Origin of the sequence: Klebsiella sp. CN_Kp104, from assembly GCF_040064515.1 — a bacterium.
In the GTDB taxonomy this organism is placed as follows: domain Bacteria; phylum Pseudomonadota; class Gammaproteobacteria; order Enterobacterales; family Enterobacteriaceae; genus Klebsiella; species Klebsiella aerogenes.
In genome coordinates this window covers 1-55,774 of the sequence record NZ_JBEAII010000042.1, presented here as the reverse complement: position 1 = coordinate 55,774, position 55,774 = coordinate 1, and the positions used below count along the sequence as shown (strand labels likewise).

Annotated in this window: 58 protein-coding genes, 1 other RNA gene, 2 pseudogenes and 1 other annotated feature (1 of these 62 cut by a window edge); of the genes and pseudogenes, 37 read left to right on the top strand and 24 right to left on the bottom strand. The window is 52.8% G+C overall.

The window, feature by feature from the left end; translation table 11 throughout:
• Together ddpX and ABLU80_RS21910 are read right to left on the bottom strand one after the other, a co-directional pair.
• On the bottom strand, positions 1–573 hold the 5' portion of the coding sequence (gene ddpX, locus ABLU80_RS21915) for a D-alanyl-D-alanine dipeptidase (protein ID WP_015370100.1). 9 nt of this gene lie to the left of the window's left edge; 573 of the gene's 582 nt are visible here — the first part of the coding sequence; the start codon lies at positions 571–573; its stop codon lies beyond the left edge, outside the window.
• A gap of 11 nt (positions 574–584) precedes the next feature.
• Positions 585–1,451, bottom strand: a complete 867-nt coding sequence (locus tag ABLU80_RS21910) for a MurR/RpiR family transcriptional regulator (RefSeq protein ID WP_015370101.1) — start codon at positions 1,449–1,451, stop codon at positions 585–587.
• Positions 1,452–1,771: 320 nt separating this feature from the next.
• On the opposite strand from ABLU80_RS21910, the gene ABLU80_RS21905 reads away from it, so the two are divergent.
• Positions 1,772–2,533 carry a transporter substrate-binding domain-containing protein gene (locus ABLU80_RS21905; protein ID WP_047080438.1) on the top strand — a complete coding sequence of 254 codons (762 nt, stop codon included), beginning with the start codon at positions 1,772–1,774 and terminating at the stop codon, positions 2,531–2,533.
• 50 nt (positions 2,534–2,583) lie between these two features.
• On the opposite strand, the gene ABLU80_RS21900 is transcribed toward ABLU80_RS21905, so the two are convergent.
• Together ABLU80_RS21900 and ABLU80_RS21895 are read right to left on the bottom strand one after the other, a co-directional pair.
• Positions 2,584–3,192 carry a hypothetical protein gene (locus ABLU80_RS21900; RefSeq protein ID WP_020078137.1) on the bottom strand — a complete coding sequence of 203 codons (609 nt, stop codon included), beginning with the start codon at positions 3,190–3,192 and terminating at the stop codon, positions 2,584–2,586.
• Between the two features lie 171 nt (positions 3,193–3,363).
• Positions 3,364–4,158 carry an SDR family oxidoreductase gene (locus ABLU80_RS21895; RefSeq protein ID WP_348850467.1) on the bottom strand — a complete coding sequence of 265 codons (795 nt, stop codon included), beginning with the start codon at positions 4,156–4,158 and terminating at the stop codon, positions 3,364–3,366.
• Between the two features lie 179 nt (positions 4,159–4,337).
• On the opposite strand from ABLU80_RS21895, the gene ABLU80_RS21890 reads away from it, so the two are divergent.
• Positions 4,338–5,228: an MBL fold metallo-hydrolase gene (locus ABLU80_RS21890; protein ID WP_032715661.1), complete on the top strand. Its 891-nt coding sequence runs from the start codon at positions 4,338–4,340 to the stop codon at positions 5,226–5,228.
• Here ABLU80_RS21890 and ABLU80_RS21885 read toward each other — a convergent pair.
• The gene (locus ABLU80_RS21885) at positions 5,176–6,063 is read right to left on the bottom strand and encodes a LysR family transcriptional regulator (RefSeq protein WP_320944762.1); all 888 of its coding nucleotides are present in this window, start codon (positions 6,061–6,063) and stop codon (positions 5,176–5,178) included. The genes ABLU80_RS21890 and ABLU80_RS21885 overlap by 53 nt on opposite strands.
• A 229-nt stretch (positions 6,064–6,292) precedes the next feature.
• Between ABLU80_RS21885 and ABLU80_RS21880 the strand changes: the two genes are divergently transcribed.
• The 12 genes from ABLU80_RS21880 (at position 6,293) to torA (ending at position 18,364) form a co-directional block, all read left to right on the top strand.
• Positions 6,293–7,675, top strand: coding sequence for a DHA2 family efflux MFS transporter permease subunit (locus tag ABLU80_RS21880; protein ID WP_213796335.1), 1,383 nt, complete (start codon positions 6,293–6,295; stop codon positions 7,673–7,675).
• A 184-nt stretch (positions 7,676–7,859) separates the two neighbouring features.
• A complete protein-coding gene (gene ccmA / locus ABLU80_RS21875) occupies positions 7,860–8,483 on the top strand; it encodes a cytochrome c biogenesis heme-transporting ATPase CcmA (RefSeq protein ID WP_015370110.1) in 624 nt (207 codons plus the stop codon).
• Positions 8,480–9,139, top strand: a complete 660-nt coding sequence (gene ccmB, locus ABLU80_RS21870) for a heme exporter protein CcmB (protein WP_045378271.1) — start codon at positions 8,480–8,482, stop codon at positions 9,137–9,139. The genes ccmA and ccmB overlap by 4 nt, the downstream gene beginning before the upstream one ends.
• A gap of 33 nt (positions 9,140–9,172) precedes the next feature.
• Positions 9,173–9,919 carry a heme ABC transporter permease gene (locus ABLU80_RS21865; RefSeq protein WP_063446085.1) on the top strand — a complete coding sequence of 249 codons (747 nt, stop codon included), beginning with the start codon at positions 9,173–9,175 and terminating at the stop codon, positions 9,917–9,919.
• Positions 9,916–10,140 carry a heme exporter protein CcmD gene (gene ccmD, locus ABLU80_RS21860; RefSeq protein ID WP_006798167.1) on the top strand — a complete coding sequence of 75 codons (225 nt, stop codon included), beginning with the start codon at positions 9,916–9,918 and terminating at the stop codon, positions 10,138–10,140. The genes ABLU80_RS21865 and ccmD overlap by 4 nt, the downstream gene beginning before the upstream one ends.
• On the top strand, positions 10,137–10,613 hold the full coding sequence (gene ccmE, locus ABLU80_RS21855) for a cytochrome c maturation protein CcmE (protein ID WP_015703212.1): 477 nt from the start codon (positions 10,137–10,139) through the stop codon (positions 10,611–10,613). The genes ccmD and ccmE overlap by 4 nt, the downstream gene beginning before the upstream one ends.
• Positions 10,610–12,562 (top strand): heme lyase CcmF/NrfE family subunit, encoded by a 1,953-nt coding sequence (locus tag ABLU80_RS21850; protein ID WP_045413272.1) that lies wholly within the window; start codon positions 10,610–10,612, stop codon positions 12,560–12,562. Before ccmE ends, ABLU80_RS21850 begins: the two co-directional genes overlap by 4 nt.
• Positions 12,562–13,119, top strand: coding sequence for a DsbE family thiol:disulfide interchange protein (locus ABLU80_RS21845; protein ID WP_015370115.1), 558 nt, complete (start codon positions 12,562–12,564; stop codon positions 13,117–13,119). Before ABLU80_RS21850 ends, ABLU80_RS21845 begins: the two co-directional genes overlap by 1 nt.
• Positions 13,116–13,583, top strand: a complete 468-nt coding sequence (locus ABLU80_RS21840) for a cytochrome c-type biogenesis protein (protein ID WP_015703210.1) — start codon at positions 13,116–13,118, stop codon at positions 13,581–13,583. The genes ABLU80_RS21845 and ABLU80_RS21840 overlap by 4 nt, the downstream gene beginning before the upstream one ends.
• Positions 13,580–14,446, top strand: a complete 867-nt coding sequence (ccmI, locus tag ABLU80_RS21835; protein WP_032712347.1) for a c-type cytochrome biogenesis protein CcmI — start codon at positions 13,580–13,582, stop codon at positions 14,444–14,446. Before ABLU80_RS21840 ends, ccmI begins: the two co-directional genes overlap by 4 nt.
• Positions 14,447–14,671: 225 nt before the next feature.
• Complete coding sequence (locus ABLU80_RS21830; protein WP_006798114.1) at positions 14,672–15,835, top strand: NapC/NirT family cytochrome c; 1,164 nt, start codon at positions 14,672–14,674, stop codon at positions 15,833–15,835.
• A gap of 6 nt (positions 15,836–15,841) precedes the next feature.
• Entirely contained in the window at positions 15,842–18,364 is a 2,523-nt protein-coding gene (gene torA, locus ABLU80_RS21825; RefSeq protein ID WP_348850465.1) for a trimethylamine-N-oxide reductase TorA, read from the top strand.
• Between the two features lie 71 nt (positions 18,365–18,435).
• Here the strand turns inward: torA and ABLU80_RS21820 are convergent, their stop codons facing one another.
• Complete coding sequence (locus ABLU80_RS21820; RefSeq protein ID WP_323129770.1) at positions 18,436–18,693, bottom strand: contact-dependent growth inhibition system immunity protein; 258 nt, start codon at positions 18,691–18,693, stop codon at positions 18,436–18,438.
• Between the two features lie 185 nt (positions 18,694–18,878).
• Here ABLU80_RS21820 and ABLU80_RS21815 point away from each other — a divergent pair, with 185 nt between their 5' ends.
• The 5 genes from ABLU80_RS21815 (at position 18,879) to ABLU80_RS21795 (ending at position 22,402) form a co-directional block, all read left to right on the top strand.
• Positions 18,879–19,106 (top strand): DUF1272 domain-containing protein, encoded by a 228-nt coding sequence (locus ABLU80_RS21815; protein WP_285177612.1) that lies wholly within the window; start codon positions 18,879–18,881, stop codon positions 19,104–19,106.
• 327 nt (positions 19,107–19,433) lie between these two features.
• A complete protein-coding gene (locus ABLU80_RS21810) occupies positions 19,434–20,252 on the top strand; it encodes an AraC family transcriptional regulator (RefSeq protein WP_348850476.1) in 819 nt (272 codons plus the stop codon).
• 75 nt (positions 20,253–20,327) lie between these two features.
• Positions 20,328–20,690, top strand: coding sequence for a cupin domain-containing protein (locus ABLU80_RS21805; protein ID WP_015370120.1), 363 nt, complete (start codon positions 20,328–20,330; stop codon positions 20,688–20,690).
• A 199-nt stretch (positions 20,691–20,889) separates the two neighbouring features.
• Positions 20,890–21,426, top strand: coding sequence for a dihydrofolate reductase family protein (locus ABLU80_RS21800; protein WP_015370121.1), 537 nt, complete (start codon positions 20,890–20,892; stop codon positions 21,424–21,426).
• Between the two features lie 175 nt (positions 21,427–21,601).
• The gene (locus ABLU80_RS21795; protein ID WP_154105442.1) at positions 21,602–22,402 is read left to right on the top strand and encodes a nucleotidyltransferase domain-containing protein; all 801 of its coding nucleotides are present in this window, start codon (positions 21,602–21,604) and stop codon (positions 22,400–22,402) included.
• A 158-nt stretch (positions 22,403–22,560) separates the two neighbouring features.
• Here the strand turns inward: ABLU80_RS21795 and ABLU80_RS21790 are convergent.
• Both ABLU80_RS21790 and ABLU80_RS21785 read right to left on the bottom strand, forming a co-directional pair.
• A pseudogene (locus tag ABLU80_RS21790) lies at positions 22,561–22,662 on the bottom strand (preprotein translocase); the annotation flags it as partial.
• 523 nt (positions 22,663–23,185) lie between these two features.
• Positions 23,186–23,749, bottom strand: a complete 564-nt coding sequence (locus ABLU80_RS21785; protein WP_213192664.1) for a hypothetical protein — start codon at positions 23,747–23,749, stop codon at positions 23,186–23,188.
• A gap of 91 nt (positions 23,750–23,840) precedes the next feature.
• Between ABLU80_RS21785 and ABLU80_RS21780 the strand changes: the two genes are divergently transcribed.
• Together ABLU80_RS21780 and ABLU80_RS21775 are read left to right on the top strand one after the other, a co-directional pair.
• A complete protein-coding gene (locus ABLU80_RS21780) occupies positions 23,841–24,005 on the top strand; it encodes an ogr/Delta-like zinc finger family protein (RefSeq protein ID WP_213192669.1) in 165 nt (54 codons plus the stop codon).
• Positions 24,006–24,033: 28 nt separating this feature from the next.
• Positions 24,034–24,597, top strand: a complete 564-nt coding sequence (locus tag ABLU80_RS21775) for a phage polarity suppression protein (protein ID WP_213192665.1) — start codon at positions 24,034–24,036, stop codon at positions 24,595–24,597.
• A gap of 211 nt (positions 24,598–24,808) precedes the next feature.
• Here the strand turns inward: ABLU80_RS21775 and ABLU80_RS21770 are convergent, their stop codons facing one another.
• The 4 genes and pseudogenes from ABLU80_RS21770 to smpB all read right to left on the bottom strand — a co-directional run bounded on the left by ABLU80_RS21770 (position 24,809) and on the right by smpB (position 29,653).
• Positions 24,809–27,250 carry a hypothetical protein gene (locus ABLU80_RS21770; RefSeq protein ID WP_213192666.1) on the bottom strand — a complete coding sequence of 814 codons (2,442 nt, stop codon included), beginning with the start codon at positions 27,248–27,250 and terminating at the stop codon, positions 24,809–24,811.
• Between the two features lie 32 nt (positions 27,251–27,282).
• Positions 27,283–28,471 (bottom strand): annotated as a pseudogene (locus tag ABLU80_RS21765) (integrase domain-containing protein).
• 194 nt (positions 28,472–28,665) lie between these two features.
• Positions 28,666–29,028, bottom strand: a transfer-messenger RNA (tmRNA) gene (gene ssrA, locus ABLU80_RS21760).
• A gap of 142 nt (positions 29,029–29,170) precedes the next feature.
• Positions 29,171–29,653 (bottom strand): SsrA-binding protein SmpB, encoded by a 483-nt coding sequence (smpB, locus tag ABLU80_RS21755; RefSeq protein ID WP_020078156.1) that lies wholly within the window; start codon positions 29,651–29,653, stop codon positions 29,171–29,173.
• Positions 29,654–29,806: 153 nt separating this feature from the next.
• On the opposite strand from smpB, the gene ABLU80_RS21750 reads away from it, so the two are divergent.
• A complete protein-coding gene (locus ABLU80_RS21750; protein WP_015370248.1) occupies positions 29,807–30,244 on the top strand; it encodes a type II toxin-antitoxin system RatA family toxin in 438 nt (145 codons plus the stop codon).
• Entirely contained in the window at positions 30,234–30,524 is a 291-nt protein-coding gene (locus tag ABLU80_RS21745; RefSeq protein WP_015370249.1) for an RnfH family protein, read from the top strand. Before ABLU80_RS21750 ends, ABLU80_RS21745 begins: the two co-directional genes overlap by 11 nt.
• 63 nt (positions 30,525–30,587) lie before the next feature.
• On the opposite strand, the gene bamE is transcribed toward ABLU80_RS21745, so the two are convergent.
• From bamE to nadK, 3 genes are all read right to left on the bottom strand, one after another.
• Complete coding sequence (gene bamE, locus ABLU80_RS21740) at positions 30,588–30,926, bottom strand: outer membrane protein assembly factor BamE (RefSeq protein WP_020078157.1); 339 nt, start codon at positions 30,924–30,926, stop codon at positions 30,588–30,590.
• A 147-nt stretch (positions 30,927–31,073) separates the two neighbouring features.
• A complete protein-coding gene (gene recN / locus ABLU80_RS21735) occupies positions 31,074–32,735 on the bottom strand; it encodes a DNA repair protein RecN (protein WP_045366812.1) in 1,662 nt (553 codons plus the stop codon).
• An 86-nt stretch (positions 32,736–32,821) separates the two neighbouring features.
• The gene (nadK, locus tag ABLU80_RS21730; RefSeq protein ID WP_015370252.1) at positions 32,822–33,700 is read right to left on the bottom strand and encodes an NAD(+) kinase; all 879 of its coding nucleotides are present in this window, start codon (positions 33,698–33,700) and stop codon (positions 32,822–32,824) included.
• Positions 33,701–33,823: 123 nt separating this feature from the next.
• Here nadK and grpE point away from each other — a divergent pair, with 123 nt between their 5' ends.
• Positions 33,824–34,414 carry a nucleotide exchange factor GrpE gene (gene grpE / locus ABLU80_RS21725; protein ID WP_015370253.1) on the top strand — a complete coding sequence of 197 codons (591 nt, stop codon included), beginning with the start codon at positions 33,824–33,826 and terminating at the stop codon, positions 34,412–34,414.
• Between the two features lie 103 nt (positions 34,415–34,517).
• On the opposite strand, the gene ABLU80_RS21720 is transcribed toward grpE, so the two are convergent.
• Positions 34,518–35,804: an HlyC/CorC family transporter gene (locus ABLU80_RS21720; RefSeq protein WP_026612238.1), complete on the bottom strand. Its 1,287-nt coding sequence runs from the start codon at positions 35,802–35,804 to the stop codon at positions 34,518–34,520.
• A 17-nt stretch (positions 35,805–35,821) separates the two neighbouring features.
• Positions 35,822–36,613: an inner membrane protein YpjD gene (locus tag ABLU80_RS21715; RefSeq protein ID WP_015703199.1), complete on the bottom strand. Its 792-nt coding sequence runs from the start codon at positions 36,611–36,613 to the stop codon at positions 35,822–35,824.
• Between the two features lie 166 nt (positions 36,614–36,779).
• Here ABLU80_RS21715 and ffh point away from each other — a divergent pair, with 166 nt between their 5' ends.
• The 7 genes from ffh to ABLU80_RS21680 all read left to right on the top strand — a co-directional run bounded on the left by ffh (position 36,780) and on the right by ABLU80_RS21680 (position 42,381).
• Positions 36,780–38,144 (top strand): signal recognition particle protein, encoded by a 1,365-nt coding sequence (gene ffh, locus ABLU80_RS21710; RefSeq protein ID WP_020078159.1) that lies wholly within the window; start codon positions 36,780–36,782, stop codon positions 38,142–38,144.
• Between the two features lie 238 nt (positions 38,145–38,382).
• A complete protein-coding gene (rpsP, locus tag ABLU80_RS21705) occupies positions 38,383–38,631 on the top strand; it encodes a 30S ribosomal protein S16 (protein ID WP_015370257.1) in 249 nt (82 codons plus the stop codon).
• An 18-nt stretch (positions 38,632–38,649) separates the two neighbouring features.
• Positions 38,650–39,198 carry a ribosome maturation factor RimM gene (rimM, locus tag ABLU80_RS21700; protein WP_015703198.1) on the top strand — a complete coding sequence of 183 codons (549 nt, stop codon included), beginning with the start codon at positions 38,650–38,652 and terminating at the stop codon, positions 39,196–39,198.
• A gap of 31 nt (positions 39,199–39,229) precedes the next feature.
• Positions 39,230–39,997, top strand: a complete 768-nt coding sequence (gene trmD, locus ABLU80_RS21695) for a tRNA (guanosine(37)-N1)-methyltransferase TrmD (protein WP_008806092.1) — start codon at positions 39,230–39,232, stop codon at positions 39,995–39,997.
• 39 nt (positions 39,998–40,036) lie between these two features.
• Positions 40,037–40,384 (top strand): 50S ribosomal protein L19, encoded by a 348-nt coding sequence (gene rplS, locus ABLU80_RS21690; protein WP_002914145.1) that lies wholly within the window; start codon positions 40,037–40,039, stop codon positions 40,382–40,384.
• A 120-nt stretch (positions 40,385–40,504) separates the two neighbouring features.
• Positions 40,505–40,954 carry a DUF2946 domain-containing protein gene (locus tag ABLU80_RS21685; RefSeq protein WP_348850461.1) on the top strand — a complete coding sequence of 150 codons (450 nt, stop codon included), beginning with the start codon at positions 40,505–40,507 and terminating at the stop codon, positions 40,952–40,954.
• Between the two features lie 56 nt (positions 40,955–41,010).
• Entirely contained in the window at positions 41,011–42,381 is a 1,371-nt protein-coding gene (locus ABLU80_RS21680) for a PepSY-associated TM helix domain-containing protein (protein ID WP_015703197.1), read from the top strand.
• A gap of 5 nt (positions 42,382–42,386) precedes the next feature.
• On the opposite strand, the gene ABLU80_RS21675 is transcribed toward ABLU80_RS21680, so the two are convergent.
• Genes ABLU80_RS21675 through ABLU80_RS21665 form a run of 3 tightly spaced genes read right to left on the bottom strand, consistent with a single transcriptional unit; the run spans position 42,387 to position 44,604 of the window.
• A complete protein-coding gene (locus tag ABLU80_RS21675) occupies positions 42,387–42,866 on the bottom strand; it encodes an OmpA family protein (protein WP_015370261.1) in 480 nt (159 codons plus the stop codon).
• A gap of 12 nt (positions 42,867–42,878) precedes the next feature.
• The gene (gene dgcN, locus ABLU80_RS21670; RefSeq protein WP_015370262.1) at positions 42,879–44,102 is read right to left on the bottom strand and encodes a diguanylate cyclase DgcN; all 1,224 of its coding nucleotides are present in this window, start codon (positions 44,100–44,102) and stop codon (positions 42,879–42,881) included.
• A complete protein-coding gene (locus ABLU80_RS21665; RefSeq protein ID WP_026612240.1) occupies positions 44,095–44,604 on the bottom strand; it encodes a YfiR family protein in 510 nt (169 codons plus the stop codon). The genes dgcN and ABLU80_RS21665 overlap by 8 nt, the downstream gene beginning before the upstream one ends.
• A 343-nt stretch (positions 44,605–44,947) precedes the next feature.
• On the opposite strand from ABLU80_RS21665, the gene aroF reads away from it, so the two are divergent.
• The 3 genes from aroF to ABLU80_RS21650 all read left to right on the top strand — a co-directional run bounded on the left by aroF (position 44,948) and on the right by ABLU80_RS21650 (position 48,090).
• Complete coding sequence (aroF, locus tag ABLU80_RS21660; RefSeq protein ID WP_042893249.1) at positions 44,948–46,018, top strand: 3-deoxy-7-phosphoheptulonate synthase AroF; 1,071 nt, start codon at positions 44,948–44,950, stop codon at positions 46,016–46,018.
• A 9-nt stretch (positions 46,019–46,027) separates the two neighbouring features.
• The gene (gene tyrA, locus ABLU80_RS21655; protein WP_015703194.1) at positions 46,028–47,149 is read left to right on the top strand and encodes a bifunctional chorismate mutase/prephenate dehydrogenase; all 1,122 of its coding nucleotides are present in this window, start codon (positions 46,028–46,030) and stop codon (positions 47,147–47,149) included.
• Between the two features lie 68 nt (positions 47,150–47,217).
• Entirely contained in the window at positions 47,218–48,090 is an 873-nt protein-coding gene (locus tag ABLU80_RS21650; RefSeq protein WP_015370266.1) for an SMP-30/gluconolactonase/LRE family protein, read from the top strand.
• On the opposite strand, the gene pheA is transcribed toward ABLU80_RS21650, so the two are convergent.
• From pheA to bamD, 4 genes are all read right to left on the bottom strand, one after another.
• Entirely contained in the window at positions 48,087–49,247 is a 1,161-nt protein-coding gene (pheA, locus tag ABLU80_RS21645) for a bifunctional chorismate mutase/prephenate dehydratase (RefSeq protein ID WP_015370267.1), read from the bottom strand. The two genes, ABLU80_RS21650 and pheA, sit on opposite strands and share 4 nt — an antisense overlap.
• 25 nt (positions 49,248–49,272) lie before the next feature.
• Positions 49,273–49,397, bottom strand: a sequence feature (Phe leader region).
• Positions 49,349–49,396, bottom strand: coding sequence for a pheA operon leader peptide PheL (pheL, locus tag ABLU80_RS21640; protein ID WP_100279143.1), 48 nt, complete (start codon positions 49,394–49,396; stop codon positions 49,349–49,351). It overlaps the preceding feature by 48 nt.
• A gap of 113 nt (positions 49,398–49,510) precedes the next feature.
• A complete protein-coding gene (raiA, locus tag ABLU80_RS21635) occupies positions 49,511–49,846 on the bottom strand; it encodes a ribosome-associated translation inhibitor RaiA (RefSeq protein WP_002914111.1) in 336 nt (111 codons plus the stop codon).
• Positions 49,847–50,118: 272 nt separating this feature from the next.
• Positions 50,119–50,856, bottom strand: coding sequence for an outer membrane protein assembly factor BamD (gene bamD / locus ABLU80_RS21630; RefSeq protein WP_015370268.1), 738 nt, complete (start codon positions 50,854–50,856; stop codon positions 50,119–50,121).
• A 131-nt stretch (positions 50,857–50,987) separates the two neighbouring features.
• On the opposite strand from bamD, the gene rluD reads away from it, so the two are divergent.
• The 3 genes from rluD (at position 50,988) to clpB (ending at position 55,399) form a co-directional block, all read left to right on the top strand.
• Entirely contained in the window at positions 50,988–51,968 is a 981-nt protein-coding gene (gene rluD, locus ABLU80_RS21625) for a 23S rRNA pseudouridine(1911/1915/1917) synthase RluD (protein ID WP_348850460.1), read from the top strand.
• A complete protein-coding gene (yfiH, locus tag ABLU80_RS21620) occupies positions 51,965–52,696 on the top strand; it encodes a purine nucleoside phosphorylase YfiH (RefSeq protein WP_063446903.1) in 732 nt (243 codons plus the stop codon). The genes rluD and yfiH overlap by 4 nt, the downstream gene beginning before the upstream one ends.
• Positions 52,697–52,825: 129 nt before the next feature.
• On the top strand, positions 52,826–55,399 hold the full coding sequence (clpB, locus tag ABLU80_RS21615) for an ATP-dependent chaperone ClpB (protein ID WP_015703191.1): 2,574 nt from the start codon (positions 52,826–52,828) through the stop codon (positions 55,397–55,399).
• Positions 55,400–55,774 lie beyond the last annotated feature (375 nt).

The following is a 55,774-nucleotide window of genomic DNA, read 5'->3' as shown; positions in this document are numbered from 1 at the left end:
AACTCCGTCAATCTGAGCGGGGGAGAAACAGGCGAAAACATCATCGAGTAGCGGATAACCGGCCGCGTCCGGTAGTTCGAAGTGCCACCATTCCGTGGTAATACCTTTAAAGCCGCCGCCGAACATAATGGCGTTCAGCAACAGGCGATTGCGCTGGGCCTCCTGCGCTACCGCCGGGTGGTAGGGATGCGAGCGATCGTCCATTTCGTCAAAGGCGGTGCCCATGTCGAGTAGGTTGTTGTGTTCATCGAGTAGCGTTACGTCGATGGCGGTGCCGCGGCTGTGGTTGGAGCCGATATTGGCCGGTACGACATAATCCTGGTTCGGGCAGGCATTCCACAGCAGTTGCTGGGCGCGCTGTGGACGATAGGCGTCAAGTACCAGCAGGCGATAGCCCGCCAGCGCGGCGATGGCGATAGATTTCTCCAGCGCGACGGCCGCGTCGGGGTGCAGCAGGCAGCGGGCTTCGCGGTAAATCGGTTGGCCGGTAATGTTATCGGCGGTGGCGTATTTCAGGTCGACAGGCAGCGTGGGAAAACGCGCGGCGATATCCACCAGGGAAAGATGGCTCATCGAAAATTTCCTTAACGTTCAAACTGACCAAATTCCTGCTGCAGCGCGCGGTTCGCGGCAAGGCGGCTGGAGAGGCTCGGCCCCAGCCGTTCCACCACCGCGGAGAGCAGCAGATTAAAAAGGCAACCGATCGGCGCCAGCGAATCCCAGAAGTGGCCGGTATCGGTTTTTACCTGTAGTAAATCAACCGGATAGTCGCGCGCCCACGGACACCAGATATCGGTGACCAGCGCGGTGGCAACCCCGCGTTCGCAGGCGACCCGGCAAAACTGGCGCGCGGCGACGGAGTAAGCGCGGGTATCGGTCAGCACCACATAGGGGCGCTGGTATTCAGAATTCAATGATTCCAGCCAACTACCGGAGCTGCCGTCGGCGTAGGTCACGCGCGGGCGCAGGTATTCCAGATGGCTGAAGAACGTGTTGGCGATGCCGCGGGTCGACTGAATGCCAATGATGATAACCGCGTCGGCCTCGGCGATGCGTTGACTGACGCGGGCGAAGGTCGGTTCCTGCGCCAGTTGATAGACATAGCGAATGGCATCCAGCTCCATCTGCAACGACAGGCTGGCGCGATCCGGCTGCGCCTGCTGCTGTGACCAGGAGTCAAGCCGGTCGATCACTCCCCACTGGCGGTAGGGTGTTGAAGCGGGCTCCTTCAGGCTGTGCTTCACGTCATCGAGATTGCGATAGCCCAGCTTGCGCAGATAGCGGCCTACGGTTATCCCGCTGGTGCCGGTGGCCTGCGCAATGCTGTCGGCGGTCTCAAACGGGATATGCTCCCGATGGCTTAACAGCCAGCTGCCAATACGCTTTTCGCTCGGCGTGAGCTGGCTGAAAGTGGATTCAATAATGTGAAACAAGCCGTTGCTATCGTTCATCTCTGCCCTTAATGATAGTTCGCTCTCATTTAACAGAATTCTGATACTCAATTAACAAAGCACGATGTGTGCCAGCTATTGCGGGAAATAGTATTTCCCACAATATCGCTAATCTGTTGGGAGGTGAGCGGATCCTGAGCGTAGGATTTGGTTATTCATTGCACAAATAAGGTGCAATGAATCCTGGTTGTGCATCACAAAATAAAAACATATTGTTAACAAAGTGGTTATAAGCCGGAGCGGTAGAGAGATAATTTTGCTTGCCGTCAGAGACAGACAGAGTGATAACCAAAAACTGATGAATAAAAAAGGATCATGAAATGAAAGTGAAGGTGGTGCTTGCCCTGACGCTCTCTCTGGCCACACTGGCGGGCCAGGCGCGCGATATGCAGTCAATTCAACAAAGCGGCGAGTTAAAAGTCGGCGTGCCGGGGGACTACGCGCCGTTGGCCTTTCATAACGGCGCCGGCGAACTTATCGGCTACGACGTCGATATGGCGCACGATCTGGGGAAAACGCTGGGAGTGAAGGTGACGTTTATTATCACCAGCTGGCCAACGTTATCGACTGATTTAAAAGCCGATAAGTTTGATATCGCTATGGGAGGTGTAACGGAGACGGCGGCACGGGCAAAAGATTTCTCCCTGAGCCATCCGGTGGTGGCCAATGGTAAAATCGCCCTGGCGAACTGCAGCGCCGCGCCAGCGCTCGGCAGCCTTGAAAAAATCGACCAGCCGAATGTGAAGGTGATTGTGAACCCCGGCGGTACCAACCAAAGTTTCGTTGATGAGCATATCAAGCATGCGCAGATCATCCGCGTGCAGAACAATGTCGATAATCTGCAGGCGCTGCGGCAAAAAACGGCCGATATGATGGTGACCGACCTGATAGAAGGGGATTACTACCAGAGCAAGGAGCCCGGCGTGTTCTGTGTGGCGAATGAGACGCCGTTCCCCGGCACCGCCAGCTATAAGGTCTATATGATGAATAAGGATAATCCGGCGCTGCTTGAGAAAGTGAACCACTGGCTGGATAGCCAGGACAAAAATGTGCTCAAGCGGAAGTGGAAAATTCAGGGGTAATTCATGATTCGCGCTGCCGCCAGAATGCGACATTCTGGCGGCGCAGTGGATTAGCTTTTCTGCCGCGCCTGATAGCGGAAGTAGCAGTAGTAGCCAATCGAGGCGGTCAGGCAAAGCATGTAGCCGAACGACTCGCTACCCTCTTCAACGGTGTTTTTCACCACCCGCGCGTAGTTCTCATCGAGTACGGCATACCATAAGCCATGCATGCCGAACAGCCGTGAGAAGACCAGAATCGCCAGCAGGCCGCTTATCATCATGCCGTAGTAAGGCGTGCGGGTGTATTGCGCGAGTTGCGACAGCGTTTGACGAGCGTGGCGCAGCGGAGCGATTAGCGCGGCTATCGTCGTTGCCAGCGCGAACCACACCCAGCTACCGTGAGTAATAAGATCAAAAAGCGCATCCAGTTCGCGGATCAGCATCGCCAGGAAGAAGCCGCCAACGAGGATATTACAGTAGCGTAGGAGCTCATATTTTTTCGCCAGCAGGAAGTGCATCAGCACGATTATCGCCAGCACGCCCTCCTGCACTACCTCGGTGAGCGAAATCTCCGGGATATCGTTGCCAAACACCCGGATATCCATCCATAGACAAAGTACCGCGATGGCGGAAGCCGCCGCTGCGCCGAGAAAGAAAAGTAAGCTTCTGATGACAGACATTAACACCACTATTTATGTTCAAAACAGCAATGATAAATATCGTGAATGTGACTTCCTGTTCACTTTGTGCGACATCGCGGCGTGTTTTAAACCTTTTGAGCTATTTAGCGCTAAATAGCGCAACTGCAGGTGAGAAAGGGGAGCTTTGCTCCCCTTGCTTAGCGGGGTAATTCAGACAATATCATCGACTACGCCGCCATCGACCCGCAGCGCGGCGCCGGAGGTGGCGGATGCCTGCGGCGAACAGACGTAGACCACCATATTGGCCACCTCGTCCACCGAGGCCGCGCGCTGAATAACCGAAGCGGGGCGCTGCGCCATAACAAACTCTGTCGCCAGTTGTTCCAGCGGCTTGCCGGTTCGCGTGACCTCATCTTTCATCATTTCGGCAAAACCGTCAGAAAGGGTTGGGCCGGGCAGCACGCTGTTTACGGTGACGCCGCTGCCGGCGACGTATTTCGCCAGTCCGCGCGCCAGCGACAGTTGCGCGGTTTTGGTTACGCCGTAGTGGATCATGTCGGCGGGAATATTGCGTGCCGATTCGGAGGAGATAAAGACCACCCGACCCCAGCCTTTACGCACCATGGCGGGCAACAGCGCGCGTGACAGGCGAACGCCGGACATCACGTTGGTTTGCCAGTAGTTTTCCCAGGTGGCGTCATCGGTGGCGTAAAAATCCTGCGGGCCGTAAATACCGGCGTTATTCACCAGGATATCGACTTCATTCACCGCCTGCAGCAGTTGGCTGACGCCCGCGGCGTCACTGAGATCGGCCACCGCGGGATAGGGCCGGAATCCCGGCACCTCCTGTTGCAGCCGTGCCATCGCCGCATTAACGCTATGTTCGCTGCGGCCGTTGATAATCACTTCCGCGCCGCTGGCCGCCATCCCTTTGGCAATGGCATAACCGATACCGGCCGTGGATGCCGTCACCAGCGCGACTTTCCCCGATAAATCAATATTCATGGTTGAACCTTTTTTATGGAATGGAGTAGTAAGCGTAGCAGGTGGGGGAAGGGGGCTTCGGTCAGCGGCAATCAACAATATCGATGGTGATATCGAAATTATCCGTTAGAGCATAGCGGTGAGAGCCTCTAATAATGGAGGCTGTTTTTGGCGATTACACTGATACTGATGAGTAAACGATGAATACTACTTTTCCCGGTATAGTCCTCGGCGAAATGCGCGTTACTGCCGTAAGCGATGGCTATTTGCAGGTAGGTTTTGGCCTGTTAACCAAAATTGATGAAGATGGGTGCAGAAACATCCAGGCTAACGCCCGTATCGCACAACCGAATACGGTCAACATAAACACCTTTCTGGTACAACAAGCCGGGATGAATATCCTGATCGATAGCGGCGCTGGCGGCGTTAAGGGGTGGGGAGGCCAACTGATCAATAATCTGGCTAAACTTGGCGTCAAACCAGAGGATATTGACGCCGTACTGTTGACCCATGCGCATCCCGATCACATCGGTGGCTTAATTAATTCGCAGCAAGACGCGGTATTTCCTCGTGCTGAATTGATAATACCTCAAGATGAATTCAGTTATCTCGAAGATGACCGTAATTTGGTTACGGCCAGTGAACGCGTTAAAGGTAATGTTATGTTCGCGCGCAGCGTGTTTAAACAATATCAGCATCGTTTACGGCTGATTGATGAAGGCGAGGTGTTTGCTGGTATCAGTGCCCTGGCATTGAAAGGACATACGCCAGGTCATACGGGGTATCTCCTCTCTGGAAGCATAGAACGCGTATTAGTGTGGGGGGATATTGTGCATTTTCCCCATATTCAGTTATTAGACCCCGAGGTCACGATAGCCTTCGACTTCGACCCGCTTTTGGCGCAGGAGACGCGCATTCGCCTTCTTGAAAAGGTCTGCGCTGAACAGATACTGGTTGCCGGGATGCATTTTGATACAGCAGGTTTCGCCAGGATTAAAAAATGCTCGTCCGGCTATCAAATTATCCCGGCGGACGGAATTAATAGCCAGTCTCACGCAGCCGTGGATCCTGAAATACGGATGCCACCATGAGGTTCAACTGCTGCAAATCGAAATGGGCGCCCTCAGGGCGGCAGAGCAGCTCAATTCCGAAATCATTAAACTCGCCTGTTAATGGATGGATTTTGATTTTTTGCTGGATCTCATCGCTGATTGAGCAACGCAGCACCAGCGAGACCCCTTTGCCATCGGCGATATTTGAGAACAGCACCGGGTAAGAGCCGCACTCCACGACGCGCCTGGGAGTAATGTTGCCTTCACGGAATAACATATCCAGATTGCGCATTGAAGTTGCGCATTTTTTACTACTCAATAAAAAGACATTGTCATCCAGAGCGGAGGTCGCGGTGATGGCTGGATGATCTTTCGCGGTGATAATCACTAACTCACTAGTGAGCAACATAGCGCGCGTATGCTGTGGGGAGGAGAAGCCCGCGCCAATAATGACCGCATCATATTCGTGTCTATCGAAAGCATTAAGTAAACTGCTGGTATTGCCGATTGAAACATCAATATCCCAGCCTAAGTCATGGCCTGAATCAATCAATGCGCTGATAACATAGGGCGGCAAACATTCAATGATGCCGATTTTAATCGTTAATCGGCGTTTTTTTGAAAGGGTAATGTTGTGTTTGCAATCATCCGCCAGGTTAAGCATTTTGAGGGCATATTCATACAATATCTTTCCCTGCTCGGTTGGGATACACCCCTCGTTCTTCCTGTCTAATAGCGTGGCATCCAGGCTACTTTCCAGGCTGCGTATCCGATGGGAAATACTGGATTGCACTCGATTCAGACGTTCTGCCGCCAGGGTGATATTCCCCGTTTCCACAACAGTAACGAACGCCAGAAGTTCATTAAGCTTCATCTTAAACCTTATATGAGCGTTATTTTCTATCCGCCAGCATATTTATAAATTTTGGTGACTACTTTGTCATCAGATTTTTAATTATTGACGAATATAGCGATGATTATCGCGGTGACGAACGGCCATCGATTTTTTCGCTAATAATCTCGATTTTATTCTCTGGTTTTTCCCTCTGGCGACATTCATAACAATAAAACCATTTGATCTGTTTTGATAAGGACCTGCGGATATGTCGCTGGTAAGTAGTTGTTCACTTGATCAAGGTTTTGAGGCGCCGAGGCGCTATTTAGCCGCCGCGGCCATACTAATCGGCGTGCTGATGGCGGCGCTGGATAGTTCCATTGTCAATGTCGCATTGCCCACCATTGCCAGTGCGTTACGGGTCGATTCGGCGTCCGGTATCTGGATCACCAACGGCTATCAGGTAGCCAGCGCGGCGACGATGCTGATTTGCGCGTCGCTGGGCAGCAGAATAGGTGAGAAGCGTTTTTATACGGCGGGAATGGTGTTATTTACGCTCTCTTCGCTGGGCTGTAGCCTTGCGCCGACCTTTGGCGTACTGGTTACCATGCGCATACTGCAAGGGGTAAGCTATGCGGTCATGATAAGCGTGGGGCTGGGCTTGTACCGGGTTATTTTCCCACCCCGCGCGCTAGGAACGATTTTCGGGCTGAATGCGCTGGCCTTCGCGGTTGGCACGGCAATCGGTCCGGCGCTGGGCGGATTTATCATCTCGTCGCTCTCCTGGCCGTGGCTTTTCTATATCAATATCCTGCCTGGCGGCGCTGCGATTGTTTTCTCCTTGATTTCATTAGGGGAGGATAACGAAAAGGAGCAGGGCTTTGATTGGGCCGGGGCCGTGAGTTCAGCGGCGGCATTAGGCTTGATGGTGGTGGCGGTCGATCAAATTGGCCGCTGGGAGGGCCGAACGCTTATCTACTGCGCGGTGGCATCAGTGGCGTTATTTGCCTTCTTTTTTATCGCCCAGACGCGAGCGAAGCATCCACTATTGCCGCTTGATATATTTCGCTCACGCCAATATACCCTGGCGGTGATCTCGTCCAGCTCTTTGTTCATCGCCCAGGGAATGGCATTGGTCGGTTTACCGTTTGTATTGCAACATACCTACCATTACTCAGTACTGGAATCGGCTTTTATCTTTACGCCGTGGCCGGTGGCGGTCGCAATCTGCGCCCCGCTGGCGGGAAGCTTGTCAAACCGTTTTAATCCGACGCAGATTTCAACTGTCGGGGTGGTTATCTTTTGTCTTGGCTTAGGCTCGCTGGCACTGTTGCCGGGCGCTGCGACGGTGAATGATTTTCTGTGGCGGACCGCCGTTTGCGGGGTGGGGTATGGCTTATTCCTGCCGCCAAACAATAAGGAGATGTTTGCTAATGTCTCAGCAAATCGCACGGCAACGGCCTCCGGGGTATTATCCACCGCCAGGACGACTGGGCTGTCCATCGGTGCGGCGCTGGTGGCTATGGTCATTGCGCTGTTGAAGGGCTTAACCGGCCCAGGCGGCGCACAGTTTGCCGTTTATGTGTTTGGCCTCGCCTGCGCTATTGCGGCGATATCCTCTATTGCCAGTACCTTACGTTTGCATCGCTAAAGAAGGGAATGCCGGTAGTGGTGAAAATGCAACCGCTACTGGCACGTTCGATTATGAGTTTTTAGCATTTTTACCTGTTTAGCGCCGGTTCAAAATTTTTAATATATTCAGCAAAACAGATTGTTTTCTTTCGTTATAATAAGGCACTTGAATGCGCTGACCCCCGGACTGGACCTGCTTTCTGATGTTGGAAATAAAAAATATCGCCTGCCTGCGGGATGAACGAACCCTTTTTACCCACCTATCGTTTGCGGTACAACCCGGCGAGATTATTCAAATTTCAGGCCCCAACGGCGCGGGAAAAACCTCGTTATTACACCTCCTGACCGGGTTATCGACGCCAGAAGAAGGGGAAATTCTCTGGCAGGGCAAACCGCTGCGGCGTACTCGCGATAGCTGGCACGCGCAGCTCTTGTGGCTCGGTCATCAGGTGGGGGTTAAAGGGGCGCTAACGGCGGACGAAAATCTGCGCTTTTACCATCCTGAGGCGACCATTGAGGCGCGTTGGCAGGCGCTGGCGCAGGTTGAGCTGGTGGGCTTTGAAGATGTTCCGGTAGCGCAACTCTCTGCCGGGCAACAGCGCCGCGTGGCGCTGGCGAGATTATGGCTCAGCCGCGCGACGTTCTGGATTTTAGATGAACCCTTCACCGCGCTCGATGCGGCTGGCGTACAAACGCTGACCACCCGGCTGGAGCAGCACGTCGGCCAGGGCGGTGCGGTCATCCTGACCACCCATCAACCCCTGCGCCCGCTCTGCGTTCCTTTACGCACGATTATGCTGAGTGACGATGAGGCGGTCGCGGCATGATCAAGCAGATATTCTGGCGCGACCTGCGCCTCGCCTTTCGCAATTACGCCGAAATTATCAACCCGCTGTGGTTTTTCCTGATTATTATCACCCTGTTCCCCCTCAGTATCGGCCCCGAACCGCAGCTGCTCCGGCAGATTGCGCCGGGCATTGTGTGGGTGGCTGCGCTCCTCTCTTCGCTGCTGGCAATGGACCGGCTGTTTCGCGATGACTGGCTGGATGGCTCGCTGCAGCAAATGATGCTGATGCCGGTGCCGCTGTCGCTGGTGGTGCTGGCAAAGATCGCGGCGCATTGGGTGGTCTCCGGGCTGCCGCTGCTGATAATCTCTCCGCTGATCGCCATGTTATTTGGACTTTCGACGGCGGAGTGGCAGGTGCTGGCCCTGACGCTATTGATGGGCACGCCAACGCTGAGCTTTATTGGCGCCATCGGCGTGGGGCTGACTGTCGGTCTGCGGCGCGGCGGCGTATTGCTGAGCCTGCTGGTGCTGCCGCTGATGATTCCGTTACTGATTTTCGCCACCGCCGCCGTGGGCGCGGCGCAGATGCAGTTGCCGGTTGACGGCTATATGGCCATTCTTGGCGCCTTTCTGGCGGGAAGCGCCACCTTAAGTCCGTTTGCTACCGCGGCGGCACTCAGAATTAGCGTGCAATAATTCCCGTTCCCTCGGGGCAATGAGGCAAAAAAAATGTGGAAAGTGTTACATCAACTCGCCATTCCAGAGCGCCTGTATAGCGTATGCGGACGATGCATTCCGCTGATGGCTATCCTCAGCGCGCTGTTTCTGGTGGTGGGCTGCGTCTGGGGATTTGTCTACGCCCCGGCAGATTATCAACAGGGTGAAAGCTATCGCATCATGTATCTGCACGTTCCGGCGGCGATGTGGTCGATGGGGATTTACGGCTCAATGGCCGTGACCGCTTTTGTCGGCCTGGTCTGGCAGATGAAAATGGCGGATAAAGCGGTGATTGCGATGGCGCTGCCAGGCGCGGTTTACACCTTTATTGCGCTGGTGACCGGTTCCGCGTGGGGAAAACCGATGTGGGGAACCTGGTGGGTGTGGGATGCGCGTCTGACTTCCGAACTGGTCCTGCTGTTTTTATACGTCGGGGTGATTGGCCTGTATCACGCTTTTGACGATCGCCGGCTGGCCGGGCGCGCCGCCGGGATACTGGTGCTGGTCGGGGTGGTCAACCTGCCGATTATTCATTATTCCGTGGAATGGTGGAACACCCTGCATCAGGGCTCGACCAATATGCAGAAAACCATCGACCCGTCGATGCGCATGCCGTTGCGTTTAACCATTTTCGGTTTCTTATTCCTCTTTATTACTCTGACATTAATGCGTATGCGTAATTTAATTCTGTTACAGGAGCGCCGCCGTCCGTGGGTCGTGGCGCTGGCTGGCGCTAGTAAGCGCGAGGAGAACTCATGACCAGCGCTTTTCACTCCTGGAGCGATTTCTGGCAGATGGGCGGCTACGCCTTTTATGTCTGGCTGGCGGTTGCAGTGACGGTCATCGCGCTGCTGATTTTGTTCATCCATACCCGCTGGCAGCGCCGGGCGTTGCTGGCGGATGTACGCCGGCAGATGGCGCGCGAGCGGCGGGTATCGGCGGCGCGTAAGCAAAGCACTATGAAGGGAGATGCGTTGTGAATCCTCGGCGTAAAGTACGTCTCTGGCTCGCCTGCGGAGTGATTGGGGGGCTGGCGCTGACCGTTGGTCTGGTGATGTATGCATTAAGCTCCAATATCGATCTCTTCTATACCCCAGGCGAAGTGATATACGGCAAACGGGAAAATGGCCAGAAGCCAGAGCCGGGGCAGCGTCTACGTATCGGCGGCATGGTGATGCCCGGCAGCGTGAAGCGTGACGATAAAACCCTCGATGTGACCTTCAAACTCTATGATGCCCGCGGCGTCGTCGAGGTGAGCTATACCGGGATCCTGCCGGCGTTGTTCCGCGAAGGGCAGGGGGTCGTAGCCCAGGGGACGCTGCAGGACGGGACGCATATCCGCGCGAAAGAAGTGCTGGCGAAACACGATGAAAATTACACCCCTCCGGAAGTGAAAGAAGCGATGGAAGAGAATCATCATCCGGCTGAAAAGCCACAGGGAGCCGCGCAATGATCCCCGAAATCGGCCTCTTCCTGCTGTGCCTGGCGCTGGGCATTTCCTGCCTGCTGGCGCTATTTCCCTCCTGGGGCGCGATGCGGCAGGATGCGCGGATGATGGCGCTGGCGAAGCCGCTGTCGGTAGCGATGTTTGCCGCCATCCTCGGGGCGTTTCTCATTCTGGTGTATGCCTTTGTGGTGAATGACTTCACCGTTCTGTATGTCGTCAGTAACTCGAATACGCTGCTGCCGGTGTGGTATCGCGTAGCGGCGACTTGGGGGGCCCACGAGGGATCGTTGCTGCTGTGGGTATTGCTGATGAGCGGCTGGACCTGCGCGGTCGCGGCCCTGAGCCGTAATATTCCGCTGGAAGCCTCTTCGCGGGTGCTGGCGGTAATGGGGATGATCTCCTTCTGCTTCCTGGCGTTCATCCTGCTGACCTCAAATCCGTTCGTGCGCACGCTACCTGATTTCCCCATCGAGGGGCGCGATCTGAACCCGATGCTGCAGGATATCGGGCTGATCTTCCACCCGCCGATGCTGTACATGGGCTATGTGGGCTTCTCCGTGGCCTTCGCTTTCGCCATTGCGTCGCTGATGACCGGGCGCCTTGATAGCGCGTGGGCGCGCTGGTCACGCCCGTGGACGCTGGCGGCGTGGAGCTTTCTGACGGTCGGTATCGTGCTGGGGTCGGCGTGGGCCTATTATGAGCTCGGCTGGGGCGGCTGGTGGTTCTGGGATCCGGTAGAAAACGCCTCCCTGATGCCGTGGCTGGCGGGAACGGCGCTGATTCACTCGCTATCGGTCACCGAAAAGCGCGGCAGCTTTAAATCCTGGACCGTACTGCTGGCGATTCTGGCGTTCTCGCTGTGCCTGCTGGGCACTTTCCTGGTGCGTTCCGGGGTACTGATTTCCGTACACTCCTTCGCTTCCGATCCTACGCGCGGCATGTTTATTCTGGCGCTGTTGGTGATCACTATCGGCGGTTCGCTGCTGTTATTCGCCATCAAAGGCGGCAAGGTACGTTCCCGGGTGCGTCACGAACTGTGGTCGCGCGAGTCGCTGTTGCTGGGCAACAATGTGCTGCTGATTGCCGCCATGCTGGTGGTACTGCTGGGGACGCTGCTGCCGCTGATACACAAGCTACTGGGGCTAGGCAGCATTTCTATCGGCGAGCCGTTCTTTAATTCCCTCTTTATTGCGCTGATGATCCCGTTCTCGTTGCTGCTTGGGATCGGGCCGCTGGTGCGCTGGCGTCGCGATGAATTCCACAAGCTGCGTAAGCGGCTGCTGATTGCCGCGGTGGTTGCCGTCGTACTGGCCATCGCACTGCCGTGGCTGATGCAGGATCGTATTAAAGCCATGACCGTAGTTGGCCTGCTGATGTCGCTGTGGGCATTCGTGCTTACCGTGATGGAAGTGGTGGAGCGCGCCACCGACCGCCACCCCTTCTGGCGCGGGCTGACCCGCCTCGGACGCAGCCACTGGGGAATGGTCGCCGGCCATGTGGGGCTGGTGGTCACCGTCATTGGCATCGCCTTCAGTCAGAATTACAGCATCGAACGCGACGTGCGAATGAAGCCGGGCGATAGCGTCGATATCCACCAGTATCACTTTGTGTTCCGTGACGTGCGGGATATCACCGGGCCGAACTACTTTGGCGGTGAAGGGGTGATCGAAGTTTCGCAGAATGGCCGTCACGTGAGTACGCTGCGGGCGGAGAAACGCATTTACAGCAGCAGCCGGATGGAGATGACCGAAGCCGCCATCGACGGCGGGCTGGCGCGCGACCTGTACGCTGCGCTGGGTGAAGAGCTGGCCGACGGTAGCTGGGCGGTGCGCTTGTACTATAAACCTTTTGTTCGCTGGATCTGGTTCGGTGGGATGTTAATGGCGTTTGGCGGCGTGCTGTGCATCCTGGACCCACGTTACCGCTTACGTAAATCACTGCCGGAGAACGCGTGATGAACCGCAAAGTCTTATATTTACCGCTGGCTATCTTCCTGATTCTGGCGGCGGCGCTGATGTGGCAACTGATGCGCAATAGCGACGGCGACGATCCTACCGTGCTTGAATCTGCGCTGGTGGGTAAACCTCTGCCGGATTTCCGCCTGGCGTCACTGGAAAAACCGGATGTCATGCTGGATCCCTCTAACATTATCAATGGTAAACCGGTGCTGATTAACGTCTGGGCCACCTGGTGCCCCACCTGTCGGGCGGAGCATCAGTATTTGCGCTCTCTGGCGGCGCAGGGCATTCGCATCGTTGGCATCAACTATAAAGACGATCGCCAGAAAGCGGTGAACTGGCTGCACGAATTGGGCAACCCGTATGCGCTGGGAGTGTTTGACGGCGACGGTATGCTGGGGCTGGATCTTGGCGTGTATGGCGCGCCGGAAACTTTCCTCATCGACGGCAAAGGCATTATCCGCTACCGCCATGCCGGCGATGTGAACGAGCGGGTCTGGCAGCAGGAGATTCTGCCGCTGTGGAATAAATACAGCCAGCAGGGGGGCGCGTGAAATATCTGCTCATCACTTTACTGACGGCGCTGTTCTCGTTTCAGGCGCTGGCGGCGATTGATACCTATCCATTTAAAGATGAGGCCCAGGAGCAGCAGTTCCGCCAGTTGACCGAACAGTTGCGCTGCCCGAAATGCCAGAACAACAGTATTGCCGATTCGAACTCGATGATTGCCGCCGACATGCGCAAAAAGGTCTGGCAATTGATGGAGCAGGGACAAAGCAATCAGCAAATCACCGATTACATGGTGGCGCGCTACGGCAACTTCGTGACCTACGAACCGCCGGTGACCCCCGCGACGATTATCCTCTGGCTGCTGCCGGCTTGTTTCGTTGTGGGCGGCGCGCTGGTGATTTTCCGTTTAAGCCGTCGCTCACGGGCTGAACGCATCAGCGAGCTGAGCGCGCAGGAACAGGAACGCTTAAAGGCGCTGCTTGATGACAATAAAAGGACCCTGAAATGATTGTCGCTTTGCTCATCATGTTGGTGTTACTGCTGGGAACCGCGGCGCTGCTGTTTATTCCGTGGAGCGGCAGGCAGCGCGTTGACCGCAATACCATGAACCATATGATTTATCGGGCGCGCCTACAGGAGCTTGATGAGGATCTTTCAGCGGTGAATGCGGCGCAGCAACAGCAGCTGGTTGACGATTTACGCTTGAATTTATTGGAAGATTTGCCCGAATCTGCCGAAACGAATCACAAAAATAGTAGTTATTGGGTGTATATTCTTGGGGTTATTATACTAACCTCTTTATGCGTAGGGGTTTTTATCCGAACGAGTTACATGACCCGCGTGGTTGAGTGGCAGCAAGTTGTCCAGCAAACGCCGCAGTTGATGCAGCGGGTGATGGATCCACAGGGTAAACCGTTATCGGAAGAAGAGCTGTTTCGACTGGCGCTGGGGCTACGCACCCGCCTGCAGCAATACCCGGCCGACCAGCTGAGCTGGACGATGCTCGGCAGGCTGCAACTGGTGCTCAATAATCCAGGCGCCGCGTTACAGGCGTTTGATAAGGCGCGACAGCTGGCGCCAGGCAACGCCGATGCGCAGCTGGGATATACCGAAGCGTTACTTCACTCTACGGATCCCAACGATAGCCGTGAAGCCCAGCAACTGCTCGATACGTTGCTGAAGAATAACCATAACGATGTGCGGGTGCTTAGCCTCGCGGCGTTTAACGCCTTTGAGCACCAGCAGTATGACAAAGCGATCGCGGCGTGGCAGCTGATGCTGCAACTGTTACCGGCGGATGATGCTCAGCGAGAAATAATCATTCGTAGTATTGACCGGGCTAAAAAAGAACAAGCCGCTACACTGCAATAATTAAAATAACGTGAGTATTGCTCGAAGGCATATTGGATTTGCAATGGGTTATCGCTCTGAAATCACAGGATAATCATCCCCGGCTGATTATCCTGGCTCCGAAAATTTCCAAAAATTTAGTTGGATTAGAAGGTGAGTGCAATCGTTATAGATTTATTTATATAACGATTGCCATCTGGCAGGGACTTTTGCGTCTTTCATTTAGGAAAAGGGTTAAATAATAAGATGAGTAAACTTTCACTGGAACGCTCTGGTAGGCGAAAAATTATATTTATCGCCTTGCTGGTTGGGATCATTATTGGCGTGGTATTGCTGGCTGGTACCGCGACTATTATGCATAAAACCAGCGATACCGAATTTTGTGTGTCATGTCATACCATGCAGCAGCCTCTGGCGGAATATCAGGGCAGCGTGCATTTCCAGAACGATAAAGGTATTCGCGCCGAGTGCGCCGATTGCCACGTTCCTCATCAGCCGATCGATTATATGCTGACCAAAATTGGCGCCCTGAAAGATGTCTGGGGTGAAATGACCGGCAAAATCGACACCCCGGAAAAATACGAGGCGCATAAACTGGCGATGGCCCAGAGCGTCTGGGATGGGTTGAAGAAGAGCGATTCGGCGACCTGCCGTTCCTGCCACGACTATAAAGCGATGGATATTCTGGCGCAAACCCCTGAAGCCCGTAAGCAGCACCCGGTCGCGATCAAAGAGGGCGAAACCTGTATCGACTGCCATAAAGGCGTGGCGCATATTCTGCCGAACATGAGCGGCCTGGCGGCGGCAGGGGCCAGCGAGCTTGCTAACGCGGCGGCGAAAACCCCGGCGACCGCGACCACCCTTTACACCATTCAGACCCAGCCGTTCTGGCTGAGCGAGAAAGCAGGCGACCATAACGACGGTAACCTGATGGCCTCCACTGAAGTGAAAGTGGTGAAACGTGAAGGCGACATGGTGCTGGCGGATGTTCATGGCTGGCAACAGGATGGCGTCACCGAAGCTTTCTACGCCGCGCGCGGCAAACGCATTATGAGCGCGCTGCTGGGCGAAGAAGCTCGCAAAGCGTTAAAAGTCTCTGGCTCCGTTACCGATGAAGAAACCAAACAGGTCTGGCATGAAGTCGATCTGCAGGTCTGGCTGCCGGCGAAAAATCTGATTGGCGATCAACAAAAAATCTGGAGTTACGCTTCTGAATTAATGGCTAACAACTGTACCGGCTGTCATGGCCTGACCGAGTTGAATCGCTTTAACGCCAACCAGTGGATTGGGGTGGTTAAAGGTATGTCCGGCCGTACTTCACTGACTCAGGAACAGGTTCGTCTCCTGACCCAGTACGTACAAAAACATGCGAGCGACATGCCAGCAGCGGCCAATCAGGACAAACAATAAGGAGCCATGATGAAAAAGAATAACGATTATGACATGGCGGATCAGAGCCAGGAACCCGGTATGAATCTGACGCGTCGCCGTTTTCTGGCTGGCGCCAGCGCCCTGATGGCGGCGCCGCTGCTGGCGGGGCTGTGGCCTCGTTCGGCGTTGGCGGAGGCCATCAGCCAGGCGATGCCGCAGTTTATCGCATTGCGCCAGGCGGAAAGCGGGATTCTCACCGGCGCCCACTGGGGCGCGTTTGAAGCCATCGTCCGCGACGGCAAAATGGTGGACGTTCGCCCGATCAAAGACGATCCGTATCCTAACGAACTGATTACTATGGCGCCGTATCAGGTTCACGCCGAAAACCGGATTAAATATCCGATGGTACGTAAAAGCTGGTTAGAAGGCGGGGCGAAAAACGGTAAGCCAGAGCTGCGCGGCCGCGATGAGTGGGTCCGCGTCAGCTGGGATAAAGCCCTGCATCTGGTGGCGGGTGAAATCAGCCGTCTGCAAAAAGAGCATGGCCCATCATCTATTTATGCCGGTTCTTACGGCTGGAAAAGCGTCGGGATGTTCCACAACCCAAGAACGCTGCTGCAGCGCATGATGAACCTGGCGGGCGGCTTTGTCGGCTATTCCGGTGACTACTCCACCGGCGCGGCGCAGGTGATTATGCCGCACGTGGTCGGTTCCGTTGAGGTTTACGAACAGCAGACCGCGTGGCCAAACGTGATTGATAACAGCGAGCTGGTGGTGATGATCGGTTGTAACCCAATGATCACGCTGAAAAACAGCTGGAACCTGCCGGACCACGTCGGCCAGACGGGCTTTGAAGCGCTGAAGAAAAAGGGCACCCGGATGATTTGTATCGACCCGGTGCGCAGCGACAGCGCGCGTGAGTTAGGCGCCGAGTGGATCGCCCCGCGCAGCTACACCGACTGTGCGCTGATGGCGGGGGTGGCCCATACGCTGCTGGCTGAAAATCTGCATAACCCTGATTTCCTGAAAACCTACACCGTAGGGTTCGATAAATTTGAAGCCTACCTGAACGGTAAAGAAGATGGCGTCGTCAAGGATGCCAACTGGGCTGCGGATATCAGCGGCGTTGATGCTGAGACCATCAAGCAGCTGGCGCGAGATATGGCGAAGCATCGCACCATGATCATGGGCGGCTGGGGCATCCAGCGTCAGCATCATGGCGAACAGGCCCACTGGATGATGGTGACGCTGGCGGCGATGCTGGGGCAGATTGGCCTGCCCGGCGGCGGTTTCGGCTTTAGCTATCACTACTCTTCCGGCGGTAGCCCAACCGCGCGCGGCGGTATTCTGGCGGGGATCTCCGCCGGTAGCCCAACGTCGCCGGCGGCGAAAGATATTACGCCGTTCCCGGTGGCGCGCATCGCCGATGCGCTGGCGAACCCAGGCAAGACCATCGACTATAACGGGACAAAGGTCACCTATCCGGATATTAAAATGGTGTACGTGGCGGGCGGTAACACCTTCCACCAGCATCAGGATACCAACAACCTGGTGAAAGCCTGGCAGCATCCGGAAACCGTGGTGGTGAACGAACCGTACTGGACGGCGACGGCGAAACATGCCGACATCGTACTGCCGGTGACCACCACCTACGAGCGCAACGACATGGACATGGGCGGTGACTATTCGCAGCTTTATGTCTTCCCGCTGCGCCAGTGCGTACCGCCGCAGAACGAAGCGAAAAACGACTTTGATGTCTTTGCGGGGATTTCCGAGATCCTTGGGGTGCATGAGGCCTTTACCGAAGGCAAAGATGAGATGCTGTGGTTGAAGGGTATGTATGACGAGATGAAAGCCCAGGCGCGCAACGCCCGCGTGGCGCTGCCGCCGTTTGATATGTTCTGGGCTTCCAACAACTACATTCGCTTCCCGATCCCGCAAGAGAACACCCAGTGGGTGCGTTTCGCCGATTTCCGCGAGAACCCGCTGCTCAACCCGCTGGGAACGCCGTCAGGGAAAATCGAGATCTACTCTGACGCCATCGCCAAAATGGGCTACGAGGACTGTAAAGCGATTCCAACCTGGATGCCGCCGCACGAGTGGTATCGCGGGCCGGAAGCCGAGAAATATCCGCTGTCGCTCAATACCGGTCACCCGATTAACCGTCTGCACTCTCAGCTCGATAATACGCCGCTGCGCAAGAAATACGCGGTAGCCGATCGCGAAGCCATCTGGATCCATCCGAAAGATGCGAGCGAGCGCGGCATCAGCGAAGGCGATCTGGTTCGCGCCTTTAACGATCGCGGGCAGATCCTGGTCGGAGCGGTGATTACCGATAACGTTCGCGAAGGTGTGGTGCGCATCAGCGAAGGGGCATGGTTTGATCCGGCCGATCCGTCACAGCCGGGATCGCTGTGTAAAAACGGTAACGTCAACTGTCTGACCTTTGACGTCGGCTCCTCCAGCCTGGCGCAGGGGAACTGTGGCCAGATGTCGCAGCTGCAGATCGAGAAGTACACCGGACCGGCGCTGAAAAACACCGCGCACGATGTGCCGGTAGGCGCGTAACCCGCAGCTGACGTATGAAAGACAAAACGGACACTTCCGTGAGGGAGTGTCCGTTTTATTGTTTTATGGCTTTAACGAATCGGCCAGGTAAGTGCTAGTCTGCGTACCGTCTTCAGGAATTCGTAGGTAGTCGTTTCCCACAATCCAGGCGAAAAATCATATCCATATCGGCTTTTGAATTCATCATCCAGCCTGTCGCTGTAACTCTCAATGAAAGTATCAATGTCTTGGCCTGCTGGGTAATTGATAGTGACGCACCCACTGCTTTTACTTGCACCAAGCAAAGATTTGATATTTTCTCGATTAAGATAGATTGCTCTAGAAATCACGTCTTCGCAACGGTTTCCAGAAGTGAGCGTTTCTGTCGGGTAATTCACTCTCTTGATTTTTCCCGCCTGTAGACCATGCTCATTTGATACATGCGAGAAACAATAACGTCATCTTTAGCCGAAGGCGCTACAGGTAGTTGGCCTTTGGTATATCTAATGATGCCCCTTAACAATAAGAGACCACCATGCTTGAACTCCGTCCTAATTGTGAATACTGTGATAAAGATCTGCCCCCTGAATCGAAAGAGGCATACATCTGTTCATTCGAATGCACATTTTGCATTGATTGCGTGACCCAACGGCTTAGTGGCCTGTGCCCGAACTGCGGAGGAGAACTGGTGCGACGTCCAATACGCCCTGAAGCATCCCTCCTGCGATATCCTGCATCCAGTCAGCGTCACTATAAACAGTAGAGATGAAAACTATGTTCGCTCTTTGCTTATAACGTCCTAAGTGATCCTGCTAGTCGTCTGCTGAGTACCAGAAACGGTTGTTAAGTATTGGGGCTCCATCATTGTATTGCTTTATGCAACTGCTGATTATGGTTGCTATGGCAGGCATTTTTCCACCGGAAAAAAAGCCGTAACCTAAGATTACAAGGATTACCCTGGGTTTGAGATGCCCCTTCCTGAAAGATTTCGAAGAAGAACCTTTACGCACTTTCATCATACTTCTTTCAAAACTGCATCCTAAACGTTTATGGTGTGGATTCTCCTACAATTATGAAACAGATGTTATTGATGCCGAATGCACAAAAGAATAAAGACTGGGTCAAGCTTGCACACACGCCAGGAAAAATAGAGCGCCTGGAGGCGTATTTCAGCGGGCATGGTTATGAACCTCATCGGCACGATACATATGCGATCGGCAGGACATTGTCTGGTGTGCAACGTTTCAGTTATCGTGGCAGTAAACAACATAGTTTACCTGGTGGGACGATGGTCTTACACCCGGATGAAATTCATGATGGAGAGGCAGGAACGCTCGAGGGATTTCAGTATCGGATGTTTTATATCGAGCCCGCTTTAATTCAGAAAATTTTAGGCGGCAAACCGTTACCATTTATTCACAGCGGGATCTCATCTGATCCCCGGTTATTTGCCGCTACCGGGCCGCTTTTAAAAGCGCCAGAAGATTCTATTGATACGCTTGAAGAAGAGGATGCCCTTTACGATCTTGCCCAGACTCTGGCAGTCGTGTCAGGGCAGCGATTTCGTCGATGCCTTGTGGACTATCAGTCTGTCGAGCGCGCTCGCGAATATATACAATCTGAATTCAGCCAGAACATCACGCTGGATACGTTGTCCTCCGTCTGTGGTAAAGATCGCTGGAGCCTGAGCCGGGATTTTCGAACTCTTTTCGGAACGAGTCCTTATCGCTACGTAACAATGCGCCGTCTCGCATACTGTCGACATCTGATTCAGTTAGGCCTGTCACTTGCGGAGTCTGCGTTGGCGGCAGGGTTTTCAGATCAAAGTCATATGACACGCCAGTTTATAAAAGCATATGGCATTTCACCGGGTCGTTGGCAAACATTTATTCAAAAACGCCGTCCCTGAGTTGCACGATCGTTCAATACCGGTACCGCAATATTATTTATCCTCGGCGTTTCTTAGCCATTAAGGAATGTCATCATGTACTCACCTGTAAATCTGGAACAGAAGTTCTCTCTCTTCGATACTCACTGGCAGCCAAAAGTCATCGCGCAGATGAACGACTACCAATTCAAAATCGTGAAAATAGCGGGCGACTTTATCTGGCACTCACATCCGGAAACCGACGAATCCTTTATCGTAGTTGAGGGGGTTTTGCGTATTGATTTTCGTGACGGGTATGTCCTTGTCAAGCCAGGAGAAATGTTTGTTGTACCTAAAGGTGTTGAGCATAAAACGTCAGCTGAGACGACGGTAAAAATGATGATGATAGAACCCTGTGGTGTCAGGAATACCGGGCATGAAGGTGGGGAACGCACCGCAGAAAACGATATTTGGATTTAATTTGGGGAGATTTTAAGCCAGCCGATCGGCTGGCTTAAATAGTAGAAAACAGGTACATCGGCTTTTCTCCTCACTCAGCTTTGCTTCATGCCTGGAGCGGACGTTGCTAACCTGGTGATGTGGCTTTATCGGTGCATATCAATATCGCTAACATTGCTAAACTCAACGAGATATATGCAACCTGAATACGGAGCTTTTGATGGTCACCACACATGTTTTCATCGCGGTCAGTCTTGATGGTTATATCGCCCGACAGGATGGCGATATCGACTGGCTGTTGAAGCGCGATGACCCGACAGAAGATCACGGCTATGCCGCGTTCATCGCGGACAAAGATTGGATCATTATGGGGCGAGGCAGCTATGAGAAGGTGCTGACTTTTGACGAATGGCCTTATGACCGACCCGTGCTGGTGCTTTCCCGGCAGCTAACTGATACTCCCGTGCCCGAAGCGCTGAAGGGTAAGGTGCAGTTTTCATGCTTCACGCCAGGGGAGGCTCTTGCTCACCTGAAGGAGAAAAACGTGCACAGGGTATATATCGATGGCGGGCAGTTAATACAGTCGTTCCTGCGCGAAGGTTTGGTCGCCGATATCGTTATCACTACCGTTCCTGTCCTGCTCGGTTCGGGAAAACCGCTGTTCGGAGTACTGCCCCATGATATCGATTTGACGCTATTATCCAGCCGCAGCTTCCCGTCGGGTCTGGTGCAGTCGCACTATCGGCTGATGTCATAAGCTGAATCTAAGCATAGTAGCGACCTCCGCCGATAACCGCTGTGGTGATTGTGGGATCAGCCGAAAAGGATGCCATCTCTACAGGGATATTACTGTTCCTGCAAAAATATCTGGCCTGAATATAAACAACTCGATATTCTGAAATGCTTTGTATTTTTTGTGAACAGGAAAAAGTATGCTGAGTACATTACCCGATTTACACAGAAGTTTTGCAGAGCAACTCAAACTTAAATTTCAGTCTGATTCGCGAATTCACTCCCTTCTCGCTGGCGGCTCGATTGTTCATGGCGGGTTTGATAAATACTCCGATCTCGATTTTGTCGTTGTCGTAGACACTCTCCACTATGACGAAATCATGACGCAGCGTAGGGAACTTGCCGGAACATTAGGCCATCTGCTCCATGCTTTTACCGGGGAACATGTCGGAGAGCCTCGCCTGCTAATATGCCTGTATGGCCCAGAACTACTTCATGTCGATCTGAAATTCGTCACTCTGGAAATGCTCACTCAACGCGTTGAGGAGCCAGCAGTGTTATTTACCCGTGATAACACTGCTCTGCAGCGACAACTGGCAAAATTTAGTGCTCACTGGCCTGACATGACGCCGGAGTGGTTTGAGTCCCGAGCCTGGATCTGGCTGCATTATGCAGTGGTTAAGTTGGGAAGGGGCGAACTCTTCGAAGCGATTGGTATGCTGTCATTCTTCCGCGAGCAGGTGCTGGGGCCAATGCTGTACCGTCGTGCCAATCTTCCGCAACGTGGGGTTCGCCGCATTGAATTCCACGGCATTGACCCTGATGGCCTGCTGACTTCCACGCTGGCAACGCACGATCGTGACTCCGTCAGCATCGCCATCAGAATGGCTGTTGACGCTTATATCAATCTGCGAGCTGATGCTCTGCCTGAGAATATCGCAGATGATGCGGCTCGTTGGGCGGTTCTTGCGATGCTGAAAGCGTATTCTGACAGGGCTTAAACCTGTACTCCGGTCGCTTACACGGCCGGAGTAAAAGTACCAGCGATCTAAATCCCAGGATTGGCTGTCGCAGTTTAGTTACTACAATCCCATGCTAAAGCCAGGTTCAGGTGTCAAGAGTAAGGTTCGCTATCTAAAAACGTGACCTGCCTGTATGCGATATTTACACCATCACCACCATCATAGAGAACGTAGCCCGCTTCTTTGGGTTTGGCTGATTCGATTTCTTTAACTGAGAGAGGTTTGGTTTGTCTTGGCATTGCCGGGTTTCCATAGTTTTAGGCACCTCCAAAACAATAAAGCTTAATGAGGTGCCTAAAAGGTTCGGATTTAATGAGTTCTCTTCGGACTTCGCGGGACAAATTCAAGGTACAAAAAAGCCCGCAGGGCTTGCGCCGTGCGGGCTCTTAGAACTTCATCGGATGATTCTGGTAATCACCGATGGAGAATTTTGGGCTGGCGGAGTCTGAATGAACTAATCAACTTTATGTTTTTATTGATGTTTTTATTGGTAATTTATCAATTCAACTTTCATTGGTATACCTAAACGTATACCAATGGCGATTTGTTGCATTGTTTCCTGTGGTTAAGCAAACCTGTTCTTTGAATGGAACACATCAAAAAATAGTTTTTTTGCATTCAACTGTTCACCTCTTGTTTTTTATCAATAATTTCATAGCGATACATGGTGAATATACGGTGAAGGGTGAACAGTAGATTGTTCACCCTTCATGGCAGAAAATATAAATTGCAGGTAAGAAAGACTATCCTGGCGCAGATGAATTAGTGTTGTGTTTTGATATTAAGCAAAGCTTTTTCAATTCTGGCTAGATTTTCAGCAATCTTTTTCTCATTACTGTTATCTGAGGCATCCACCCTAGCCAACGATAACAATTCAATATAACTTTCATTAGTAATATTTTTTGCGAAAGGGTTCTTGCTATTAGCTTTACGGAAAGTTGTAGTTACTCTAATTTTGTGGTCACCTAAAATCTTCTTCGAATCAGCGAAATTTCCAAGCCTCAATATCCTGCCTGAACCAGGTGCAAGGAATGGTATGCCTGAAACTAATGCACCTTTCGTTAACGCACTATGCTCACCATTAGGCAGTGAATTCTTAAAGGTATTTTCATTAAAACTGAAGCTTACATCTTTTGCAGCACTTTTACCTATATTCTTAATTACAATATTTAAAACAGTTTTGACTTCATTGTTTTGTTCAAGGTAAACAATGACGTCTGGGTAGGTGCTCTCTTTGTAAACAAGGTAACTAATACATGATGAGCCAACGGCAACTAACATTGTTAATATATTTATTAATAACCCACTAGTCTGAAAGTAATCCATTTCCTACCTCTCGAAAAACAGATGAAATATTCGACCATTATACACATCTCGTAAATCATTATGTTGGTAGTTAAAGTAACAGACCGGCTATCTGTCAGAGAACGTTAAACAGCGCTATCACCAGTGCGTGAATATCGAGTGCTCGGCAACTTTCCGCACGCTTGAATCCGTTGACGGGATTATCTGTTCGCCGCCGACAGAGCCGGTCATTCCTGCGTCCGAACCGGCAGACACCGTTAACCGTGCCGGTGCGTAAGCACGACCAGACATCAGGAGAAACTTACGTGACCACACTGACGCTACAGAAAGCCTTTGAGGCCTGTCAGACAAATAAATCCGCCTGGCTGCAACGCAGGGAAGAACTGACACAGGCCGAACAGGCATACCGCGAACAGCTTGCCGGTAGCGGCCACAGCGGTCGGAGCCTGCAAACGCTGCGCGAGATTATCGACGTGAAAAAGTGGGAAATTAACCAGGCTGCCGGGCGTTATATCCGCTCGCATGAGGAGGTGCAGCGCATCAGCATCCGCGACCGATTAAATGATTTTATGCAGGCGCACGGCGCGGACCTGGCCGCCGCCCTCGCCCCCGAGCTGATGAATTATTCCGGGCAACATTCCGCCGTTCAGCGCTGCGCCATGCAGCACTCACTCGACTATCTGCGTGAGGCGCTGCAGATCTGGCTGGCCGCAGGTGAAAAAATTAATTATTCGGTGCAGGATAATGACATTTTAACGGTCATCGGATTCAGGCCTGACGCGGCCTCGCGTGATGATAGCCGTGAAAAATTCGCGCCAGCACAGAGCCTGAATTACACCCGCCGCCATGCAGAACTGGCCGTGCAGTAGTCCGCTTAAAAACTCCCGAAAATCCCGCTATTTTCCCGTAAAGAAGCCATGCATTCATAAGGTGCATGGTTTTACATGCGTTTTACCGACACTGAATCCCCCACCAGCGCCAGCACTGACGAGCCCTGAGGCCGCTAATGCATCTGCATTAAAAGCGACCCCTTAAGCGGGCAGGCGGGGCGGGGAGAGCATTGCGCTCAACCTTGGTTCTCTATTTATGATTAGCATCAACAACCCGTTTGACGCTCTCAAATGAAGCATCGCCCGTTTTTAAAGATTCGATCATATCGAAATAACTAGGTTTGTTTATGAGTTTATTCCAGGCGGAAGTCAGGTAGGTTTTGAATGCGACGGTCCGATTAAATCTATCTTCGATATTAAAAGACTCGCAAGAAGTACGCATGCCATTAACTATTTCTGGGTTGAATATAGGAGTGTCAAATAACATTGCGTCAAGATACGCGAAGTCGCTAATCCAGCGTTTTAAATGGTATTGCCCGATTGAGGTCGTTCTAAATTTGTTTGGCATCTCACCGATTAATCCTGTTTCATCTTCTTCAAATGTAAATCGTTGAGATGTTTCGATAAGTTTTTTGTTTGTCGAGCGTCTTAATGCATTCTCAGTTTGTTCAGGGATGTAACCAAGTATTTGCATTTCTTCAACTATTTTTGAAGTTTCACAAAAACCATCTCTATCTTGAATTTCATTTTTTTCTGATAACAGCGCGACTATCATAGGGACTAGAAAATGCTCTGATTCATCAGCTATTGATACATCGAATAGATTCATTGCTAAAGACGTATTGGGGTCGAAGTGTGAAAATTCGCCTAGCAGGGCTTGTTTTGAAAACTCATGTACCGGTATTTGGTATCGTCCCTCTTGTTCAAAGGTGCGAATTATCTTTTCGGCCTCAACGTTAGGGCTACCAATAAAACCAGTGATAAAACTTAATGCTTGTCTAACATTCCCACCCGTAATGTTTTCAATAAACTCGCCAAGAGCTTTGTTTTTTCTGAGGGATTCAAGCAGGACTTTAATAAAAACTGAAAGGTTATTGATATTGATTCTAACAAACTCAGCCTGTTCTAAAGGAATTTTCCCTTCGGACATTTCAAGAGCAAACATGAGGCGTTTATCAAGAACTTGATCAATTCTAGGTGGAGCAATGGTGAATACTTTGTGTGGATATGCGGTAAGTGCTCCTGATGATTTTGATTTAAAAAATGTTTGTGGGCGTACGGAAATGAAAACCAAAGAATTCCATTCTTTAGCTAATTCTTGTGATATGACAAAGGCACGCTGTTGTGTTTCAAAATCACGTTGATCAGCATTATCTAAGCAAATAATAACTTGTCTTTTGGTTTGTTTGGAAATGTGGTTGATCGAGTTTTTGAGATGTTCATCTTTAACAGATATTTTTTCGGAAAGCATTTCTAATTGCTTTTCTTCGTATTTCTCTCTATTGGTTTCTCTCAATGAGCCCCATATTCCGGATGAGAAGCGCTGAATGTCCCGCGAGTAAACTCCCTTGATGAATTTAAATTCGGTAATGTCAGTGTCATACTTATCATATAGTTGCTCCTCTATTTGATTAAGGATGAAACCTTGAAGATTATCTGAAAGTGTAGCGCTTGCACCCAAATCGATATATATGTAAATGGCTTCATTAAATTCCTTAAAGGCGCTAGAGTATATGAGATTTTTAACAAAAGATGTTTTTCCAACACCTACATCACCGATCAAAACAATTGGGCGCTTTGATAAAGCTTCAGCCATGATACTTGGATCTAAACTTTGTTCCTTCCTGTCAGGTTTGACGGATGTAATTTGTGGTGATGATTCACTATCACTGAACAATGCAGCATAACGTGCTTGCAGCATTTCTTTGCTCAATAGAGCATATTTAGATAATGCGCCGCTTTCGCAATAACATTTTTGATAAAAAACCTCTTCTACCTCCTTACTTTCTAATGCATCTTGGATAATTAGTTCAGATATTTGACGTAATGATGTTTGAATATCACTGGCATATCTTATTTTTGGATACATGGTCAAGTAAGATGATAATTTATTGGGGATTCCACTAGCTTCTGAGCTAAGATACTTCAGGAGACGTTGTTCTTTCACTCCATAATAAGAAAGCATATTCCATGCTAAGGTGAAGTTTGTAAGCATATTTTCCAAGCTTTCAAAAACTAATGCTTTGCCATCTAGAGGAGATGAACCGTTTTGATTGCTTGCAATAAATGATATGTACTGGTGCCCATTTGTCGCTATCGCAATTGGCGTACCTCTTGAAGAACAATAAAATTGAACCTGCTTAATAGCATCAGATAAATCTTCATTGGATTTTAATAAAGCAGGTATATCAATTATATTTTTCTTAGATATACCTGCCGGTATTTCAAATGTACGGCCTTCTCTTTTTGCTTCAATAATAACCTGTCGTGGTTTTCCTAGTTCATAATCTGTGAATGTTTTTTGCTCATAGTCTTCAACTTCAACTTGAGCCTCAGGCCAACCAAGCACATTATAAATTATTTTATTGATAATATGATGCCTAGTTTGAGCTTCGTTTCTTATTTTCTCGCTGTCGGTGTATGTCTCAACTAATTCTTTTAAGGCCGTTTCACAATCAATCATTTTTTTCATTTTATGTCCTTAATCATCAGTCTTCATGTAATCTAGTATTTATCAACAATACAACCCCACCATGTCATTGACTCTTTACGCTGTTCAAGGTATATGGAGCGGTTATATGCTTTTCTAACCTCATTTTTGTCTGAATGCGCAAGAGCTGCCTCAATAACATCGGGGTTAAAACCTTCTTCGTTAAGTGCCGTACTCGCAATTGACCTAAGGCCATGAGCAACTAACTTACCACCGTAGCCTATTCTTTTTAAAGCAGCATTTGCAGTTTGGCTATTCATTGGCTGCTTTGGGTCATTCCTGCGAGGAAAGACGTGCTCTCGATTAGCACTAATAGGCTTCATTACTTCCAGAATCTCTAATGCCTGAGGAGATAGAGGAACAATGTGTTCACGCTTAGCCTTCATCCGTTCGGCTGGAATAGTCCAGAGCTTTGCATCTAGATCGATCTCTGCCCACCGAGCACCGGAGGCCTCAGAAGGACTCACAAGCATCAGGAGTTGCCATTAAATCAGGCAGCGAGTCGATACAGAGAGATTCGACATAATCAAAGAGCGCATTAGCTTCGGCAATTCTTCTGGCCGTAGTGTCGGCATATTTTGCTTTTTAGGTTTCTCGAATGCCATTCCGACACCCGATGCCGGGTTTGCATCAATTAGACCAGTGTTAACCGCATAAATCATTATTTCGTTAATGCGCTGTACCAAGCGGCTAACTGTCTCCAGTGCCCCTCGTGCTTTGATTGGCTCCAGTGCTTCGACAATCGTTCTGGCTTTAAGATCCTGCACTGGTATTGCTCCGATCGTAGGGAACACGTCTTTATCTAGTGAGCGCCAAATCTCTTTCGCATAATCCTCTGTGACGCTTCTGCTTTTTAACTGGAACCAGTTAGCGGCCACAGTTGAGAAAATGCTATCAAGCTCAATCTGACGCTGTTGTGATGCCTGCTCTTGTTGCTGCTGCGGATCTATCCCTTGTGCGAGCGCAGTTAAGTGCTGGCGCGTATCTGACGAGCGGCTGCGACAGTAAGAGCAGGGTATGAGCCGAGACTCAAATTGGTTCGGCTGCCATTGACCGGACGTTGATAGAGGAAGCTCCAGAGTATTTTACCGGTGGTTTTGACGAGCAAGAACAGGCCGTCACCATCATGAAGGGTGAAGTCTTTTCCCGAGATTTGGCTTTAAGGATTTCGTTGTTAGTTAGGGGGCGTGTGATACGCGCCATGTCTGGATCCCTTCCATCATTGGTACACGTTTAATGGGCCACAGTATAGTGTGCACCTAAACGTGGACCGATTTTCTCTGGAATTAGCCGAATATCCTCGGACAACGATAGGCACAAAAAAGCCCGCAGGGCTTGCGCCGTGCGGGCTCTTAGGACTTCATCGGATGACTCTGGTAATCACCGATGGAGAATTTTGGTGGAGCTGGCGGGAGTTGAACCCGCGTCCGAAATTCCTACATCCTCGGTACTACATGCTTAGTTTGTCTTTACATTCGCACGCCAGCTGCGGACAGACACGCCACTAACGAACTAGCCTGATTAGTTTTAGCACTTCAACCCCAGGCAGGGCATCCGCGCGATCTCTTTTGGGTTTGACCTCTCTTGATCCCCGTCCTAAGAGCGGAGGCTAGGGAGAGAGGGCTCTAAGCAGGTTATTAAGCTGCTAAAGCGTAGTTTTCGTCGTTTGCGACTATTTTTTTGCGGCTTTTTACGAGGCCAACCGCCCCTCGGCATGCACCTTGGGTTTCGCGAATCCCGTCGAATCCAGAATCAGCCCCAATGTGTACTTGAAGTATAACAGATTTGTGAAGGTGGTTACCAGCCCCTGAAGCGAGGATTCTGGCGGCATATCGAGTGAAAAAGCAGCGACAACAGCAATATAGCGTGGGGCCAGGGTAGCTGGCCCGCATAGAGGGGGGATTACCGCCCGGCGTTTTTCATGATGCGCGCCTTATCGACCGCCCATTCACGATCTTTTACGTCGGTGCGCTTATCGTGTTGTTTCTTACCTTTCGCCACGCCGATTTTCACTTTGCACCAGGCGTTCTTCCAGTACAACGACAGGGCGACGACGGTATAACCTTCGCGGTTGATGCGGCCGTATAGCGCATCGAGCTCGCGCTGATTGAGCAGCAGCTTGCGGGTACGGGTCGGATCGCAAACGTAATGCGTGGAGGCGACCGCCATTGGCGTAAAGTTGGCGCCGAAGAGATAGGCTTCGCCATCTTTCAGAATGACATAGCTATCGCCGATGTTGGCTTTGCCGGCTCGCAGAGATTTCACTTCCCAACCCTGCAGCGCGAGGCCTGCCTCGTATTCATCTTCGATAAAGTATTCGTGACGGGCGCGTTTATTCAGCGCAATGGTGGCTGATCCAGGTTTGTGGGCTTTTTTCTTAGTCATAATGTCCTGAAGTCATCGCTAGTTCTAAACATTGTTACCTCAATCCTTCCTGCGAGGCGTAATGGGCTATCTTAGCACGAGTTATGGTACAGCGTTTTTTTTAGCAGCAGATAAATGATATTATTTGTCCCGTGTTTAAATGTGGAACCTGCTATGCCTCAGATTAGCCGTACTGCGCTGGTGCCTTTCAGCGTGGAACAGATGTATCAACTCGTAAATGATGTGAAGTCCTATCCCGATTTCCTGCCTGGCTGCACCGGTAGCCGAGTGCTGGAGGCCGGGCCGACGCAAATGACGGCGGCGGTTGATGTGTCCAAGGCCGGCATCAGCAAGACTTTCACGACGCGTAATACGCTGACCGATAACCAGAGTATCCTGATGAGCCTGGTCGATGGCCCGTTCAAAAAGCTGATTGGCGGCTGGAAGTTTATTCCGCTCAGCCCGGATGCGTGCAAAATTGAGTTTCATCTCGATTTTGAGTTCACCAACAAGCTGATTGAAATGGCTTTTGGTCGCATCTTTAAAGAGCTGGCCGCCAATATGGTGCAGGCGTTCACCACGCGCGCCAAAGAGGTGTATCGTGTCGGCTAATATTGTGGTTGAAGTCGCCTATGCGTTGCCGGAAAAACAGTACCTGCAACGCGTGAAGCTGCAGGCTGGGGCAACGGTCGAGCAGGCGATTATCTCCAGCGGTATTCTGGCGCTGCGCGAAGATATCGATCTGGCGAAAAATAAAGTCGGCATCTACAGCCGTCCGGTCAAGCTGCATGACGAAGTCCATGATGGCGACCGCGTAGAGATTTATCGCCCGCTGATTGCTGACCCGAAAGAGCTGCGTCGGCAGCGGGCTGAAAAGCACGCTGAGAAATAAGCGGGAATGCACAATTAAAAAAAGCGCTCATTGAGCGCTTTTTGCATTTCTACTGGCCTGAGATTACTTGGTCAGCGCCGGTTTGTTATCAATGTTGGTTAACACACCGCTGCTGTCGAAGGTCAGCGTCAGTGTCTGCTGGCTCACTTTCTCATGGCCCGGCTGCTGGCGGAAAACGTAGAACCAGGTGTTGCTACCAAATGGATCTGACATCATCGGCGTACCCAGCGCATAAGCAACCTGCTGTTGCGTCATGCCGACACGGATTTTTGCTACATCATTAGGTGCCAGATAGTTACCCTGGTTGATATCAGGACGGTAAACCACTCGTTCCAGAGTGGAACAGCCTGCGGTCAACATAAGGAGAACCGCTGCGGCAGCAGTCAGCGTTTTACAGCGCATAGTGATTTGATTCCTTTTTGGGCCCGAGCAATACGTGGCTCATCTGTAATATGCCGATAATAATAGACCTTTGCCCGGTTGGGAACCTTCGACTGCAGGTCTATTGGCAATTTGCTGTTCACTATGACTCTGTGAAAATCAAAAAGTTTACGCCGCAAGCAACTCTTTCGCGTTCGCCAGGGTGTTGCGGGTCACCTCGCTACCGCCCAGTAGACGGGCCAGTTCCTGCAATCTGGCGCGTTTATCCAGCGCATGCATGTGCGTCTCGGTCATCTCGCCATCGGTCTCTTTGCAGACGAAGAAATGATGGTGACCACAGCCAGCAACCTGCGGCAGGTGAGTCACGCACATGACCTGCGTGGATTCTCCCAACTGGCGGAGCAGTTTGCCGACCACCGCCGCCGTCGGGCCGCTGATGCCGACATCGACCTCATCGAAAATCAGCGCCGGGGTTTCCATTTTACGAGCGGTAATAACCTGAATAGCCAGTGCGATACGCGATAACTCGCCGCCGGAGGCCACTTTAGCGATCGGCTGCAGCGGTTGCCCCGGGTTGGTGGTAACGCGGAACTCAATATGGTCGGCGCCTTCGGCGGTCAGATGGCGTTCATCGAAGGCGACATCAATGGCAAACACGCCGTGAGGCATAGAAAGTGAGTGCATACTTTCAGTAATCAACTGGGTGAGTTCGTCGGCGCTGCGCTGACGCAGGGCGTGCAGTTCTTGCGCCGTTTCCAGCGCCAGGCGGTGATGCTCAACGACCAGCTGGCTCAGCGATTCCAGCGAGCCGGCGCTGTCGTCCAGCAGACGCTGCTCATCCAGCATGGCCTGATAGAACGCCGGCAGCTCTTCCGGCGCAATCTGATGCTTACGCGCCAGCGCAATCTGCCGGGAAATGCGCTGTTCCAGCTCGAACAGACGGTTAGGGTCGAGATCGAGACGGTCATTGTAGTGGCGCAGCTCATCAGTCGCCTCGCTGAGCTGAATAGAGGCTTCTTCCAGCATATCGAGTACGCTGGAGAGTTTGCTATCCATACCGACCAGCTCGCTAACCAGCTGTTTAGCGGTATAAAGCTGGCTTTGCAAATTGGCCTCTTCACCGTCGGCCAGTACTGTTAACGCATGCTGACAGGTACTGAGCAGCTGGCCGCTGTTGGCCAGACGTTTGTACTCTTCGTCAATCTGTTCGAACTCGCCCGGCAGAGGATTAAATTCGTTCAGCTCTTTGAGCTGGTATTGCAGCAGGTCTGCGCGGGCGGCGCGCTCCTGGCTCTGCTGCTGATGCTGCGCCAGCTCCCGGCAACTCTGGTGCCACTGGCGGTAGCGCTCCGCCATGCGTTGAGTAAGCGCATACTCACCGGTATAACCATCAAGCAGGGTTTTCTGATGTTCGGCTTTGGTGAGTAACTGATGGGCATGCTGGCCGTGGATCTGGATAAGCAACTGGCCCAGCTCGCGAAGCTGAGAAAGAGGCACGGCGGTGCCGTTGATGAAACCGCGGGAGCGGCCGTCAGCGCTGATCACGCGGCGAAGTAAACACTCACGCCCGCTCTCCAGTTGGTTCTCTTCCAGCCAGCGCTGGGCGGCAGGGGTATCTTTCAGCGCGAAGCGCGCGCACAGGTCGGCACGGCTGGCGCCGCGGCGCACCATGTCAGCTTCGGCTCGGCCGCCGAGGCACAGCCCCAGCGCGTCAATGGCAATGGATTTCCCGGCGCCGGTTTCCCCGGTGATGGCGGTCATGCCGCTGTGAAAATCAATTTCCAGTTCACGAACGATAGCGAAATTGCTGATGGTGAGTTGCGCCAACATAGCTGCCTTCCTGTATGAAAAACCATTACTGTGTTTTCGTACAGTATAGACTGGTTTTTTATCCAGTAAAGAGGCAGCTTGTAAAATCAGAACAATTTTTTCGACCACCCAAGCTTGGTGCTTAATGTATTGAAATAACTATAGTCTTTCGGGTGAATCAGATTGAGGTGATAATCACAGCGGCGGATGAGCACATCTTCGCCGTCCTGAATGGGGAGCGCAATCTGGCTGTCGCAGCTGATTTCCAGATCGTTGCAGCGCTGCGAGAAGCGCAGGCGAATGGTGCTATCGCCGTTAATCACCAGCGGCCGCGCTGATAGCGTATGCGGGAACATCGGTACCAGGGTGATGGCGTCCAGAGAAGGGGTGAGAATAGGGCCGCCGGCAGAGAGCGAATAGGCCGTCGAACCGGTAGGCGTGGAGATGATCAGGCCGTCGGAGCGCTGGGAGAAGGCGAACACTTCATCGATATAGACCTCGAACTCAATCATGTGCGCGACTTTACCCGGATGCAGCACTACTTCATTGATAGCCGTGCTGATGCGCTTCTGGCAGTCATGCTGGCACACCTGGGCTTCCAGCAGAAAACGTTTTTCGGCGATATAGTGGCCTTCAAGTACGTCGGCCAACTGCTGGAGCGCGTTATCCGGGTCAAGGTCGGTAAGAAAACCAAGATTGCCACGGTTAATGCCGATGACGTTGATGTCATAGCGCGCCAGGGTACGCGCCGCGCCGAGCATATTGCCGTCACCGCCGACCACCACCGCCAGATCCGCCTGCTGGCCGATTTCCGCCAGCGTGCCGGTTTTAACATTGCTAAGCTGGAGTTCATGGGCGATTTGCTGCTCGACCAGCACCTCATAGCCTTTGCCGCATAGCCAGCGCCAGAGCATTTCATGTGTGGTCAGGGCGGTTGGGTGACGAGGGTGTCCCACAATGCCGATACACTTGAAATGGTTCTTCATGATCTGGATGTCCTTGGGTTAAATGAATGATGACAATCTGTCTGCTTCCCTTGAATCCCGGAAACTGATCCCCATAATAAGCGAAGTTAGCGAGATGAATGCGAAAAAAACGCGGAGAAATTCATGAGTAGTAAAGAACAGAAAACGCCTGAGGGGCAAGCCCCGGAAGAAATTATCACGGAGCAGCACGACAACGTAGAGGCGGTAGAGCCTGAGGTTTCTGCTGAGCAGGTGGATCCGCGCGATGAAAAAATTGCGAATCTGGAAGCACAGCTGGCCGAAGCGCAAAAGCGTGAACGTGATGTGATGCTGCGCGCAAAAGCGGAAGAAGACAACCTGCGTCGTCGCACCGAACAGGATATCGAGAAAGCGCATAAATTTGCCCTGGAGAAGTTCGTCAACGAACTGCTGCCGGTTATCGATAGCCTGGATCGCGCGCTGGAAGTGGCTGATAAAGCTAACCCGGATATGGCGCCGATGGTTGAAGGGATCGAACTGACTCTGAAATCGATGCTGGACGTCGTGCGTAAGTTTGGCGTGGAAGTGGTTGCCGATACCAACGTACCGCTGGATCCTAACGTGCATCAGGCTATCGCCATGGTCGAGTCTGACGATGTGGCTGCCGGTAACGTACTGGGTGTTATGCAGAAGGGTTATACCCTGAACGGTCGTACTATTCGCGCCGCGATGGTAACCGTCGCGAAAGCGAAGTAATTCGTTAGTTCGCCAGTAACGGCTGCCTGCGGGTGGCCGTTTTTATTGGCTTTAAATAAAAAAACGGCGAACCGAAGTTCGCCGTTGTTCTTTGCTGGCTGCGCTATTCCGCCACGCTTTCGCGTAATGATTTCACCGGCATCACCTTCACCTGCTTAATCATATTGTCCTGTACGTCGAGAATATCGATATCATACTGTTCGATACGTACGCGGGTTCCAGGGACTGGGATCTCCTCCAGCGCTTCCAGAATAATGCCGTTAACGGTACGCGCGTCGTCTTCCGGCAGGTGCCAGTTGAACGCTTTGTTGATTTCCCGCACGTTGGCGCCGCCGTCAATAATCACCGAGCCGTCATTAAGCGGCGTCACTTCTTCGGCAAGGGTCGGCGACATCGAGGTGGTGAAGTCTCCCACGATCTCTTCAAGAATATCTTCAACGGTGACCAGCCCCTGAATATCACCATATTCATCGACCACCAGACCGACTTTCTTTTTATTACGCTGGAATTTCACCAATTGCGTGCTGAGCGGCGTACCTTCCGGCACAAAGTAAATCTCATCTGCCGCCCGTAACATGATCTCTTTTGTGAACTCTTTCTTTTCCGTCATCAGCCGATAGGCTTCACGGACGCGCAGCATGCTGATGGCATCGTCCAGCGAATCACGATACAGCACGATACGGCCATGCGGCGAGTGGGTTAGCTGGCGGACGATAGATTTCCAGTCATCGTTGATATCGATACCGACGATCTCATTGCGCGGCACCATGATGTCATTAACGCTGACCTTTTCCAGATCCAGGACCGACAGCAGCATGTCCTGATTCCGCCGTGAGATTTGTGAACGGGATTCATTCACAATCGTTCGCAGTTCATCTTTACTCAATGCGCCGCTAATAACGTGATCGGTCTTAATGCCCATCATGCGCATCAGTACGCGGGTAATGGTGTTCAACAGCCATACCAGCGGCATCATCAGTACCTGTAGCGGCGCCAACAGGAAACTGCTGGGGTAGGCGACCTTTTCCGGATACAGGGCGGCAATGGTTTTAGGTAAGACTTCGGCAAACACCAGCACGACAAAGGTGAGCACGCCGGTGGCGATAGCCACGCCGGCGTCGCCGTACAGACGCATGCCGACGATGGTTCCCAGCGCCGAGGCCAGGATATTGACGAGGTTGTTGCCGATGAGCACCAGGCTAATGAGGCGATCCGGCTTACGCAGCAGCTTTTCCACCCGCTTAGCCGGGCGGTTGCCTTGTTTCGCCATATGGCGCAGCCGATAGCGGTTCAGCGTCATCATGCCGGTTTCGGAACCGGAGAAATAGGCGGAGATAATCACCATGATGATCAGCGTGACGATCAGCGTGGTGGTAGAAATGTGTTCCAGGAGAGACTCCTTAGTCTTTAACTAACAAACTGCTGCAGGACGCGGCTGCCAAAATAAGCCAGGGTCAGCAGCCCGGCTCCGGCGACGTTAAACCAGACCACTCGGCGGCCGCGCCAGCCTTCGTGGTAGTGCCCCCACAGCAGTACGATATAGACAAACCAGGCCACGATAGACAGCACCGCTTTATCAATATTTTCGGTATTAAACAGGTTGTGCATATAGAACAACCCGGTGCACAGCGTCAGGGTCAGCAGCACGACGCCAACCTGGGTGATATGAAACATTTTACGCTCAATACTCATCAGCGGCGGCATTTCGCTGCTGAAAGCCAGCTTTTTATTTTTAAGCTGGTAGTCAATCCACGCCAGCTGCAGCGCGTACAGCGCGGCGATGATAAGCGTGGCGTAGGCAAAGAGCGACAGGCCGATATGCACCAACATCCCCGGGGTGGTTTCGAGGTGGGTGATGTACTCGTTAGGCACGAAGGTGGCGAAGGCGAGGTTGATCAGCGCGAAAGCGTATACGATCGGTAACAATAACCAGCCGCGATTACGCGAGGCGACGATGGTCATCACCGTACAGATCATCAGGCTGACCAGCGAGCCGACGTTAAGTAAGCTGAGATTTTGCCCACCTTCGCCGCCGGGGAAAATACGTGACTCCAGCGCGAAGGCGTGGCAAATCAGCGCTATCGTCGCGGAGAGAATCGCCATCCGCCGCCAGCTGCTGTTTTTTTGCAGCAGGCCAGGGATGATCAGCGCAAGGCTGATGGAGTAGGCGACAAGGGCAAGTAGAGCAAACACAGGCATAGGAGCGTCGACTGTTGACTAAATAAGAAAGAGAAGCAGTATAGCGTCACGCGACGTCTGCTCCAACCGTTGCAGCACATTCAGGTTTATGTCGTGTTATACTGCGCCAAATTCGTATTTTTGTGTCGCTGCGGCGACCGACCGTTTCCACCTCAGGCGAGAGACAATGTTTGATAATTTAACCGATCGTTTGTCGCGTACGCTGCGCAACATTAGCGGCCGCGGACGCCTTACCGAAGACAACATTAAAGACACCCTGCGCGAAGTGCGCATGGCGCTGCTGGAGGCCGACGTCGCGCTTCCGGTGGTGCGTGATTTCATCAGCCGCGTCAAAGAGAGCGCGGTAGGCCATGAAGTCAATAAAAGCCTGACGCCAGGTCAGGAGTTCGTCAAGATTGTCCGCAACGAGCTGGTTGCGGCGATGGGCGAAGAAAACCAGACGCTGGATTTAGCCGCGCAGCCGCCGGCCGTCGTCCTGATGGCGGGCCTGCAGGGTGCGGGTAAAACGACCAGCGTCGGTAAGCTGGGTAAATTCCTGCGCGAGAAGCACAAGAAAAAAGTGCTGGTCGTTTCCGCGGATGTATACCGCCCGGCGGCGATTAAACAGCTGGAAACGCTGGCAGAGCAGGTCGGCGTGGATTTCTTCCCGTCCGACGTTGGCCAGAAGCCAGTTGATATCGTCAACGCGGCGCTGAAAGAAGCGAAGCTTAAATTCTACGACGTGCTGCTGGTGGATACCGCCGGCCGTCTGCACGTCGATGAAGCGATGATGGACGAAATCAAACAGGTTCACGCCGCGATTAATCCGGTTGAGACACTGTTCGTCGTCGATGCGATGACCGGTCAGGATGCGGCGAATACCGCGAAGGCCTTTAACGAAGCGCTGCCTTTGACTGGCGTGGTGCTGACCAAAGTAGACGGCGACGCCCGCGGCGGTGCGGCGCTGTCGATTCGTCATATCACCGGCAAGCCGATTAAATTCCTCGGCGTCGGCGAGAAAACCGAAGCGCTGGAGCCGTTCCACCCGGACCGTATCGCTTCCCGTATTCTCGGCATGGGCGACGTGCTGTCGCTTATCGAAGATATCGAGAGCAAAGTTGACCGCGCGCAGGCCGAGAAACTGGCATCCAAGCTGAAGAAAGGCGACGGTTTCGACCTGACCGACTTTCTTGAGCAACTGCGCCAGATGAAAAATATGGGCGGCATGGCCAGCCTGATGGGCAAACTGCCGGGCATGGGGCAAATTCCCGATAACGTGAAAGCGCAGATGGACGACAAAGTGCTGGTGCGTATGGAAGCGATCATCAACTCGATGACGATGAAAGAGCGCGCCAAGCCGGAAATCATCAAAGGTTCGCGTAAACGCCGTATCGCCGCCGGTTGCGGGATGCAGGTGCAGGACGTGAACCGCTTGCTGAAGCAGTTCGACGACATGCAGCGCATGATGAAGAAGATGAAGTCGAAAGGCGGCATGATGAAGATGATGCGCGGGATGAAAGGGATGATGCCGCCAGGATTCCCAGGCCGCTAATACGCGTCATAATTCAAGCCGCAGATGCGTTGGCTGCGTTCGTTCACCCCGGTCACGTACTTGTGTACGCTCCCGGGGATTTACTCACTTGCCGCCTTCCTGCAACTCGAATTATTTAGCGTATGTAGTTTTGAATTGATTTTTGCACAGAAATCAGTAAAATTTTCGGGCTTTTAATATGACACCGGGCTCCGTTCCTCGATGGGGCCCGGTTGTTTTATTCACACAAGAGGATGTTATGGTAACTATTCGTTTAGCACGTCACGGCGCTAAAAAGCGTCCGTTCTACCAGGTTGTTGTCACCGACAGCCGTAATGCACGCAACGGTCGCTTCATCGAGCGCGTTGGCTTCTTCAACCCGATCGCTACCGAGAAAGAAGAAGGCACCCGCCTGGATCTGGATCGTATCGCTCACTGGGTTGGCCAGGGCGCTACTGTTTCCGATCGCGTTGCCGCGCTGATCAAAGCCGCTAACAAAGCAGCTTAATCTGTCACGGTGGTCATGATGAGCAAGCAACACACCGCACAAGCACCTGTTGATCCGATTGTATTGGGGAAAATGGGTTCTTCCTACGGTATCCGTGGTTGGCTCAGAGTGTTTTCCTCCACCGAAGACGCTGAAAGCATTTTTGACTATCAGCCCTGGTTAATCCAGAAGGCGGGTCAGTGGCAGGTTGTTGAGCTGGAAAGCTGGCGCCACCACAATCAGGACATCATCATCAAGCTGAAAGGCATTGACGATCGTGATGCGGCGAATCTCCTGACTAATTGCGAAATTATCGTTGATTCATCGCAGCTGCCGGCGCTGGAAGAGGGCGACTATTACTGGAAAGACCTGATGGGTTGCCAGGTAGTTACCACCGAAGGCTATAGCCTGGGTAAAGTCATTGATATGATGGAAACCGGGTCGAATGACGTTCTCGTCATCAAGGCAAACCTGAAAGATGCATTTGGCATCAAGGAGCGGTTGGTTCCGTTCCTCGATGGGCAGGTTATCAAGAAAGTCGATCTCGCTACTCGTACTATCGAAGTAGATTGGGATCCTGGTTTTTAAATTCTCCGGATAAACGGTAAAAGACGGCGCTATGTGGATTGGCATAATTAGCCTGTTTCCTGAAATGTTCCGCGCAATTACCGATTACGGGGTAACTGGCCGGGCAGTAAAAAATGGCCTGCTGAGCATCGAAAGCTGGAGTCCTCGCGACTTCGCTCATGACCGGCACCGTACCGTGGACGATCGTCCTTACGGCGGCGGACCGGGGATGCTAATGATGGTTCAACCCTTACGGGATGCCATTCATGCAGCAAAAGCCGCGGCAGGTGAAGGCGCAAAGGTGATTTATCTGTCACCTCAGGGACGCAAGCTTGATCAAGCGGGCGTCAGCGAACTGGCAACGAATCAGAAACTGATTCTGGTGTGCGGTCGCTACGAAGGGATAGACGAGCGCGTAATCCAAACCGAAATTGACGAAGAATGGTCAATCGGCGATTACGTTCTCAGCGGTGGTGAGTTACCGGCAATGACGCTGATTGACTCCGTTTCCCGGTTCATTCCGGGAGTACTGGGACATGAAGCATCAGCAACGGAAGATTCCTTTGCTGATGGGTTGCTGGATTGCCCGCACTATACCCGTCCTGAAGTGTTAGAAGAGATGGAAGTACCGCCAGTATTGCTGTCGGGGAACCATGCTGAGATACGTCGCTGGCGTCTGAAGCAGTCGCTGGGCCGCACCTGGCTTAGAAGACCTGAACTTCTGGAAAACCTGGCTCTGACTGAAGAGCAAGCAAAGTTGCTGGCGCAGTTCAAAAGCGAACACGCGCAACAGCAGCATAAACATGATGGGCAGGCGTGAGCCCCCAATATCAGTTTACCCAGGATAAGAGATTAAATTATGAGCAACATTATTAAGCAACTTGAACAAGAACAGATGAAGCAGGACGTACCTTCCTTCCGTCCGGGTGATACCGTGGAAGTGAAAGTATGGGTTGTTGAAGGTTCCAAAAAACGTCTGCAGGCATTCGAGGGCGTGGTTATCGCTATTCGTAACCGCGGTCTGCACTCTGCATTCACTGTTCGTAAAATTTCCAACGGCGAAGGCGTTGAGCGTGTCTTCCAGACTCACTCTCCGGTAGTTGACAGCATTGCTGTTAAACGTCGTGGTGCTGTACGTAAAGCTAAACTGTACTACCTGCGTGAGCGTACCGGTAAGTCTGCTCGTATCAAAGAGCGTCTTAACTAAGATTCGCTTTCGCGACATCCTGATAGAAAGGGCTGGCCAGATGGCTGGCCCTTTTTTTATCTAAATTTTAACTATTTTGATGTAAATCAATTACAATATCGCCCGGATTTCGGAGGGGCGGTGAACGGCACTATTTTCTCACAATCAGCATTGCAACGGCGGGCCTCCTGGCTGGCGCTGTTTGCGATCCTGCTGATCGTGGTGGCGCCGCTGATCTCCGTTTCGCTGCAGAAAGATCCCATGAGCGTAATGCCGGGCATGCATCATGCTATGCCGATGGGCGAGTCTCATGATGGGATGTCCGGATATGAGATGGTAATGATGCACGGCGCTGACAGCGCGTCGCAGCCGGCGCATAGCATGCCGGTCGATCACGCCGAAGCCTGCGGCTATTGCGTGCTATTAGCGCACGTACCGGGGCTTTTGTTCGCGCTGGCGCTGTTCTTCGCCATGATCCTGCGGCGCATTCGCCTGCCGGCTTCTCGCCCGGTATTAAAACACTGGCACTACTTCCCCTGGCTCTACCCTGAAACCCGCGCGCCGCCGCGGCTGTCTGCTTTTTCCCTTTAATAAAAATGAATCTGCGTACTGCGCAACGACCTCTTTTGCTTTAAAAAAGGAAGAGTATGACAACCTGCACCTCGCGCGCGGCATGGTTAAACCTGCTGCGGCGCCTCCATTTCTATATTGGTCTGTTTATTGGACCATTTATCTTTGTCGCGGCCTTGACCGGTACGCTGTATGTCGCCACGCCGCAACTGGAAAACTGGCTGTACCATGAGGCCTTACAGGGCTCGCTCAACGGCGAAAGACAGCCGCTTAGCGCGCAAATTGCCGTCGCCAAAGAGGCTACGCAAAACAACCTCCGCCTGCAGGCCGTGCGCCCGGGTATTACCGCCGGCGAAACGACGCGGGTGATGTTTGCCGACCCGCGGCTGGGGGAATCAGAAAACCGGGCTATTTTTGTTGACCCGGTGACGCTACGGGTCAAAGGCGATCTGACGGTTTACGGTACCAGCGGTATTTTACCGCTGCGCCAGTGGATTGATTACGCGCATAAATCCTTGCTGTTGGGCGACGGTGGCAGACTGTACAGCGAACTGGCGGCCTCCTGGATGTGGGTTGCGGCGTTGGGCGGTATTGCGCTATGGGCGATGACCCGTCCGAAGCGGCGGATACACAATCGGCTGCAAAATACCCGACGTCTGCACGTGACGCTGGGCTGGATGTTACTGGTCGGCATGTTACTGTTTTCCGCCACCGGCTTAACCTGGTCGCAGTGGGCGGGCGGTAACGTCGATAAGATGCGCGCCGCGTTTGGCTGGCTAACGCCGCAGGTCAATACGCAACTTCATGGCGGGGAGGCGATGCCGCCCGATCCGCACGCCGGGCACCACATGGCGCATATGGCAATGGATGAGCCACAGATGAAAGTGACTGCGGATCGGTTCGATAGCGTATTACAGGTGGCGCAGGCCGCAGGGCTGACGGCCAGCAAGCTGGAGATCCGGCCGCCAAAAAGCGCGGGGATGGCGTGGACGGTGAATGAAATTGACCGTAGTTGGCCGACGCGGGTCGATGCTGTGGCCATCGATGGCGAGACGTTACAAGTCGTGGATCGTACCCGCTTTAGCGATTTCCCGCTGATGGCAAAGCTGACCCGTTGGGGCGTCGATTTTCATATGGGAATACTGTTCGGGTTGGCGAACCAGTTGCTGTTGGTGGCATTCGGGTTGGCCCTGTGCGTCATGATCATCGTCGGCTATCGCCTGTGGTGGATCCGCCGTCCGGCGCAGAGTGCGTTTAATCCTGCACAAACGTTGGTGCAAGCGTGGCTGGGACTAAGTGTCGCTGCCCGGGCGCTTGCGCTGTTAATAGCGCTCCTGCTCGGGCTGGCGGTGCCGCTGATGGGCGTCAGCCTCGCGGCGTGCCTCGTGGTTGATTACCTGCGCTGGCGCGCGGCTTCAGCGATGAGGCTGGTTAAGTCGGTAGACTAACGCGCTTAAGGCGTGCTGATCACCACGGTAACACGGCGGTTTTCAGCACGGCCTGCCGCGGTATTGTTGCTGGCGATGGGGTACTTTTTACCTAATCCGCGGGTGGTTAAATTACTGCGCGGAATTTTCGCGCCTTCAGCCCAGGCATCCGCCACGCTGTTGGCGCGCTTTAATGACAGCGCTTCGTTGTAGCTGTCTTCGCCGTAGTTATCGGTATGACCTTCAAGACGGCTATGGGTAATACCGGTTTCAGCTAACCGTGCGGCCATACTGTGGATTTGCTGCTGGCTGTCGGGACGCAGGCGATAGTCGTTTTTGTCAAACAGAATGCTGTCAGACAAACCTAAGGACCAATCACCGGCGGCTTCGGTAAAGCCGTAAGACTTCATTGCTGCGACCTGTTCTTTCGAGAACTTACCTGGCGCCTGGCACCCAGTGAGGAGAAAAGCAGCCAGAAGAGTGGGCGCAATAAATTGCCTGAGCATAGTCATTCCTTCTTATTTTTGTGTGTGATGAAAACGCTGGTTTTTCATCCGATACATATTCTGATCGGCCAGTTCCTGCAGCTCCTCCACCGAGGTGTGTTCCCAGGTCAAAGCATAGCCAATACTCAAAGAGAGCGTTGCCGTGTGGCCATTGTGGAGGTTGAATGGCTGAAGAAACTGTTCGGACAGCGTTGCGCAAAGCGCCTGGACTTCGGTTTCGGTATGCACATCGTGCAGTAAAATGGCGAATTCATCGCCGCCCAGACGCCATGCCTGATGTTGGTCGCCAACGAATGCCATCAGGCGGCTGGCGACCTCAATAAGGACTTTATCGCCGGCAGCGTGCCCCCAGTTATCGTTAATGAGTTTGAAATTATCGCCGTCAAGAAACAGCAGCGCCGAACTATGACGTGCCGCGTCATCGTCCATTAGCTTACCGATGACGTTGCGAAACGCCGCGCGATTCGCCAATCCCGTTAGTGGATCATGCAACGAGCTGCGCAGCAGTTGCGCATTTTTAGCCTGCAGTTGACGCTGCCAATCCTCCATTTCTCCCAGCAGGCTATTGAAGTCCTGGGCAAAGAGATGGAATTCCTCAATACGTTCTTCCGGTACACGGCGCGAGAAATGGCGGTTTTCGCGGATATCATGTACCACTTCGGTAATACTTTGCAGCGCGGCGACAATACCGCGATGCAGAGAATGGGTAAGCATCAAGGCGATAACGGACGCCAGCAGAATACTGCCGGTCAAAACGATCAGCGAAGTACCGAGAAAATGACTGATTAACCGATCGAGCGCCTTCAGACGAAGCTCACCGATTATTTTCCCCTGATGCCAGATTGGCTGGACAGTCGGTTCAGGAAACAGCCATTTACTAATATAACCACTGAATTTTTCGTTTTTAACTAAGGCGTCATTACGCCAGTCGGCGAAATGACGCTGATGGCTGTCCAGAAGCGTGGCTTCGGAAAATTGCCCCTGTCTGCCAAGCGTCGCCAGCGTATCTTCTGCGGCGGTGGCATCGCCAAAAACCAGTGCCGCTTCGAGGCTGCGGCCCATGGTTGCCGCGGTGAGCTCAAGATTTTTTTGCGCGTACTGTTTTAACGTAATGACGGAGGCGGCGCTGAGCAAAAGCCAGACCAGCGTCATCGAAATCACTACGCTTATCATACTGATTCGGCGTAACGCGTTTTTGAAAGTGGGGCGCGGGGCCTGAGAAAAATCCTTATTCATGTGATTTCTTCCGGGCAAGCATCAGTACGTCCGGATTGACCCGTACACCGCTATGCGTCAGGACATCCAGATTAACGGAAAACCTCACCCTATCGTCATTTATGAGCAAGCAAAAAGCGCTGCCAAAAGAGCAATCGGTATTTTGTTCCGCTATGAGTAATAGAGGACGGGAGCCATATTTTTTTGTTAATGCAGACTGCTGATCCGGGGTTTCACTGCCGAAATACAAACCGTCGCAGCTGGCCTTTAGGGCTTCCTGTGAATTTCGAACTATCACCGGTTGATAAGGTAAATTTTCCGGCGCTTCCTGAGCCAAACTGCGGATATATCGGGAGGTGGAAAAAACGCATAACTTCGGCGGGCCGGATAAATTTGGCCAGCGCGTATAAGTCACAATCCCCGAAACTATGGCGCGAACGTTCTCAGATGTCTCAGCGGCAAAAGCGGGAACTCCCGCGATGAGCAAAAAGAAAAGCAAAAATAGACGGTAAAACTCTTTCATTAACGGGTCCGTCAAATCGTTATTGCACGGGAAACGCAGTTCGCAGTTGCCTGAGCGGAGAATAGCATTATTGGCAAAAAGCGTCATTAGCTGCCCCGGCCGCTTTGAGATAATCCTTACCAGGAATTTTAGTAAAGGAATGAATAAAACGCGGCGGCAAAAAAGAGTCTTCGCCATGTGTACATTTATATGAACACTTTCCTGGCAATCCGGTGCCAATTATTTTGCTGTTGTAAAGTAATGTTTACGTAATATGGATTGATATCTTTACTTTATATGGTATGGTTACGTCATGCCCGCTGAGGCAACGACTATCGCAAACGAGCTATACAGGATCGCCATCATGCAAAAAGACGCGCTGAATAACGTACATATTACCGATGAACAAGTTCTGATTACCCCGGATCAGCTGAAAGCCGAATTCCCGTTAACCGTGGAGCAGGAAGCGCAGATCGCGCACTCCCGTCAGACTATTTCCAACATTATTGCCGGCCGCGATCCGCGTCTGTTGGTGGTCTGTGGTCCTTGCTCAATCCACGATCCGGAAGCTGCTATCGAATATGCTCGTCGATTTAAAGCCCTTGCCGCAGAGGTCAGCGATAGCCTCTACCTGGTGATGCGCGTCTATTTTGAAAAGCCACGTACCACTGTTGGCTGGAAAGGGTTGATTAACGATCCGCACATGGATGGCTCGTTTGATGTGGAAGGCGGTCTCAAGATAGCGCGTCGCCTGCTGGTTGATTTAGTCAATATGGGCCTGCCGCTGGCGACAGAAGCGCTCGATCCAAATAGCCCACAGTACCTTGGCGATCTGTTCAGCTGGTCCGCCATCGGCGCGCGTACCACTGAATCGCAGACTCACCGTGAAATGGCATCCGGTCTGTCGATGCCGGTTGGTTTTAAAAACGGTACCGATGGCAGCCTGGCGACGGCGATCAACGCCATGCGCGCTGCCGCGATGCCGCACCGCTTCGTTGGCATCAACCAGGCCGGCCAGGTTTGCCTGCTGCAGACCCAGGGGAATCCGGATGGTCACGTCATTCTGCGCGGCGGCAAAGCGCCGAACTACGGCCCGGAAGACGTTGAGAAGTGCGAAAAAGAGATGGCGCAGGCGGGACTGAAACCGTCGCTGATGATAGATTGCAGTCATGGTAATTCCAATAAAGACTACCGTCGTCAGCCGGCGGTTGCGGAATCCGTCGTCGCGCAGATCAAAGATGGCAACCGTTCCATCATTGGCCTGATGATTGAGAGCAATATCCACGAAGGCAATCAGTCTTCTGAGCAGCCCCGTTGCGATATGAAGTACGGCGTATCCGTCACCGATGCCTGCATCAGCTGGGAAACTACCGATGCACTGCTGCGCGAGCTCGATAGCGATCTGCGCGCTCATCTGGCGGCACGTCTGGGTTAAGAGGATTGTATGGTTGCTGAACTGACCGCATTGCGCGATCAAATTGATGAAGTGGATAAGGCGCTGCTTGATTTGCTGGCAAAGCGTCTGGAGCTGGTGGCGGAAGTTGGCGAGGTTAAGAGTAAATATGGCCTGCCGATTTACGTACCGGAACGCGAAGCCGCGATGCTGGCTTCCCGCCGGGAAGAGGCGGCGGCGCTCGGTGTGCCGCCGGATCTTATCGAGGATGTCCTGCGTCGGGTGATGCGCGAATCGTATTCAAGTGAAAACGATAAAGGCTTCAAAACGCTGCACCCGAACCTGCGCCCGGTGGTTATTGTTGGCGGCGGCGGGCAGATGGGGCGTCTGTTTGAGAAGATGCTGACGCTGTCAGGCTATCAGGTGCGGGTGCTGGAAAAAGAAGACTGGCCGCGGGCGACAGAGATTGTCGCCGATGCCGGGATGGTTATCGTCAGCGTTCCGATCCATACCACAGCAGAGACGATTTCGCGTCTGCCGCCGCTGCCGGCGGATTGCATTCTGGTCGATCTGGCTTCCATCAAAGCCGAGCCGCTGCAGGCGATGCTGGCGGCGCATAACGGCCCGGTATTGGGATTGCACCCGATGTTTGGTCCGGATAGCGGCAGCCTGGCGAAACAGGTGGTGGTTTACTGCGACGGGCGTCAGCCGGAAGCGTACCAGTGGTTCCTTGAACAGATTCAGGTCTGGGGCGCGCGGCTGCACCGCATCAGCGCCGTTGAGCACGACCAGAACATGGCGTTTATTCAGGCGTTGCGTCACTTTGCCACTTTCGCCTATGGCCTGCATCTGGCTGAAGAAAACGTCCGCCTTGAGCAGCTGTTGGCGCTCTCTTCGCCGATTTATCGGCTGGAGCTGGCGATGGTGGGGCGTCTGTTTGCCCAGGACCCACAGCTGTATGCCGACATCATTATGTCGTCAGAAAATAATCTGGCATTGATTAAGCGTTACTACCAGCGTTTCGGCGAAGCGATTGGCCTGCTGGAGCAGGGCGATAAGCAGGCGTTTATCGACAGCTTCCGTAAAGTCGAACACTGGTTTGGCGATTACGCCCAGCGCTTCCAGAGCGAAAGCCGCACGCTGCTGCGCCAGGCGAATGATAATCGACAGTAAACCCGCTAAACGTGTATACAATAAAGCCAGAGGGGTAACCCGCTGGCTTTTTTTATAGGGATGAAAAGATGGCACAACCGCAACCACTGTTTGATTACGTCGGGCATCTGCCGGAATGCCCAACCTGGAGCGATGCCGAGCAGGCACTGTACTGGGCGGATATTCTGGAGTGCGAAATTCACCGCTACGATACACGCAGTAAAGAGCACCAGGTTCTGCAATTTCCCGAAGAAGTGGGCTGTTTTGCTCTACGCGAGAAGGGCGGTTTTATCGTCGCCTTACGTAGCGGTATCTGGCTTTGTGATGCCCGTGGTCTGCTGCAACGCAAAATCTGTGATAACCCAAGTAACCCGGATCTCGCGCGTTTTAACGACGGTGGCACCGACCGGGATGGCCGTTTTTACGCAGGGACCTTCTGGGGGCCGGGGGATTACAATGGCGCGCTGCTGGTACGGATTGATAATGACCTGACGCCAAAGGTGGTGCAGTGCGATATTCATGGTGCTAATGGTCTGGCGTTTAGCGACGATAAGCGCTGGATGTATACCTCCGATACGCCGAACGCGGTGATTTACCGCACGCCGCTGGATGAGCAGGGCGAGCCGGGCAAACGGGAAGTACTTCGTCGTTTCCATCCTGGAGAGGGGATCCCTGACGGTGCGGCGGTTGATGAAGAAGGCTGTTACTGGAGCGCGATGTTTGACGGCTGGCGGATTGCCCGCTTTTCGCCGAACGGAGAACAACTGGAAGAGTATCGCGTGCCGGTGCGTTGCCCCACGATGGTGTGTTTCGGCGGCGCGGATATGAAAACGCTCTACATCACTACCACCCGGGAAAATATGGACGCCGACGAAGTGGCGCAATATCCGCTTTCCGGCGCCATCTTCACCCTGCCGGTTGCGGTGGCAGGGATGAAGAAACGGCAATTTATTGAACGTTAAGCCGGGTCGACCGGCACGACGTTTTCGCTCGGGTAACAGCCCAGTACTTTCATCGAACGGGTAATTTCGGCCAGCTCTTTTAAAGCCTTACGTAAGGGAAGGGATTCCAGGTTGGCCTGAATATCCAGATAAAACATCTCTTCCCACGGGTTACCGTGGATGGGGCGCGATTCCAGCTTGCTCATGATCAGGTTGTGGTTACGTAGCACCAGTAGCGCTTCAACCAGCGCGCCCGCCTGTTGGCCGGTGGCGATTAACAACGTCGTTTTCGCCGGCACCTGATCGGATACGTTCACCGCTTTACGCGCCAGTACCAGGAAACGAGTGATGTTTTGCGTCTGGTTAGCCTGGCAGTGCTCCAGCACCTGCAGCCCGTACAGCGCGCCGCCGGCCTCGCTACCCAGCGCGGCAACGGTGGGGGATTTTGCCTGCGCGACTTTTTCCATCGCCGCTGAGGTGCTCTCGGTGTACTCGATTTTCCAGTGCGGATAGCGGCTTAAATACTGGCTGCATTGCTGGAACGGCTGCGGATGGCTATAAACGGTCTCGATCTTATCAGCGTCCGTTGAGGATGAAACGAGCACACAGTGATCGATTGGTAGCGTCAGTTCGCCGACGATCGACAGACTGGTATGCTGCAGCAGATCGTACACATCGTTGATCCCGCCGGAGCTGGTGTTTTCAATCGGCACGACGGCGTAATCGGCCTGACCGGTTTCGACCTGCTCAAAGATATCGGCGAATTTCGCGCAGCCGCTTTCGATAAATTGCTCAAAATGACGCGCGGCGTACTGGCGCGCGGCAAGATGTGAATACGAGCCTTTAGGCCCAAGGAAGGCGATACGCGCGGAGCGGGGGTTAATCTTATTAAGATGCTGCTGCAGTAGCGCCTGCTGGGTAAGAACGGAGTCTTCAATAATCAGCTGGAACAGGCGGGTAATGTAGTGGGCGTCCAGATGATGCTTTTTGCCAAGCGTCATTAAACGCTCCAGCAGGTCGCGTTCGCGGTCGATATCGCGTACTGGACGGTGCGATTCCAGCTTCGCTTTCCCGACTTCTACCGCCAGGCCGCGGCGTTCGGCCAGCAGCGCGAGCAGTTTTTCATCCAGGGCGCTTATTTTGTCGCGCAGGGCCAGTAATGGGTTTTCCTCGGTCATAATTGTGTTGCCTTTCTTGTTATCAATAAAAAAGGCCTCCCGCGTGGGAGGCCTTGTTATTCGTCTTCGCATTCTTTCTTATACGACGAACCGCCTCCCAGTCAGGGGAAGGTAAAAAAGAATGCGAAGAAGAACGGGAGTCGTTTCACGATGAATTCCTTAGGTTAGTGTGGATTACAGTACCTGTACTGTTTTCATCCTGTCAATTAAAAAACGAAAAACGCGCCCGAAGGCGCGTGGCATGACACAACTTAAGTTAAGGATTACTCTTCTTCTTCCACAAAGCCTGCCTCTTTCACCGATGTGGCGGCGCGGCGGGCTTCCCCTTTGTGTTGCACTTTATTCAGCTGCCGTTCCAGCTTGTTGATCAATTCGTTAATGGCGGCGTACATGTCTTCATGACGCGCGCTGGCAACCAGATGGCCGTTCGGCGTATTGATGGTTGCGTCAGCAATAAAACCCTGCGGCTCCTTAGAGAGAATGATGTGCGGGTTGATTAAATGAGTTTGCCACTTATCCAGTTTGGCGAGACGGTCTGCGACATGCTGGCGGATTGCCGGAGTAATTTCCATTTGTTTACTGGTAATGTTCATTGTCATAAATTTTACCTCTTGTCTTTCCCGTCTTGGTGAACCCAGCATACCTCGCCTAATGTCAAAATGTGTGATCTAAATCACATTTAAATGTCACTTTTTGTCAACGAATTCATTTTGTGAGACAGGACAGGAACGGATGAGATTTTACTTGTCGAAATGAAGAAAGGGGGCCATATTTGATGAGTTAACTCGGCGCTAAACCGCTTCAGCGCTGGTGTTCATTGAATAAAAAAACGGCAGCCCAGGGGCTGCCGTTTTGCTTTCTGTTATCACCCTCAGGTGTTTTTGCCGTTGGCGGCGATGATTTTGGCGACTTTGTCAGCCTGCGCGTTCATTTGCATCTGACGATAGGCGTTTTCCATCTTCGGCAGCGCATCGCGAGTGGCCTGCGTATCCGGGTAGTTACGCAGCATACCGTCAACGCGGTTCACGACGGCAACCCAGGCGCCGCGGTCGGTGTAATAATCCACCACCGACAGCTCATACTTCGCCAGACGGTCTTTCAGGAACACCAGACGTTTGTAGGCGTCTGTAGCGTACTGGCTGTTCGGATAACCGCGAACCAGCTTCGAGAAATCATTGAATGCGTCGCGAGCGTGCTGCGGGTCGCGGTCGGAACGATCGACGCCGAAGAAGCCCTGTAGAGCGCTGTCATCAAGGGCCATGTTGGTCAGGCCGCGCATATAGATGACATAGTCAATGTTTGGATGCGTAGGATTCAGACGAGCGAAACGATCGATTGCGGCCTGGGCCAGCGGCAAATCGGCATTTTTGTAATACGCATAAATCAGGTCCAACTGTACCTGTTGGGAGTAAGGACCAAATGGATAGCGATTATCCAACGCTTCCAGTTGCGTTATTGCCTGTTTCCAGTTACCGTCCTGCAACTTTTGCTGGGCGGTCGCGTAAATTTCATTCGGCGGATTATCAGGCACCTCCTCCTTTGAGCCAGAGCAACCCACCAAAGCCAGGCTCAGTGTGGCTGCTGCCACCAGGTATTTCATGCGCGTCATGACGTTTTGACTTCCTCAAAATGTTTATGCGGGAGAATCTCTGTTCCTGCTCCCGATTAAGACCAGCTACAATAGCACACTATATTAAACGGCAAAGCCGTAAAACCCAACGTTAAACGAAGAAGCTGTATATGGCACAACGAGTACAACTCACCGCAACGGTGTCCGAGAACCAACTCGGTCAACGCTTAGATCAGGCTTTGGCCGAATTGTTCCCGGATTATTCACGTTCGCGGATAAAAGAATGGATCCTTGACCAGCACGTGCTGGTAAACGGCAACGTCATCGACAAGCCGAAAGAAAAAGTTTTTGGCGGCGAAGCCGTCTCTATCGATGTTGAGATCGAGGAAGACGTGCGTTTTGAACCGCAGGATATTCCGCTCAATATCGTCTATGAAGATGACGACATCCTGGTCATCAACAAACCACGTGATTTGGTTGTGCACCCTGGTGCGGGCAACCCTGACGGTACTGTGCTGAATGCGCTGCTGCATTACTATCCGCCCATTGCCGATGTCCCTCGCGCGGGTATTGTTCACCGTCTGGATAAAGATACCACCGGCCTGATGGTCGTGGCGAAGACTATTCCGGCGCAAACGCGTCTGGTCGAGTCACTGCAGCTGCGCGAAATTACCCGCGAGTATGAGGCGGTGGCTATCGGCCACATGACCGCTGGCGGTACGGTTGAAGAACCCATCAGCCGTCACCCGACCAAGCGCACGCATATGGCGGTTCACCCGATGGGGAAACCGGCGGTGACCCATTACCGCATTATGGAACATTTCCGTATCCACACCCGTTTGCGCCTGCGCCTGGAAACCGGCCGTACCCACCAAATCCGCGTCCATATGGCGCATATTACCCATCCGCTGGTGGGCGATCAGGTTTACGGCGGCCGCCCGCGTCCGCCGAAAGGGGCATCGGACGAGTTCATCAGCGCGCTGCGCAAATTCGATCGCCAGGCATTGCACGCGACCATGCTGCGTCTGTATCACCCAATTACCGGTATTGAGATGGAATGGCACGCGCCGATCCCGCAGGATATGGTGGAACTGATCGACGCCATGCGCGCCGATTTTGAAGCCCATAAGGACGATATTGACTGGTTATGACAAAGCTGATTGTTCCGCAGTGGCCTATGCCGAAAGGCGTGGCGGCCTGTAGTTCTACCCGTGTGGGTGGCGTGAGCCTGCCTCCGTATGACTCGTTGAACCTTGGCGCCCATTGCGGCGACGATCTCCTGCATGTCGAAGAAAACCGCCGGCGGATGTTTGCCGCTGGCGGATTACCCTCTTATCCGGTGTGGCTGGAGCAGGTGCATGGCACCACGGTACTAAAATTGGATGATGGGCCGTACGTGTCAAAACGCGCCGATGCGTCATACTGTAATACGCCGGGTACCGTTTGTGCGGTGATGACCGCGGACTGCCTGCCGGTGCTGTTCTGTAACCGCGCCGGAACCGAGGTGGCGGCAGCGCACGCCGGATGGCGCGGCTTATGTGAAGGCGTACTGGAAGAAACGGTCGCCTGCTTTAATGATAAACCGGAAAATATCCTGGCCTGGCTTGGTCCGGCAATTGGCCCTGAGGCGTTTGAAGTCGGTGCGGAAGTGCGTGAGGCTTTCATCGCCAAAGATGCCCAGGCGCAGAGCGCCTTCCGTTCTGCCGGTGAAAAATATTTTGCTAATATCTATCAATTGGCTCGTCAGCGCCTGGCTAACGTCGGCGTGGAGCAGATTTTCGGCGGCGATCGTTGCACTCTAAGTGAAAAAGATGATTTTTTCTCTTATCGTCGCGACAAGACCACAGGTCGTATGGCAAGTTTCATTTGGCTGATATAACCTAGAGAATCAAGACGATCCAGAAGGCAAACTTATTTTTCACATAGTTCAGGTCTTTAACCTTGAATAATTGAGGGATGACCTCATTTAATCTCCAGTAGCAAATTTGACCTGTTTATGGGAGGAGTTATGCGTCTGGATCGTCTTACTAATAAATTCCAGCTTGCTCTTGCCGATGCCCAGTCGCTAGCACTCGGGCACGACAACCAATTCATCGAACCACTTCATCTAATGAGCGCCTTGCTGAATCAGGAAGGGGGATCGGTGCATCCTTTACTAACCTCGGCGGGTGTTAACGCCGTGGCGTTACGCAGCCAAATCGAACAGGCGCTGAGCCGTTTACCGCAGGTAGAAGGTACCGGCGGCGACGTCCAGCCGTCTCAGGATCTGGTGCGTATTCTCAATCTTTGCGACAAGCTGGCGCAAAAGAGAAAGGATAACTTTATTTCGTCAGAACTGTTCGTTCTGGCGGCGCTTGAATCACGCGGTACGCTGACCGACCTGCTGAAATCTGCCGGAGCAACAACCGCCAATGTGACTCAGGCGATTGAACAAATGCGCGGAGGTGAAAGCGTGAACGATCAGGGTGCCGAAGACCAACGTCAGGCATTGAAAAAATTTACCGTCGATCTGACCGAGCGTGCCGAACAAGGCAAACTGGACCCGGTGATCGGCCGTGATGAAGAGATCCGTCGTACCATCCAGGTACTTCAGCGCCGTACTAAAAACAACCCGGTGCTGATTGGTGAACCCGGGGTGGGTAAAACGGCAATCGTCGAAGGACTGGCGCAGCGTATCGTCAACGGCGAAGTACCAGAAGGGCTGAAAGGCCGTCGTGTATTGGCGCTGGATATGGGCGCGCTGGTGGCCGGGGCGAAATATCGCGGTGAATTCGAAGAGCGTCTGAAAGGCGTGCTGAACGATCTGGCGAAACAGGAAGGCAACGTTATCCTGTTTATCGATGAGCTGCACACCATGGTCGGCGCGGGTAAAGCCGACGGCGCGATGGATGCCGGCAACATGCTGAAACCGGCCCTGGCGCGCGGTGAACTGCACTGCGTCGGCGCCACCACCCTTGACGAATACCGCCAGTACATTGAAAAAGACGCCGCGCTGGAACGTCGTTTCCAGAAAGTGTTCGTTGCCGAGCCGACGGTAGAAGATACCATCGCCATACTGCGCGGTCTGAAAGAACGTTATGAACTGCACCACCACGTGCAGATCACTGACCCGGCCATCGTGGCAGCGGCGACCCTGTCGCATCGCTATATTGCCGACCGTCAGTTGCCGGATAAAGCCATCGACCTTATCGATGAAGCAGCATCCAGCATCCGTATGCAGATCGACTCGAAGCCGGAAGAACTGGACCGTCTCGATCGCCGTATCATCCAGTTGAAGCTGGAACAGCAGGCGCTGAAGAAAGAGGCGGATGAAGCGAGCCTGAAGCGTCTCGATATGCTTAATGAAGAGCTGGCGGACAAAGAAAGCCAGTATTCGGTGCTGGAAGAAGAGTGGAAAGCGGAAAAAGCATCGCTCTCCGGTACGCAGACTATTAAAGCTGAGCTGGAACAAGCCAAAATTGCTATCGAACAAGCACGACGTCTTGGCGACCTCGCGCGGATGTCCGAACTGCAATACGGTAAAATTCCGGAGCTGGAAAAACAGCTGGCGGCAGCCACCCAGTCTGAAGGCAAAACGATGCGCCTGTTACGTAACAAAGTAACCGATGCCGAGATTGCCGAAGTGCTGGCGCGCTGGACCGGTATTCCGGTGGCGCGCATGATGGAAAGCGAGCGCGAAAAACTGTTGCGTATGGAACAGGATCTGCATCACCGCGTTATTGGCCAGGATGAAGCGGTTGAAGCGGTATCCAACGCCATTCGCCGTAGCCGCGCCGGGCTGTCTGACCCGAACCGGCCTATTGGTTCGTTCCTGTTCCTCGGCCCGACCGGGGTGGGTAAAACCGAGCTTTGCAAAACGCTGGCTAACTTCATGTTCGACAGCGACGACGCGATGGTGCGTATCGATATGTCCGAATTTATGGAGAAACACTCCGTCTCGCGTCTGGTCGGTGCGCCTCCGGGATACGTGGGTTATGAAGAGGGCGGCTATCTGACCGAAGCGGTCCGTCGTCGTCCTTATTCCGTCATCCTGTTGGATGAAGTGGAAAAAGCGCATCCGGATGTATTTAACATTCTGCTGCAGGTGCTTGACGATGGTCGCCTGACCGACGGGCAGGGGAGAACGGTCGACTTCCGTAATACGGTTGTCATCATGACCTCAAACCTCGGTTCCGATCTGATCCAGGAACGTTTCGGCGAGCTGGACTACGGTCATATGAAGGATCTGGTGCTTGGCGTGGTTAGCCAGCGCTTCCGTCCGGAGTTTATCAACCGTATCGATGAAGTGGTGGTCTTCCATCCGTTGGGTGAAAAACATATTGCTTCTATTGCGCAGATCCAACTGCAGCGTTTGTATAAACGTCTGGAAGAGCGCGGCTATGAAGTGCATATGTCCGATGAGGCGTTGAAGCTGCTGAGCGAAAATGGCTACGACCCGGTATACGGCGCGCGTCCATTGAAACGTGCCATCCAGCAACAGATAGAGAACCCGTTAGCTCAGCAAATCCTGTCTGGCGAGCTGGTTCCGGGGAAAACCGTCGAGCTGGTGGTAAAAGACGACCGCATCGTAGCAGTGCAGTAAGTCACAAAACGACAAAAACGGGCCCTTTGGGCTCGTTTTTGTTTAAAAACCAGGCAAGAATTAAAGTTCAAACGTTAATTTGGTTGAAAAGTGAGCGCTTGAATTGTTTTTTTGAATTTATGCTTGTCACTTCAGAATTACTCCCTATAATGCGCCTCCACTGACACGGAGCAACGGCAAACAAGCCGCCAGGTCAGCAGGGTTTCAGTAGCGAAATGTGACGCTGAAAACCGACAGAGAAAAGCGAAATAAGCGCTTGACTCTGAATGAGGAAAACGTATTATACGGGACCTCGCAACGGTGAGCGAAAGCCGCGTTGCACTGCTCTTTAACAATTTATCAGACAATCTGTGTGGGCACTCAAAGTGACATGGA

Bases quoted from the DNA above. Each gene is read 5' to 3' on its own strand.
- ABLU80_RS21675 (WP_015370261.1), bottom strand. From the start codon at position 42,866: ATGCTCAGGCAATTTATTGCGCCCACTCTTCTGGCTGCTTTTCTCCTC.
- ccmI (WP_032712347.1), top strand. From the start codon at position 13,580: ATGATTGTCGCTTTGCTCATCATGTTGGTGTTACTGCTGGGAACCGCG.
- ABLU80_RS21880 (WP_213796335.1), top strand. From the start codon at position 6,293: ATGTCGCTGGTAAGTAGTTGTTCACTTGATCAAGGTTTTGAGGCGCCG.
- ABLU80_RS21845 (WP_015370115.1), top strand. From the start codon at position 12,562: ATGAACCGCAAAGTCTTATATTTACCGCTGGCTATCTTCCTGATTCTG.
- ABLU80_RS21805 (WP_015370120.1), top strand. From the start codon at position 20,328: ATGTACTCACCTGTAAATCTGGAACAGAAGTTCTCTCTCTTCGATACT.
- nadK (WP_015370252.1), bottom strand. From the start codon at position 33,700: ATGAAGAACCATTTCAAGTGTATCGGCATTGTGGGACACCCTCGTCAC.
- bamE (WP_020078157.1), bottom strand. From the start codon at position 30,926: ATGCGCTGTAAAACGCTGACTGCTGCCGCAGCGGTTCTCCTTATGTTG.
- rpsP (WP_015370257.1), top strand. From the start codon at position 38,383: ATGGTAACTATTCGTTTAGCACGTCACGGCGCTAAAAAGCGTCCGTTC.
- ccmD (WP_006798167.1), top strand. From the start codon at position 9,916: ATGACCAGCGCTTTTCACTCCTGGAGCGATTTCTGGCAGATGGGCGGC.
- rplS (WP_002914145.1), top strand. From the start codon at position 40,037: ATGAGCAACATTATTAAGCAACTTGAACAAGAACAGATGAAGCAGGAC.
- yfiH (WP_063446903.1), top strand. From the start codon at position 51,965: ATGACAAAGCTGATTGTTCCGCAGTGGCCTATGCCGAAAGGCGTGGCG.
- tyrA (WP_015703194.1), top strand. From the start codon at position 46,028: ATGGTTGCTGAACTGACCGCATTGCGCGATCAAATTGATGAAGTGGAT.
- raiA (WP_002914111.1), bottom strand. From the start codon at position 49,846: ATGACAATGAACATTACCAGTAAACAAATGGAAATTACTCCGGCAATC.
- trmD (WP_008806092.1), top strand. From the start codon at position 39,230: ATGTGGATTGGCATAATTAGCCTGTTTCCTGAAATGTTCCGCGCAATT.
- ABLU80_RS21890 (WP_032715661.1), top strand. From the start codon at position 4,338: ATGAATACTACTTTTCCCGGTATAGTCCTCGGCGAAATGCGCGTTACT.
- ABLU80_RS21910 (WP_015370101.1), bottom strand. From the start codon at position 1,451: ATGAACGATAGCAACGGCTTGTTTCACATTATTGAATCCACTTTCAGC.
- ccmA (WP_015370110.1), top strand. From the start codon at position 7,860: ATGTTGGAAATAAAAAATATCGCCTGCCTGCGGGATGAACGAACCCTT.
- ABLU80_RS21815 (WP_285177612.1), top strand. From the start codon at position 18,879: ATGCTTGAACTCCGTCCTAATTGTGAATACTGTGATAAAGATCTGCCC.
- clpB (WP_015703191.1), top strand. From the start codon at position 52,826: ATGCGTCTGGATCGTCTTACTAATAAATTCCAGCTTGCTCTTGCCGAT.
- grpE (WP_015370253.1), top strand. From the start codon at position 33,824: ATGAGTAGTAAAGAACAGAAAACGCCTGAGGGGCAAGCCCCGGAAGAA.
- ABLU80_RS21895 (WP_348850467.1), bottom strand. From the start codon at position 4,158: ATGAATATTGATTTATCGGGGAAAGTCGCGCTGGTGACGGCATCCACG.
- ffh (WP_020078159.1), top strand. From the start codon at position 36,780: ATGTTTGATAATTTAACCGATCGTTTGTCGCGTACGCTGCGCAACATT.
- ABLU80_RS21905 (WP_047080438.1), top strand. From the start codon at position 1,772: ATGAAAGTGAAGGTGGTGCTTGCCCTGACGCTCTCTCTGGCCACACTG.
- ABLU80_RS21850 (WP_045413272.1), top strand. From the start codon at position 10,610: ATGATCCCCGAAATCGGCCTCTTCCTGCTGTGCCTGGCGCTGGGCATT.
- ABLU80_RS21750 (WP_015370248.1), top strand. From the start codon at position 29,807: ATGCCTCAGATTAGCCGTACTGCGCTGGTGCCTTTCAGCGTGGAACAG.
- ABLU80_RS21900 (WP_020078137.1), bottom strand. From the start codon at position 3,192: ATGTCTGTCATCAGAAGCTTACTTTTCTTTCTCGGCGCAGCGGCGGCT.
- torA (WP_348850465.1), top strand. From the start codon at position 15,842: ATGATGAAAAAGAATAACGATTATGACATGGCGGATCAGAGCCAGGAA.
- bamD (WP_015370268.1), bottom strand. From the start codon at position 50,856: ATGACGCGCATGAAATACCTGGTGGCAGCAGCCACACTGAGCCTGGCT.
- rimM (WP_015703198.1), top strand. From the start codon at position 38,650: ATGAGCAAGCAACACACCGCACAAGCACCTGTTGATCCGATTGTATTG.
- recN (WP_045366812.1), bottom strand. From the start codon at position 32,735: ATGTTGGCGCAACTCACCATCAGCAATTTCGCTATCGTTCGTGAACTG.
- pheA (WP_015370267.1), bottom strand. From the start codon at position 49,247: ATGACCGAGGAAAACCCATTACTGGCCCTGCGCGACAAAATAAGCGCC.
- ABLU80_RS21885 (WP_320944762.1), bottom strand. From the start codon at position 6,063: ATGAAGCTTAATGAACTTCTGGCGTTCGTTACTGTTGTGGAAACGGGG.
- ABLU80_RS21800 (WP_015370121.1), top strand. From the start codon at position 20,890: ATGGTCACCACACATGTTTTCATCGCGGTCAGTCTTGATGGTTATATC.
- ABLU80_RS21650 (WP_015370266.1), top strand. From the start codon at position 47,218: ATGGCACAACCGCAACCACTGTTTGATTACGTCGGGCATCTGCCGGAA.
- dgcN (WP_015370262.1), bottom strand. From the start codon at position 44,102: ATGAATAAGGATTTTTCTCAGGCCCCGCGCCCCACTTTCAAAAACGCG.
- rluD (WP_348850460.1), top strand. From the start codon at position 50,988: ATGGCACAACGAGTACAACTCACCGCAACGGTGTCCGAGAACCAACTC.
- ABLU80_RS21715 (WP_015703199.1), bottom strand. From the start codon at position 36,613: ATGCCTGTGTTTGCTCTACTTGCCCTTGTCGCCTACTCCATCAGCCTT.
- ABLU80_RS21810 (WP_348850476.1), top strand. From the start codon at position 19,434: ATGCCGAATGCACAAAAGAATAAAGACTGGGTCAAGCTTGCACACACG.
- smpB (WP_020078156.1), bottom strand. From the start codon at position 29,653: ATGACTAAGAAAAAAGCCCACAAACCTGGATCAGCCACCATTGCGCTG.
- ABLU80_RS21665 (WP_026612240.1), bottom strand. From the start codon at position 44,604: ATGAAAGAGTTTTACCGTCTATTTTTGCTTTTCTTTTTGCTCATCGCG.
- ABLU80_RS21785 (WP_213192664.1), bottom strand. From the start codon at position 23,749: ATGGATTACTTTCAGACTAGTGGGTTATTAATAAATATATTAACAATG.
- ABLU80_RS21680 (WP_015703197.1), top strand. From the start codon at position 41,011: ATGACAACCTGCACCTCGCGCGCGGCATGGTTAAACCTGCTGCGGCGC.
- ABLU80_RS21830 (WP_006798114.1), top strand. From the start codon at position 14,672: ATGAGTAAACTTTCACTGGAACGCTCTGGTAGGCGAAAAATTATATTT.
- ABLU80_RS21865 (WP_063446085.1), top strand. From the start codon at position 9,173: ATGTGGAAAGTGTTACATCAACTCGCCATTCCAGAGCGCCTGTATAGC.
- aroF (WP_042893249.1), top strand. From the start codon at position 44,948: ATGCAAAAAGACGCGCTGAATAACGTACATATTACCGATGAACAAGTT.
- ABLU80_RS21795 (WP_154105442.1), top strand. From the start codon at position 21,602: ATGCTGAGTACATTACCCGATTTACACAGAAGTTTTGCAGAGCAACTC.
- ccmB (WP_045378271.1), top strand. From the start codon at position 8,480: ATGATCAAGCAGATATTCTGGCGCGACCTGCGCCTCGCCTTTCGCAAT.
- ABLU80_RS21770 (WP_213192666.1), bottom strand. From the start codon at position 27,250: ATGAAAAAAATGATTGATTGTGAAACGGCCTTAAAAGAATTAGTTGAG.